Source organism: Acidobacteriota bacterium (genome assembly GCA_022340665.1).
GTDB lineage: Bacteria > Acidobacteriota > Thermoanaerobaculia > Thermoanaerobaculales > Sulfomarinibacteraceae > Sulfomarinibacter.
Genome location: JAJDNM010000148.1, coordinates 1 through 57671, shown reverse-complemented (window position 1 = coordinate 57671; position 57671 = coordinate 1). Strand labels below are relative to the sequence as shown.

At 62.3% G+C, this 57671-nt stretch carries 41 protein-coding genes (1 of these 41 running past the window's edge); 21 read left to right on the top strand and 20 right to left on the bottom strand.

What is annotated here, in order from left to right:
• Nucleotides 1-1447: the 3' portion of a sugar ABC transporter ATP-binding protein gene (locus LJE93_16860; GenBank protein MCG6950586.1), read on the top strand. Its footprint begins 14 nt before the window's first position; 1447 of the gene's 1461 nt are visible here — the last part of the coding sequence; its start codon lies beyond the left edge, outside the window; its stop codon occupies nt 1445-1447.
• Here the strand turns inward: LJE93_16860 and LJE93_16855 are convergent.
• The 3 genes from LJE93_16855 to LJE93_16845 form a co-directional block, all read right to left on the bottom strand.
• Nucleotides 1425-2051: an HAD-IA family hydrolase gene (locus tag LJE93_16855; protein MCG6950585.1), complete on the bottom strand. Its 627-nt coding sequence runs from the start codon at nt 2049-2051 to the stop codon at nt 1425-1427. The genes LJE93_16860 and LJE93_16855 overlap by 23 nt on opposite strands.
• Before the next feature lie 70 nt (nt 2052-2121).
• Nucleotides 2122-3252, bottom strand: a complete 1131-nt coding sequence (locus LJE93_16850; protein ID MCG6950584.1) for a phytase — start codon at nt 3250-3252, stop codon at nt 2122-2124.
• A 32-nt stretch (nt 3253-3284) separates the two neighbouring features.
• On the bottom strand, nt 3285-4403 hold the full coding sequence (locus LJE93_16845; protein MCG6950583.1) for a LacI family transcriptional regulator: 1119 nt from the start codon (nt 4401-4403) through the stop codon (nt 3285-3287).
• Between the two features lie 218 nt (nt 4404-4621).
• Here LJE93_16845 and LJE93_16840 point away from each other — a divergent pair, with 218 nt between their 5' ends.
• The 14 genes from LJE93_16840 (at nt 4622) to asnB (ending at nt 25059) form a co-directional block, all read left to right on the top strand.
• Nucleotides 4622-7321, top strand: a complete 2700-nt coding sequence (locus tag LJE93_16840) for a TonB-dependent receptor (GenBank protein MCG6950582.1) — start codon at nt 4622-4624, stop codon at nt 7319-7321.
• Nucleotides 7322-7467: 146 nt separating this feature from the next.
• Entirely contained in the window at nt 7468-8502 is a 1035-nt protein-coding gene (gene iolG, locus LJE93_16835; protein ID MCG6950581.1) for an inositol 2-dehydrogenase, read from the top strand.
• Nucleotides 8499-9497, top strand: a complete 999-nt coding sequence (gene iolG, locus LJE93_16830) for an inositol 2-dehydrogenase (GenBank protein MCG6950580.1) — start codon at nt 8499-8501, stop codon at nt 9495-9497. Before iolG (LJE93_16835) ends, iolG (LJE93_16830) begins: the two co-directional genes overlap by 4 nt.
• Nucleotides 9494-10843, top strand: coding sequence for an MFS transporter (locus LJE93_16825; GenBank protein MCG6950579.1), 1350 nt, complete (start codon nt 9494-9496; stop codon nt 10841-10843). The genes iolG (LJE93_16830) and LJE93_16825 overlap by 4 nt, the downstream gene beginning before the upstream one ends.
• Nucleotides 10844-10851: 8 nt before the next feature.
• Nucleotides 10852-11763, top strand: coding sequence for a PfkB family carbohydrate kinase (locus tag LJE93_16820; protein MCG6950578.1), 912 nt, complete (start codon nt 10852-10854; stop codon nt 11761-11763).
• A gap of 52 nt (nt 11764-11815) precedes the next feature.
• A complete protein-coding gene (locus LJE93_16815) occupies nt 11816-12973 on the top strand; it encodes an alcohol dehydrogenase catalytic domain-containing protein (protein ID MCG6950577.1) in 1158 nt (385 codons plus the stop codon).
• Nucleotides 12974-12999: 26 nt separating this feature from the next.
• Entirely contained in the window at nt 13000-14010 is a 1011-nt protein-coding gene (locus LJE93_16810; GenBank protein ID MCG6950576.1) for a Gfo/Idh/MocA family oxidoreductase, read from the top strand.
• Nucleotides 14011-14079: 69 nt separating this feature from the next.
• Nucleotides 14080-15195, top strand: a complete 1116-nt coding sequence (locus tag LJE93_16805) for a creatininase family protein (GenBank protein ID MCG6950575.1) — start codon at nt 14080-14082, stop codon at nt 15193-15195.
• A 10-nt stretch (nt 15196-15205) separates the two neighbouring features.
• Nucleotides 15206-16018, top strand: coding sequence for a sugar phosphate isomerase/epimerase (locus LJE93_16800; protein MCG6950574.1), 813 nt, complete (start codon nt 15206-15208; stop codon nt 16016-16018).
• Between the two features lie 13 nt (nt 16019-16031).
• Entirely contained in the window at nt 16032-17471 is a 1440-nt protein-coding gene (locus LJE93_16795; protein MCG6950573.1) for an alkaline phosphatase D family protein, read from the top strand.
• Nucleotides 17472-17474: 3 nt separating this feature from the next.
• Nucleotides 17475-18632 (top strand): metallophosphoesterase, encoded by a 1158-nt coding sequence (locus tag LJE93_16790; GenBank protein MCG6950572.1) that lies wholly within the window; start codon nt 17475-17477, stop codon nt 18630-18632.
• A 146-nt stretch (nt 18633-18778) separates the two neighbouring features.
• Entirely contained in the window at nt 18779-20914 is a 2136-nt protein-coding gene (locus LJE93_16785) for a thioredoxin domain-containing protein (GenBank protein MCG6950571.1), read from the top strand.
• A gap of 91 nt (nt 20915-21005) precedes the next feature.
• A complete protein-coding gene (locus tag LJE93_16780) occupies nt 21006-23153 on the top strand; it encodes a hypothetical protein (protein ID MCG6950570.1) in 2148 nt (715 codons plus the stop codon).
• A 157-nt stretch (nt 23154-23310) separates the two neighbouring features.
• The gene (gene asnB / locus LJE93_16775; GenBank protein ID MCG6950569.1) at nt 23311-25059 is read left to right on the top strand and encodes an asparagine synthase (glutamine-hydrolyzing); all 1749 of its coding nucleotides are present in this window, start codon (nt 23311-23313) and stop codon (nt 25057-25059) included.
• A 25-nt stretch (nt 25060-25084) separates the two neighbouring features.
• On the opposite strand, the gene LJE93_16770 is transcribed toward asnB, so the two are convergent.
• The 9 genes from LJE93_16770 to LJE93_16730 form a co-directional block, all read right to left on the bottom strand.
• Nucleotides 25085-26161: a sugar kinase gene (locus LJE93_16770; protein ID MCG6950568.1), complete on the bottom strand. Its 1077-nt coding sequence runs from the start codon at nt 26159-26161 to the stop codon at nt 25085-25087.
• 88 nt (nt 26162-26249) lie between these two features.
• Complete coding sequence (gnd, locus tag LJE93_16765) at nt 26250-27704, bottom strand: decarboxylating NADP(+)-dependent phosphogluconate dehydrogenase (protein MCG6950567.1); 1455 nt, start codon at nt 27702-27704, stop codon at nt 26250-26252.
• On the bottom strand, nt 27704-28990 hold the full coding sequence (locus LJE93_16760) for a lactate racemase domain-containing protein (GenBank protein ID MCG6950566.1): 1287 nt from the start codon (nt 28988-28990) through the stop codon (nt 27704-27706). Before LJE93_16760 ends, gnd begins: the two co-directional genes overlap by 1 nt.
• A 5-nt stretch (nt 28991-28995) precedes the next feature.
• Nucleotides 28996-29778 carry an SDR family oxidoreductase gene (locus LJE93_16755; protein MCG6950565.1) on the bottom strand — a complete coding sequence of 261 codons (783 nt, stop codon included), beginning with the start codon at nt 29776-29778 and terminating at the stop codon, nt 28996-28998.
• Entirely contained in the window at nt 29775-31331 is a 1557-nt protein-coding gene (locus LJE93_16750; GenBank protein MCG6950564.1) for a tagaturonate epimerase family protein, read from the bottom strand. Before LJE93_16750 ends, LJE93_16755 begins: the two co-directional genes overlap by 4 nt.
• Nucleotides 31328-32035 (bottom strand): FadR family transcriptional regulator, encoded by a 708-nt coding sequence (locus tag LJE93_16745; GenBank protein ID MCG6950563.1) that lies wholly within the window; start codon nt 32033-32035, stop codon nt 31328-31330. Before LJE93_16745 ends, LJE93_16750 begins: the two co-directional genes overlap by 4 nt.
• Nucleotides 32036-32297: 262 nt before the next feature.
• Nucleotides 32298-33248: an NDP-sugar synthase gene (locus tag LJE93_16740; protein ID MCG6950562.1), complete on the bottom strand. Its 951-nt coding sequence runs from the start codon at nt 33246-33248 to the stop codon at nt 32298-32300.
• The gene (locus LJE93_16735; protein MCG6950561.1) at nt 33248-34468 is read right to left on the bottom strand and encodes a GHMP kinase; all 1221 of its coding nucleotides are present in this window, start codon (nt 34466-34468) and stop codon (nt 33248-33250) included. The genes LJE93_16740 and LJE93_16735 overlap by 1 nt, the downstream gene beginning before the upstream one ends.
• A 119-nt stretch (nt 34469-34587) precedes the next feature.
• Complete coding sequence (locus LJE93_16730) at nt 34588-35772, bottom strand: alanine--glyoxylate aminotransferase family protein (protein MCG6950560.1); 1185 nt, start codon at nt 35770-35772, stop codon at nt 34588-34590.
• Between the two features lie 295 nt (nt 35773-36067).
• Here LJE93_16730 and LJE93_16725 point away from each other — a divergent pair, with 295 nt between their 5' ends.
• Nucleotides 36068-36658, top strand: a complete 591-nt coding sequence (locus LJE93_16725) for a hypothetical protein (protein ID MCG6950559.1) — start codon at nt 36068-36070, stop codon at nt 36656-36658.
• 164 nt (nt 36659-36822) lie between these two features.
• Here the strand turns inward: LJE93_16725 and LJE93_16720 are convergent, their stop codons facing one another.
• The 3 genes from LJE93_16720 to LJE93_16710 all read right to left on the bottom strand — a co-directional run bounded on the left by LJE93_16720 (nt 36823) and on the right by LJE93_16710 (nt 40364).
• Nucleotides 36823-38358 (bottom strand): Asp/Glu/hydantoin racemase, encoded by a 1536-nt coding sequence (locus LJE93_16720; protein ID MCG6950558.1) that lies wholly within the window; start codon nt 38356-38358, stop codon nt 36823-36825.
• 125 nt (nt 38359-38483) lie between these two features.
• Nucleotides 38484-39689 (bottom strand): DUF819 family protein, encoded by a 1206-nt coding sequence (locus LJE93_16715; protein ID MCG6950557.1) that lies wholly within the window; start codon nt 39687-39689, stop codon nt 38484-38486.
• 6 nt (nt 39690-39695) lie between these two features.
• Complete coding sequence (locus tag LJE93_16710) at nt 39696-40364, bottom strand: N-acetylmuramoyl-L-alanine amidase (protein MCG6950556.1); 669 nt, start codon at nt 40362-40364, stop codon at nt 39696-39698.
• Nucleotides 40365-40428: 64 nt separating this feature from the next.
• Here LJE93_16710 and LJE93_16705 point away from each other — a divergent pair, with 64 nt between their 5' ends.
• Nucleotides 40429-41781, top strand: a complete 1353-nt coding sequence (locus tag LJE93_16705) for a beta-lactamase family protein (protein ID MCG6950555.1) — start codon at nt 40429-40431, stop codon at nt 41779-41781.
• A 128-nt stretch (nt 41782-41909) separates the two neighbouring features.
• Here LJE93_16705 and LJE93_16700 read toward each other — a convergent pair whose 3' ends face one another.
• A complete protein-coding gene (locus tag LJE93_16700; GenBank protein ID MCG6950554.1) occupies nt 41910-43346 on the bottom strand; it encodes a hypothetical protein in 1437 nt (478 codons plus the stop codon).
• Nucleotides 43347-43518: 172 nt separating this feature from the next.
• Entirely contained in the window at nt 43519-45564 is a 2046-nt protein-coding gene (locus LJE93_16695; protein ID MCG6950553.1) for a sulfatase-like hydrolase/transferase, read from the bottom strand.
• A 91-nt stretch (nt 45565-45655) separates the two neighbouring features.
• On the opposite strand from LJE93_16695, the gene LJE93_16690 reads away from it, so the two are divergent.
• The 4 genes from LJE93_16690 (at nt 45656) to LJE93_16675 (ending at nt 50774) form a co-directional block, all read left to right on the top strand.
• Nucleotides 45656-46663: a dipeptide epimerase gene (locus LJE93_16690; protein ID MCG6950552.1), complete on the top strand. Its 1008-nt coding sequence runs from the start codon at nt 45656-45658 to the stop codon at nt 46661-46663.
• 18 nt (nt 46664-46681) lie between these two features.
• Complete coding sequence (locus tag LJE93_16685) at nt 46682-47581, top strand: hypothetical protein (protein MCG6950551.1); 900 nt, start codon at nt 46682-46684, stop codon at nt 47579-47581.
• Between the two features lie 247 nt (nt 47582-47828).
• Nucleotides 47829-49292, top strand: a complete 1464-nt coding sequence (locus LJE93_16680; protein MCG6950550.1) for a sodium:solute symporter — start codon at nt 47829-47831, stop codon at nt 49290-49292.
• 102 nt (nt 49293-49394) lie between these two features.
• On the top strand, nt 49395-50774 hold the full coding sequence (locus LJE93_16675) for a phosphodiester glycosidase family protein (protein ID MCG6950549.1): 1380 nt from the start codon (nt 49395-49397) through the stop codon (nt 50772-50774).
• A 155-nt stretch (nt 50775-50929) separates the two neighbouring features.
• Here LJE93_16675 and LJE93_16670 read toward each other — a convergent pair whose 3' ends face one another.
• The 3 genes from LJE93_16670 to LJE93_16660 all read right to left on the bottom strand — a co-directional run.
• Complete coding sequence (locus LJE93_16670) at nt 50930-51973, bottom strand: LD-carboxypeptidase (protein MCG6950548.1); 1044 nt, start codon at nt 51971-51973, stop codon at nt 50930-50932.
• A gap of 32 nt (nt 51974-52005) precedes the next feature.
• Nucleotides 52006-56007, bottom strand: coding sequence for a DUF1343 domain-containing protein (locus LJE93_16665; protein ID MCG6950547.1), 4002 nt, complete (start codon nt 56005-56007; stop codon nt 52006-52008).
• A partial coding sequence (locus LJE93_16660) for a hypothetical protein (GenBank protein ID MCG6950546.1) occupies nt 56004-57671 on the bottom strand: 1668 nt, incomplete at its 5' end. The genes LJE93_16665 and LJE93_16660, both read right to left, overlap by 4 nt.

Genomic DNA, 57671 nt, shown 5'->3' with positions numbered 1-57671 from the left:
GAAGGCGTTCCCTGGCGTGCAGGCCCTCCAGGATGCCCATCTCGAAGTCGCCCCGGGTGAAGTTCACGTTCTTCTCGGTGAAAACGGTGCCGGGAAATCAACCCTGATGAAGATTCTCTGTGGGCAATACTCGAGGGATGCCGGCACCGTTTCCCTCGGTGGGCGACCGATCGCACCCGAGAGCCCGATCGAGGCCGGACGCATCGGCCTGGTCATGATCCACCAGGAGCTCAATCTCATCCCGGGTTTGAGCGTAGCGGAAAACATCTTCCTCGGCCACGAACCGACTCGAGGGGGCTTCATCCGCGGAGACGCGATGCGAACAACCGTGTTCAACCTCTTGCGTCGAGTTCGCTGCAAGGTCGATCCCGACGCGCCGGTCTCGACATTGTCGGTCGCTGAACAGCAGCTGGTCGAGATCGCACGCGCCCTCAACGAAGAGGCGCGCCTCCTTGTGATGGACGAGCCGACGGCGGCGCTGTCCGACCACGAAATCGAATCCCTGTTCGACGTCATACACCAGCTCACGCGGGACGGTGTGCCCGTCATCTACATCTCTCACAGGATGCGCGAGATCTTCGCGATCGGCAATCGGGTTACGGTCATGCGTGACGGCAGAACAGTCGGCACGCGACATGTCGAAGAGACTGATCAGGGCGAACTCATCCGCCTGATGGTCGGACGTACCATCGACGAGCACATCTCCAAGCGCGTGGTAGAAATCGGAGAGACCATTCTTGAAGTGATCGACCTCCGTCGGGACAACGTCCTCGAACCAATCACCTTGGAGGTGGGTGCTGGTGAAATCCTCGGCGTCGCGGGGCTCATGGGTTCGGGAAGAACGGAACTGGCGCGGGCCATTTTCGGAGCCGATCCGATCGACGGCGGAACTGTCACAGTGGGCGACACCGTCCTCCCCGGCAACGATCCCCAGGCCTCCATCGCATCCGGCCTCGGTTTCCTCACCGAGGACCGCAAGCAGCAGGGGTTAGTCCTCCAGCTTTCAGTTTCCGACAACATCACTCTGACCAGCCTCGACGAGTTCTCCCGCTACGGAATGCTCGACCTCGCCGCCGAGCACAGGCGGGCCGCCGAACTGGTGGAGAAGCTGCACATCCGGGCGGCATCTCTGGATCAGGAAATCATCGACCTTTCCGGCGGTAACCAGCAAAAAGTCGTGCTTGCGAGATGGCTGGCTGCCGGCTGCCGGGTCCTGCTCTTCGACGAGCCCACGCGCGGCATCGATGTCGGCGCCAAGTCCGAGATCTACGAACTCATCGGCGAGCTCGTCGAACAGGGCGTGGCAGTGGTGCTCATTTCGAGCGAAATGCCCGAATTGCTCGGACTCGCCGATCGCGTCGCCGTGATGAACGAAGGATCGCTGCAGGGAATCCTCTCTCGAAAAGAGGCGTCTCAGGAGCGGATCATGCAGCTCGCTCTGAGCTGAGCACGCCGATTTCGTTCAGACATCTCTCGAGCGCGGCAACTCCGTCGACCTCGTAGGCGACCATACCGGCTGCCCGGGCAGCGGCCACGTTCACCGCCGTATCATCAAAAAACGCAATCCGGTCCGGTGCCACCGCGAGGTCAGAAATCACGTGTTTGAATATCGCCGCTTCCGGCTTGACCACGTTGACTTCGTCCGAGAAATAGCAGTGCTTCATCAGAGGTTCTACGTGCCGACGGTGCAGTGGCGTGTGCAGCTGGTTCGAGTTGCTCAGGCAGGCCAGCCTATAGGACCGCGGGATCCGCTCGAGGAGAGATCGGGCCCCCGGATAAAATCCCCTCGCCCATTCGACGAACGCGGTGAGAAACTCTTCGGGCGTGATGACCAGCTGCAGCTCCTCGATCACGCCACGCGCGAATTGCTGAGGCGATATCTCTGCACGTTCGAATCGCTGGACGGATTCAGACGCGATCCATCGGTCACGCACCTCCGCCCGATCGGTCACACCCGGCATGAGCGGACCGAGCTCGTCGAATCCTGCGAAATCGATCAGCACCCCGCCGAGATCGAAGAGCAGGACTTCAAACTTCGATTTCGCATCCAATCGTCCGTCCTCCCAATCACGGGCGTCGCGCAAACCGGCGCCTGAATGAGTGCAACACGAGGATCCGAATCTATGGCGTGAGAAGTTCTCCGTTCGGCGCTCTCTTGAGATCATCCCCTGCGATGTCATCCCACGAGTAGTAGTGGAACGTCTGGTTGTCCGACATCGCAACGAAAAGACCGGATGGGAATCTCTCGTCCACGGGAACGTTCGTCACATCGGACCCGTCACTCTCGTTGGTCGACACCTTGACGACCTTGACCACCTGGTGGTCGTGGGGATCACCTGGTTCTCCCTCCCGACGGTACACGCGGAAGGTGTTTGTCTGTTGATCGGAGACCAGGATATAGCCGGTCCCATCGTTGATTTTGTAAATCGAGATGCCTTCCTGGTCCTGCGCGAATTCGTCAATTCCGAAAAACGCGAGCTCGACATCTGCCTCCGGAGCATCCGGGTCGGCGAGATACTTGTGGACTCCGGCGGTCTCATCCGAGTAGTAGACGTAGCCGAGCTCGTTATCGACGGCAATCGCCTCGATCTCCTTGCCGCCGACGAACTCGCCAAACGCCCGAACCTTGGTGGCCTTGATGGAGCCGTCGCCGGCATCTTCGAGAAGGTACTGCCAGAGATAGGATCCCGATTGCCCGAATTTGCGGCTGACAATGGCGAAGAAGGCGCGGTCCGACGGCCGGGTGTAGATTGCGAGGCCCATCGCCCGGCGATCGTCGGTCTCGCCGACGAAGGCTGCGATGCCACCGTTGTCGATCGGCGTCATGTCTGGAAGGCGAAAGATTCGGATCTTTTCCTCGTTACGGTCGGTCGCCACTGCGATGTCGATCGTCTCGCCACCGAGCGGGAATCCGTAGGCGACGTCAATGTTGTTCATCCGGCCCAAGCCGCTGACGGTCTTTTCCGGGATGATCTTCCCGTCGAGGTCGAAGACGAAGACCGAACCGCCCTTGTCGGTGCCGAGAACCAGGCTTTGTGCAGGGTCAGCTGAGTTGATCCAAATGGCCGGATCATCGGAGTCGACGGCCGTTTTCTCGGTGATCACGATCGGTTTTAAGACATCATCCGTGTTCGCCTGCGTGTCGACTGCCGGCTGATCCGGCGCCGCACAGCCCATCACGAGGCCTGCGAGAGATATCGCAAAAAACAGCCGAGATTGATGCTTCGCTTCGCGTTTTCTAATCAATACCATGCCTCAATACTCCTTTGGGTTGATTGTTCGAATCACTCACTACCATTGAGATGGCTCGTGTTCTCGAAAGGTTTGGTCGAGGGTGTGACACCCTTCCGTTGGTCGGGCGGCGGGCCGGTCGTCGAGCGAACCACGATGCTGGGAGCAACCACATCGTGGCGTGGGGTGAGCCTCTCACCGTTGATGCGTTCAGCAATCCGGTCGATCGCGGATCGCCCCATGACGTTTCCCGGCTGATCGACGCTCGTCAGGTCAATGTGGCGCAGCGCGGCCAGGGTCGTGTTGTCGTAGCCGACCACTGAGAGGTCGTCGGGGATCGTCAAGCCGGCCTCCTCGAGGGCGTTCATCGCTCCGATGGCGCATAGGTCGTTGGAAGCGAATACGGCCGTCGGAAGGGACTTCATTTTGAGCAGCTCTCGGGCGCCCCGAAAACCGCCCTCCTCGGTATGCACGCCTTCGACGATCAGGATGTCGTCAGCGAGGTCGAACTCGCGCATCGCCCTCAAATAACCCTCGCGTCGGACCTGCGCCGCAGCGCTGTCACCACCGCTGATAAACGCGATCCTTTCATGTCCGAAGCTCACGCAGTGCTCGACCGCGAGCCGGGCGCCGGCGATGTTGTCGTTTGTCACACTGTCACTCAAGTCATCGATCGTGTTGCGGTTCAAAACCACGATCGGGACCGAGTGCCCGGCGCGGGCAATAAACTCGTCGTCGACTCTCGGTGATGCGAGCACCAGCCCGTCGACGCTCAAATCGAGAAAACTCTCGATCGCCTCTTCTTCGAGTTCTCGTTGTCGATCCCCGGTGTTGAAAAGAACGCGGTATCCGAGCTCCGCCGCACGGCCCTGAATTCCCGACACCACACCCCCGAAGAACGGGTTCCTGAGGTCTGAAATCATCACACCGAGAATGCGAGTGCGGCGTTCGACAAGACTTCGCGCCAGTACGTTCGGCCGGTAATTGAGCTCCTCGATCGCCTTGAGGATCACCTCGCGCTTCTCGGCGCTGACCCCATCCTCGCCGCGCGTCACCATCGACACCAGAGATTTCGAAACTCCCGCACGTCGCGCGACATCGTGAATCGTCGGCCTGCTTTGCGACTGTTGCGGTTTCGGTTTTCCTCGTGGTGACACTTGACTTTGCTCCATTCAGGCCCTATGTTCCTTTTGGAACGTTCCAAAATATAAACCCTGGAACGTTGATTTTCAAGGTGGAACGTTCCAAAGGATGTCAAATACATGGGAAACACACCGTTTTGCCTTTATTTCGCAGGCCTTACATCAGAACAAAAATTTGACGGTGGGGTGGGAGGACCACCGGCCGGTTTTTCGCAATCGATCAACTTTCTGACCGATAGGAGGTAGCGATGATGTCCTTGAAAGAGTTTCGATGGATCGCGTTGATGGCCGTTCTGGTCATCGTGATTGCAGCGCCCGGGACGGTCCGAGCCCAGTCGGGCACTGGTGCCATTCGTGGAACGGTGACCAGTCCCGCGGGCGATGTGGTGTCAGATGTCCGGGTGACCGTGCAGGGCACCAACCTGGAAACCGTGACGAACGCTGACGGATCGTACACGTTGAAGACCGTACCCCCAGGTGCCCAGACCATCGTGTTCGAGTACCTCGGCCTTCAGTCGGCAACATCCGCCGTCATGGTCGTTGCCGGGCAGACCGCCAGTCTCGACATGGCCCTCGCATATGCCGCCGAGATCGAGGTTCGCGGCACACCGCTGCTGGTTGGTCAGGCCAAGGCGCTCAACCGGCAGAAGAACGCGATGAATATCACGAACATCGTTGCCTCCGACCAGATAGGGCGCTTCCCGGACAAAAACGCGTCCGAGGCCACCCAAAGGATCCCCGCTGTCAGCCTGCTGCGTGACCAGGGCGAGGGACGGTACGTCATGATTCGCGGCACGGAAGCGCGGCTCAATTCAACCACCGTCAACGGCGAGCGCATCCCGTCGTCCGAAGCCGGGATCCGGACCATTGCCCTCGACACCATCCCGGCGGATCTCCTGGCGGCGATCGAGGTGTCGAAGGCCCTGACCCCGGATATGGACGGCGACTCGATTGGCGGCACTGTCAATTTGGTCACCTCGCAGGCGCCCGACGAGACCCGGGTTTCGGCTGCCCTCGGCGGGGTCTACAACGAGATCACCGACAGATCCGCGCCAACTGCACAGCTCACATTCGGCACCCGCTTCGGCGCCGACAAGGACTGGGGGCTGCTGATCTCCGGTAGCGGCGCCGACCGCAAGGCCGGCTCGGACAACATTGAGCCCGAGTACGACGACGGAGAGCTCGACGAGCTCCAGATGCGCGACTACACGATTCAGCGGGAGCGCTACGGGGCCACCGGCGACCTGGACTACCGCGCCTCCAATGGCTCCAGCTACTCCCTGCGCGGCCTTTACACCAACTACATCGACACCGAGATCCGGCGCGCGAAGAACAACGCGGTCGGCGACAACGAGCTCGAGCGGGCCACCCGGGACCGGCGGCAGGAATCTTGGATCAACTCCATTACCTTCAGGGGCGAAAACAACGTCGGCGAGTCGACCGTCATCGACTATCACGTGGCCTGGAACAAGTCCTCCGAGGAAACACCGAACCAGGTCACCGCGGCCTTCATCCAGGAGGATGTGGAGTTCAACCCCAACGTCAGCCCCGGCTCGATCAACCCGAATAACATCCAGGCCAACCCGTTGAACGAGGACCCAGCCGAATACTGGTTCGATGAACTTGAAACCGAGTACAAGAAGGCGACCGACAAGGACTACGTCGGTGCCTTCAACCTCACCCGAGGTTTTTACAGGGACGCCGGATTCAGCGGCCTCTGGAAGTTCGGCGCGAAGGCCCGCCTCAAAGAAAAGGTGCAGAACTACGAGGTTTCAAAATACGAGTCGGACGACGATCTCAACTTCGTACCCTTCCTGAACGATTGGCAATCCGAAACCTCGTTCTTTCTCGGCCGCTATGACGACGAAATCACACCCTTCCAAGACCCCGGCATGATGCGCGAACTGCTGGCAAGCGGAGATCTCGAAGGCGAGAAGGACCTCGAAGAGGACCTGGCGGACTTCGGGATCGACGAGGATACGTATGCAGCCTACGCCATGACGGAGCTCCTCTTCGGAGCGAGGACGTCATTCCTCGGCGGCGTCAGGGTCGAAAGCACGAAGGATGATTACACGGCGTATGAACTGGTCCTCGATGAGGAGGGAGACCCTCTCGATCTGATGCCAGTCACCGGCGACAAGAGCTACACGGAGTGGCTGCCCCAGTTCCACCTCGTCTACAAGACCGGCGACAATTCCCAGCTTCGAGCTGCGGTCACCCGCAGCCTCGCGCGACCGAACTTCGAGGACATGGCGCCGTGGCGCCTGCTCAACATCGAGGACATGGAGATCGAGCTCGGCAACCCGGACCTCGATGTCACCACATCGTGGAACCTCGATCTCATGTGGGAGCAGTACCTGCAGCCGCTCGGCATCATCTCTGCCGGCGTCTTCTACAAGGAATTGAAGGATTACATCTTCTTCTACAACGTCGACGAGATCGTCGACGGTGAGGAGTTCGAGATCACTCAGCCGCGCAACGGCGAGCAAGGGGACCTGTGGGGTGTCGAGGTCGCTTTCCAGAACAACTTCACCAGCTGGCCCGGTTTTTGGGGCGGCTTCGGTCTCTACGGCAACTACACCTACGTCGACTCCGAAGGCAAGTACCCCGACCGCGAATCTGGACCACTGCCGGGGCAGGCGGAGAACGTCGCCAACCTCGCAATCTCGTACGAGAAGTACGGCATCTCGACCCGACTCTCCTACAACTTCAACGGCAAGAACATCCTCGAGGTCGGGGGAGATCCCGAGGAGGATCTCTGGGTCGACGACCACGCCCAGCTCGATTTCCTGTTGCGGGTCCAGATCTCTGACGAGTTCAGCGTTGTCTTGGAGGCCATCAATATCACCAACGAACCGTATACGGTCTTCGAGGGAGTCGCCGACCGCATTCGGCAGCAGGAGTACTACGGCTGGTGGGCAACCCTGGGTGTGAGGTTCGACCTGTAGGAACGCTACGAATGAGCGACGTCCCCGGGGCTCCGGCCCCGGGGATCAAAGAAGGTTCGTCGATGGAAATTGTGAACACGTTTCAGCGACAGCTCTATTCACATTCAAATCAGGAATGATTATCAAATAATGGAGACGACAGGCACATGAAACACACGACGGTCGGTGTCATCGGGGCAGGCCGGATCGGCAGGATGCACGCCGAGAACCTCACCCACCTCGTACCGGAGGCCGAGGTGCGGGCGGTTGCGAGCCCACACCTGGATGAAGACTGGGCCAGAGAGCTCGGGATCCCCATCTGCTCGACCGACAACGCAACGGTCTTCGGCGATCCCCAGATTGATGCGGTCGTCATCGCCGCCCCCTCCGGTCTTCACAGTGAGCTGATCCAGGAGGCCGCAGCATCGGGCAAACATATCTTCTGTGAAAAACCGGTCGGGTTCGAAGAAGGACCGATCGAGGCGGCGATCCAGGCCGCGAGTGCCGCCGGTGTTCAGCTCCAGGTCGGCTTCAACCGCCGCTCCGACCCAAGCATCCTCGACCTCGTCGGAGCGGTTCGTGATGGCCAAATTGGAGAGGTCCACACGGTGCGGGTCACCAATCGTGATCCGAAGGCGCCGCCGATCGATTTCGTGAAGCGGTCGGGCGGGATCTTCCTAGACTTTCTCATCCACGATTTCGACGCCGTTCGATTCCTTTCGGGCTCGGAAATAGTCGAGGTCTTCGCCACCGGCGCCGTGCTCATCGATCCCGAGATCGGCGCCGCCGGCGATATCGACACCGCAACCGTGACCGCGCGTCTGGCCAACGGCGCCCTGGCCGTGATCGATGCCAGCCGGCAGGCGGTCTACGGCCTCGATCAACGATTCGAAGTCTTCGGTTCCGCAGGCAGCGTCGCAGTCGACAACACGATTCCCAGTACTCGCGTGGTCAGCACCACCGGTGGCGTGGTCCGCCGAACGCCTCACGACGGCTTTGTTTCCCGCTATCGGGAGGCTTTCGTTGCCGAACTGCGCAGTTTTCTGACCGCGGTGCGAGAGAACAACCCGGTCGTGGCCAGCGCGGAGGATGCCCTCGCCGCCGTCCGCGTAGCGGTCGCCGCCCGAAAATCATTCGACCAGAATCGGCCCGTCCGGCTGACGGAGAACTCCCCGATCGCCGGCGAAGGGACAACTGCATGAAGACGATTACCGTGGGCGTGCTGGGGGCCGGTAGGATCGGCCGCCTCCATTCTGAAAATCTGTTGAGTATGGCCGGCGTGCGGGTGAAAGCGATCGCCGATCCCTACGCGGATTTCAGTGCATGGCCGCCGGAGGGCATCGAGACTGGAATCGACCCGTCGTTGGTGCTCGATGACCCGGACATCGAGGCAGTCCTGATCTGCTCGCCGACTCCGACCCACGCAGATTTCACCGAGGCCGCCGCCACCGCCGGCAAGCACATCTTCTGCGAAAAGCCGATAGACCTCGACCCGCAGCGGATCCGGCGCACAATCGATGTGGTCGACGTCGCGGGCGTCAAGCTGCAAGTGGGTTTCAACCGGCGATTCGATCCGACCTTTTCACGGGTCCGGCAGGCGGTGACCGACGGTGACGTGGGCGACATCCACATCGTCAAGATCACCTCGCGCGACCCGGAGGCCCCTCCCGTCGAGTACGTTCAGAGCTCGGGCGGCATCTTCCTCGATATGACGATTCACGACTTCGACATGGTCCGGTATTTGACCGGCAGCGAGGTCGAGGAAGTGCACGCTATGGGAGCTGTCCTGATCGACCCGGCCATTGGTAAGGCCGGGGACGTGGACACGGCCGTGACGACCCTCAAGATGGCCAACGGCGCGCTGGCGGTAATCGAAAACAGCCGCCAGGCAGTCTACGGTTATGACCAGCGGGTCGAGGTTTTCGGCTCGAGGGGCAGCGCGGAGGCGGGCAACGAAACCGCCAACCGGGTCGTAATGAACCGTGCCGACGGCGTCAGCGCTGACACGCCGCTGTACTTCTTTCTCGAGCGCTACCAGGCGTCGTTCGTCGCCGAGCTCGAGTCCTTTTTTACCAGCATTCGTGATGATCACGAGCCAACGGTCGGCGGGCGCGACGGATTGATGTCGGTCCTGGTCGGTCTCGCGGCCGCCCAGTCGATGGCCGAAAACCGGCCGGTGAAGGTCGAGGCGCCATGAGCCTCCTCCGCGGGTTTCTCACCGGCGAGGATCGGCCGCTGATCGAGGATCAGAACCGCGTCGACAGTCTGTACAGGCGGCATCGAGTCCGCATCATGCTCGCCATTACCATCGGCTACGGCCTCGTCTACACCTGCCGCCTGGCCCTGTCGATGGTCAAGAAACCGCTGATCGACGGTGGCATCTTCACCCCGGTCGAGCTCGGGATCATCGGCTCGGCACTGTTCTACACCTACGCATTCGGCAAGCTGACCAACGGATTCCTCGCCGACCACATGAACCTCAAGCTTTTCTTCGCTTTCGGAGTTCTGGTCTCAGCCCTGATCAACATCGGCATGGGCTTCTCGACCATCCTTTGGCTTTCCGTCCTTCTCTGGGGTCTCAACGGGTGGTTCCAGGGATTCGGCGCTCCGACCGGAGCGGTGGCTCTGGCGACGTGGTTTTCGAACAAAGAGCGCGGTCGGATGTACGGCATCTGGAGCACCGCCCACGCCATCGGCGAGGGTCTGACCTTTGTCGGCGTGGCCGGCTTCGTGACCCTGTGGGGATGGCGGGCCGGGTTTTGGGGCCCGGGATTAATCTGCATTGTGGTGGCCTTCGGGCTCTACCTCCTGATGCAGGACCGGCCACAAACTCTCGGCCTACCAAGGATCGCCGAATGGAAGGACGACTTCGTCAGTTCGGATGAAGGGAGTCAGCACAGGAAAGAAAGTACGTGGGCCGTTCAGCGGACGATCCTCAAGATCCCCGCGATATGGGTCTTGGCGCTCGCGAGCGCCTCGATCTACGTCACCCGCTACGCGATCAACAGCTGGGGCGTGCTCTACCTTCAGGAGGCCAAGGGCTACACGCTGATGCAGGCGGGCGCCATTATCTCGGTAAACACCATCGCCGGAATCCTCGGCGCGGTGGCCTTCGGTTTCACTTCCGACAAGGTTTTCAACGCGCGTCGTCCGCCGACGAATGTCATCTTCGCGGCGATGGAGATCGCCGGTCTGCTGATGGTCTTCTTCGGCCCGCCCGGGAAGCCGCTCTTCATGACCGTGGCGTTCTTCATCTACGGTTTCGGTCTGACCGGGCTCGTGACCTCGCTCGGTGGCCTCTTCGCCCTCGACATCGCCCCCAAGCGGGCGGCCGGGGCGGCGATGGGATTCATCGGCGTGTTCTCGTATATCGGGGCCGCCCTCCAGGACCAGATCAGCGGCCATCTGATCGAGCGCGGTATCACCATGATCGACGGAATCCGGCATTACGACTTCACGACCGTGATCTGGTTCTGGGTCGGATCATCGGTGCTTTCGTTCATCCTCGCCACCTCGCTCTGGCGGGTGCGCATGAGGGATTGAGGAGCAACATGTCTGACGACACACACGTTTTCGACGTCGCGACGGTCGGCAACTACACCAAGGACACGATCATCACCAAAGGCGGCACGCTCCAAGCCGATGGCGGCGGCGTCACCTACTCGGCCCACGCGGCTCACACCCTCGGTCAAGATGTTGCAGCCGTCACGAGGCTGGCCAAGGAGGACTTCCACGTCGTTCGGAGCCTCGAAGAATTCGGGGTCACAGTCTTCGCCACTGCAACCCCGAGCTCGACCCTGATGCGCCTGGAGTATCCGACCGACAATCCCGACCAACGGATTCTGACGGTGGCGGACACCGCCGGGTCGTTTACCCCGGAGCAGGTGCGCACGATCAACGCCAGGGCATTCATCATCAGCCCATCCATCCGCGGGGAGATGCCGATCGAAACGATCCGGGAACTGCGCAGCAAGAAATCGATGATCAGCGCCGACGCGCAAGGCTTCATCCGCGTTCGCAGGCCCGACGGCCGGCTCGAACACGTCGCATGGCCCGAACAGGGAGATGTGCTGGAACTGGTGGACATACTCAAGGCAGACGTCGTCGAGGCCGAGGCCCTGACCGGTGAGACGGACATGGAGAGGGCGGCGAGATCGCTCGCGGCGCAGGGCCCCCGGGAGGTCATCATCACTCATGGCGATGGGATCTTCCTGCTCGCCCAAGACCGGGTCTTCGAAGCCGAGTTCCACGCGAAATCAATGCTCGGCCGCAGCGGTCGCGGCGATACCTGTGTCGGTTCCTACGTCGCGGCCCGGCTCGACCGACCGCCCGAGGAGGCACTCTACTGGTCGGCCGCGACCACCAGTCTGAAGATGGAGGCCCCCGGGCCGATTCGAAGACCGTACGAAGCGATCGTCGAGCTTCTCGAAAACACCTACAAAGGAGTTCAACCGACTACCTAGAAATCCTACCGATGTCGGACAGACGTCGTGAAAATGCAAAAGGAGGCACGTCATGAAAGGTATGGTTTTGGATGCGAAGTGGGAGCCGAAACCGGACTACACGGTTTCCGATTGGGAAAAGAAGACCGGGAAAGCCATCACCGGCAACGCCATCTGGCACAACCCGACGCTCGAGGTCAAGGACTGGCCGGATCCGACACCGGGTCCCAACGAAGTCCTTCTCGAGATCCAGGCGTGCGGCGTCTGCGGTTCCGACATGCACTTCTACGAGACGGACGATGACAACTATATCCTCTACCCGGGTTTGACCAAGTTCCCGACCATTCTCGGCCACGAGTTCTCGGGCAAGGTCGCGGAGGTCGGCAAGGACGTCACACTCCTCCAACCAGGCGACATGGTGACCGTCGAGGAGATGATCTGGTGCGGCCGCTGTATCCCCTGCCGTAACGGTTACCCCAACCACTGCACCAACCTCGAGGAGATCGGCTTCACCATTCCCGGTGCCTTTGCCAACTACATCGCGGTCGACGAGAAGTTCTGCTGGAAGATCGACGCCATCGCCGAGAGGGTCGGCAGCGAGGAAAAAGCCTACGAGCTGGCCGCACTGACCGAGCCGACCTGCGTCGCCTACAACGCCATGTTCGAGCGGGCCGGTGGGTTCAGACCCGGGCACTTCGTCAACGTGGTCGGCGCCGGACCGATCGGGTTGGCTGCGATAGCGCTTGCAAAGGCGGGCGGTGCGAGCACCATTGCCGCCTTCGAGGTGTCGCCTCAACGGCGTGAGTTGGCCAAGGCAGTCGGAGCGGACTTCGTCTACGATCCGCGCGAAGTGTCTGCGGGTGACGTCCTGATGGAGCTCAGCAAGGGCGAGGGATTCAACTTTCACGTCGAAGCGGCCGGCGTTCCCCACCTGATGATTCCGGAGATGGAAAGGGGACTCGCGATCAACAGCAAGATTGTCCAGATCGGTCGTGCGGCGCAACGTGTGCCGATGTATCTCGAGGCGTTTCAGGTCCGCCGCGCCCAGGCCTACGGCGCCCAGGGGCACTCTGGTCACGAGACCTTCCCGAACGTGATCCGCATGGTGGCGTCGGGCCGCATCGATCTGAGCCCGATCATCACCGCGAAGTACGGCCTCGACGACACCGTGGCCGCGATCGCCAAGTCGATCGATCGAACCGACGGTAAGATCCTGGTCAAGCCGAACTGAAGCGGATCAGGGGTAGGAGAGAAGCGGTGGATCGCGAACTGCGAATGGCCGTCGTCGGCGTGGGCCGAATGGGATTGACCCACGCCGAAAACCTCGCCCATCTCACTCGCGGTGCACGGCTTGTCGCCGCGACGACGTCCAGTGCCGAGCGGGCGGAATCCGTCCGCCGGCGCTGCGGCGCCGTGCCGGTCTATGACACCCTCGATCGCTTGATCGAGGCTGAGTCGCTGGATGCGGTGATCATTTCCAGCAGCACTTCGGCACACATCGGAAATGTCGAGCGATGCGCCGCCGCCGGACTCCATATTCTGTGTGAAAAACCTCTCGGCCTGTCGTTGGACGAGTGCAGCCGTGCCGTGAACGCCGTGGAGAAGGCGGGTATCAAGCTGATGATGGGGCATACGCGTCGTTTTGATGCCGGTTATCAGGAGGCGATGAGGCTCATCGCGTCCGGTGCCATCGGACGACCCGTCCTCTATCGGTCGATCAGCGGAGACGTCGACCCTCCCCCACCCGAGTTTGCCGATCTCGCGGTCAGCGGTGGTCTCATCCTCGACTCCATGTATCACGACATCTACCTCGGTCGCTGGTTAATGGCCGACGAGATCATCCGGGTATATGGCGAGGGCGACGCTCTGATCGACGCCGACGTGGGATTGGTTGGCGATGTTGACAACGCAGTCGTCAGCGCGCGGTTCGCGAGCGGCGCGATGGCCACTCTCACCGCCAGCCGAACCACCCGCTACGGACATGATCTGCGCGGCGAGGTGATCGGTGAGGAGGGCGCCGTCCAGGTCGGACGGCTTCAGAAGACGCCGGTCCGGCTATTGGACAAGGCGGGTGCGCACCACGACGCCGTCTTCACTACCCCGGAACGCATGGGAGACGCCTTCGTGACAATGCTGCAGTCCTTTGTGGACTGTGTCGTCGACGACACCGAATCGCCGGTGACGGGTCAGGACGGTTTGACGACGCTAGCAGTCGCCATTGCAGCCCGTCAATCGATCCAGACCGGCGCACCGGTGGAGATTGGCTGAGGAGAACAACCAACCCGCCCGCGAACCGCGGGCATGAGAGTGCGATCGAAACGAACCAGGGAGCAACACATGACAGACTTTCCAGAAGATCCAAAATTGTTGGCGACCAGCGAACCGGATTTGTTCTTCGAGGACAACACGGTTGGCAGGTGCAAAAAAGAAGTGTGGGACGCGAGCGACGAGGACATCGATGCCATCCTCGCCGACTATGGCATCCCATCACCCTGCGAGTGGGGCAAGGCGGGCTCCTACATCCAAACCACCGTGCGCCACCAGGTCGAGGCGGAACGCCGCAAGAACGACATCGTCTTCATTCCGGTCGGCTGTACCGAGCTGCACGGCCGCCACCTTCCCAGCGCATCGGATACGCTTTACGTGAGCCAGATCCTCGAGGGGCTGCGCCGATTCACCGCCAAACGCGGCGATCCTGTCAGCCTCGCTCTACCCCCCCTCAACTACGGTTCTCACCCCTACCACCACCTCGGAATGCCGGGCACCGTGATCGTGCGCGAGAACGTCGCCCGCGAGTTCCTGATCGACGTGATGCTGGGCTTATGGAACGACGGCTTTCGTAAACAGGTGCTGATCAACAACCACGGCCACCTGTGGATGCTCGAATCGGCGATCCAGCAGTTCCAGAAGCGCTATCAGCTTCCAGGCATCTTCCGAGTCATCGACTGGCACCGCGCGGTGCGCGAATTCTTCCGCACCGGCCCCAAGGGCGGCAAGATGGACACCAACTTCGTCCACGCCGACGAGTCGGAGACCTCACTCGGGCTGCTTCTCCACCCCGACATGGTGGATATGGACTACGCGGTCGACACGCAAGGCAAGGGCTATCTTCCGGATGGCCACTTCGACAAGTCGGTTGACCCGTTCAGCCGGCCGAGCCGTTGGTCCGAAGGCGAGGGCCACTTCGCAATCGAGATTGCAGCCACACCTGAAGGCGTGGTCGGCAAGTCGACCCACGGCGCAGCGGAAAAGGCCAAGCGCCCGGTGGCGGCCATCTTGAAGTACCTGACCCTGCTCAACGATCAGATCCTCGAGGTATTCCCGCCAGGGACGGTTCCTCCGGTCGAAGAGGTCACCCTGCGGACCGAGGCCGAGATGGAGCCCTATCTCCGCGAGCCGTTGAGCGATGGATGGAAGCCGGTCTACCAGCTACCGCAGATCGGTCAGAGCTAGGCAACGACCGATGAAACTCAGCGTCGTGCTGTCAACCCACGCCGCCGCGTTCCAGGCGGTGGCCTTCAAGGGTGACTTCGAGGCGAACGTCGCCAAGATCGCATCCTGGGGATACGACGGCGTCGAACTGGCCGTGCGGGATCCAGATTTGGTGAACATCGGCCAGCTCGAACGAGTCGTTTCTGAATGTGGCCTGGTCGTGCCGGCTATCGGCACCGGCCAGGCCTGGGGCGAGGAGGGACTGTCTTTCACCAGCGACGACCCGGAAATCAGGGCCGCGGCCATTGAACGAGTCGTCAGTCACATCCCTCTCGCTGAGCGTCTCGGCGCGATCGTCATCCTCGGGTTGATTCGAGGCATTACTCCGGAGGACCAGACTCACGAACAGTCAATGGCTTACCTTGTCCATGCCATTCGGAGATGCGCAGCGGCCGCAAAGGGATCTTCCGTCCGCTTCGCACTCGAACCTCTGAACCGGTACGAGACCGACCTCGTCCATACCGCTGACGAGGGACTCGAGCTGGTGGAAAAGGTCGGCGCCAGCAACTTCGGGCTCCTTCTCGACACATTCCACATGAATATCGAGGAGCCCGATATCTGCGACAGTATCCGCGCCTGCGGAGACCGCATCTTTCATTTTCACGTCGCCGATTCGAATAGATGGCACCCGGGCGCTGGCCACCTCGACTTCGGCACGATCCTCGACGAGCTCACAAACACCGGATACAAGGGTTTCGTATCGGGTGAGTTCATGCCGTTGCCCGACGCCGATACCGCGGCAGAACGCGGAATCAGCCACCTCAAAACGGTCATCCCCCATTGAACAAGGAGCGGTGATGAATTCACGATCAGACATTCTCGCATCGATCATTCTTCTTCTGCTGTGGGTGGCGTTCGCTTCTCCGACAGTCGCGGCCGGGCGAAACGATGAAGGCTATCCGAGATTGATGCAGGGGCCGATGGTGGGTGCCGTCTCGCCCTCCGAGGCCAGGATCTGGGCGCGGACCACGGGTGAGTACTCGGTCGCCATCCAATTCGCGACTGATTGGGAAATGAAGTCGGCGAAGACAACCGCTGCAGTCGTGGCGAGCAAAGCCAGCGACTACGTTGTAGTCGTCACGCTGACGGACCTTGCGCCAGCCACAGAGTATTTCTACCGGGTCCTGGTCAACGGCGAAGGCGACAAATACCTGAGCGAGTACCCGGCCTTCCGCTTCACGACCGCACCCCCGAAAGGCACTCCCGCATCGTTCCGCATTGCATTCGGATCGTGTCCGAAGTTCCAGGACGACCGGGTACAGCCGATTTGGCCGGTGATTTCAAGCTTCGAACCGGACCTCTTTTTCTGGATCGGCGACAACATCTACGGCGACACCCTCGACCCGGACATCCTCCGCGAGGAATACCGGCGGCAGCGCGACGTACCCGGACTGCAGCCTCTTCTGCACAACACCCCCCATCTCGCGGTATGGGACGATCACGACTTCGCTCTCAACAACCACGACCGCACCAATCCAATCAAGTTCGAAGCGCTCGAAGTCTTCAAGGACTACTGGGCGAATCCGTCGTACGGCCTGCCGGATGTCCCCGGCGTCTTTTTCACCTACAGCTACGGTGAGGTCGATTTCTTCTTTGTCGACGACCGTTTCTACCGCGATCCCAACTCGGACCCGGACACACCCGAGAAGACCATGCTCGGCCCCGCTCAGTTCACATGGCTGGAGAACGAGCTCGCCGCCAGCACAGCGATCTTCAAGGTCATCGTGTCCGGCAGCGGATTCAGCAAGGCGAAGGGCGAGGGCGGAGATTCCTGGGCGGCCTTCCTCCATGAGCGTGACCGCCTCTTCAATTTCATTCGCGATCAGGAGATTTCCGGTGTCGTTCTCGCTTCGGGCGACTCGCACATCGGTGAGCTCAACGTCATCCCGTGGTCCGAAAAGGGCGGCTACGACTACTACGACCTCGTCAGCTCACCGCTCGCGCAGCGCAACCCCGACAGCTGGCTCCACAGACGGCCGGAACGGCGCATCCGTCCCGTCTACTTCAAGGGCAGCAGCGTCGGTGTTATTGACTTCATATTCGATGAATCGCCGCGCCTCATGTACCGCATCATCGACATCCACGGGCGCAACGTTTGGGAGCCCTTCGTCGTCCGTGCCGACGAGCTCGTCAACGGAGTCGTCTCGTGGCCCGAAAAGGTTGATGAAAGTTCGAGGCAACGCCAGGAGTTTTTCGACGCCGGCAAGGGCTACTACGAGATCGAACCGGAGGATTAGGAGATGTCGAAAAGATCATCGGCTGTTGTCGTAGGATTGATGCTGGCCGGAGTCGTGTCGGCGGCAGGTGCGGCGGCTGCCGCCGAAAGCGACCTCGTCTTCATCGTCGCAGCGGACATGCGGAACTTCGCCCACGGCGACAAGGGCGTCGCCCATTTCTCCGGCGCTTGCAAGGCGATCAAGGCAGTCGGGCAGGGGTCCTTTATGATCAGCCCCGGCGATCTCGACGTCCACCCTCCGGGGGCGGTCCGAGAGCTGATCGATGCAACGCTCGGAGAGGAGTACCCCTGGTACGTGGTTATCGGCAACCACGAACCCGAGTCGCCATCGACCATGGAGTACATGCGCAAGTACGGCCAGACGGTGCCACACGTGGTCAACCGCGGCCCGGAAGGATGCGAGGAGACCACCTACTCCTTCGATTGGGAAGACGCGCATTTCGTCGTACTCAATCAGTACTTCGACGGGACCAGGGACTGGAGTCTCGAGGGCGAGCTCGTACCCGAGCTGCTGGAATGGCTGGAACGGGACCTGGCTTCGACGGAAAAAGAGAGGATCTTCGTCTTCGGACACGAACCGATCCTGCCGATGCCCGATATGGACAACGGACGGATTCGCCACCAGGGGGACTCACTCGATGAAGATCCCGAGAACGCCTTCGCCTTCCATCAGCTGCTTCTGAGGTACGACGTCGATGCCTATATCTGCGGCCACACCCATAACACCTCGTACGCCAAGATCAACGGGCTTTGGCAGCTCGACCCTGGCCATGCTCGAGGCATCGAGGACGCATCCTATGCCGACCAGATGTACGCGGCGATCGATAACGCCCTCAACGAGGGTCAAGCTCATGGCATTGGCGAGGCAGACTCCCTGCGTCAACTCTACCGCGATGACGCCTACCACATCGACCGATGGATGAAGTACCTCGGGATGGAGGAACAGCCCGTCACCCAGACGCTGGCGCAGTTCTACACCGAGTACACGAAAGACCCCGAGGCGCGCGGGCGCTACTTCGAGGAGCAGATCCATTACCGCGGCCATACGCGATCCTCATTCTTCCGGGTGACCGTCGGCACGGAAGAGGTCACAGTGGAAATCTACCGAGACGACGCCCGCGGCGGACCGTACGAACTCCGCAAGAAGTTCGTCCTGAACTGATCGCTCCTTCGGCGAACCGGCATACACCGTTGTGACGTTTTGACGTTGAACGTTCGAACGTTCGGAATCCGCAGGCCCTCAGTAGCGTTGAGCGGTGTGTGACGTCAGTCAGAGTATCGCTCATCATCTGTCTGCTCGGAGCCTTCATGAGTCACGGATCATCGACCGAACCACCGACAAAAAATAATCGGCTCGCTGCCTCCAAGAGCCCCTACCTGCTCCAGCACGCCGAGAATCCGGTCGACTGGTACCCGTGGGGCCCCGAGGCGTTCGCTCGGGCCAAGCAGGAGGACAAACCGATCTTCCTCTCCATCGGCTATGCCACCTGCCACTGGTGCCACGTGATGGAGCACGAGAGCTTCGAGCATCCTCTGGTCGCGGCGTTGATGAACGAGACTTTCATCAACATCAAGGTCGACCGCGAGGAAAGGCCCGACATCGATCAGGTCTACATGACCGTCTGCCAGATGCTGACCGGCGGCGGGGGCTGGCCCCTGACCATCATCATGACTCCAGACAAGGAACCCTTCTACGCCGCCACCTACATCCCGTGTGAGAGCGTCCACGGTCGCATCGGCATGCTCGATCTCGTACCGCGCGTCGCCGAGCTCTGGCGGACCGATCGCGACAGCATCCACGGCACCTCCGAGCGAATCGCCTCTGCGCTCGAGAGGACGGAGGGACGGGCCACGAACGGCACCCTGGACCGTTCGACCGTTGACACGGCGTTCTCCCAGTTCGCCGATCGTTTCGATGCCACAAACGGGGGCTTCGGTTCGGCGCCCAAATTTCCCTCGCCGCACAATCTCGTGTTCCTGACCCGTTACTGGCGTCGGACCGGCAACCAGCACGCCCTGGCGATGGTGGCGAAGACCCTCGAGCGGATGCGCCTGGGCGGCGTCTACGACCAGATCGGCTTCGGCTTCCACCGCTACTCGACCGACCCGGAATGGCGGGTGCCGCACTTCGAGAAAATGCTCTATGACCAGGCGATGCTGATCTTCGCATTCACCGAGGCATGGCTTGCAACCTCGAACCCGGTTTTCGAACGCAGCGTGCGTGAAATCGCGACCTATGTGCTTCGCGATATGACCTCGCCCGAAGGCGGTTTCTACTCGGCCGAGGACGCCGACAGCGAGGGCGAAGAAGGACTTTTCTACCTCTGGACGAGAGGCGAAGTCGAGAAAATCCTCGGCACGGAGGACGCGGCGTTTGCCGCCTCGATCTGGAACCTCGAGGCCGCGGGCAACTTCAGGGACGAGGCAACCGGACGCCGGACCGGCCGCAACATCCCGCACCTCTCGCACAGCCACGCAGAGACTGCCGACGACATGAAGTTGCCCGGGTCCGACTTCGAAGCGCGTCTCGAGACCGTACGGGCCCGTCTATTCGAATCACGTGAGGGTCGTGTCCATCCGCTCAAGGACGACAAGGTGCTGACCGACTGGAACGGCCTAACGGCGGGCGCGTTGGCCTTTGCCGGAAGGGTACTCAAGGAGCCGGAATGGGTGGCCGCGGCGGAAAGGTCAGTCGGCTTCGTATTCGAGACGATGCGCACTGAAGACGGGCGCCTCCTCCACCGGTACCGCGACGGCGACGCCTCGATCCCGGCCTTTCTCGACGATCACGTCTTCATGACGACGGCGATGCTGGAGCTCTACGACGCGACTCTGGATCCGAAATACCTCGAACGGGCGCTCGATCTCCAGCTGCAGACCGACAAGCGCTTCTGGGACAGGGAGAACGGCGGCTTCTTCTTCATCGCAGACGACAACGAGGAGCTGCTGGTACGCCAGAAGGAGATCTACGACGGCGCGATTCCGTCCGGCAACTCGATGGCCGCCGACAACCTGGTGCGCCTCGCGGGGCTCACCGGCAGAGTTGAACATCTGCAGGCCGCCAACCGCATTTTCAGCACCTTTGCCGCAGAGGCGAAACTGATGCCCTCTGCCCACGCCCAGCTCATGTCCGCCCTGCAACGCAGCATCGGTCCGTCCCTCGAGGTAGTTGTCGCCGGCGAGCCTGAAGCCGAGGACACGGCGGAGCTGATCGCCACCGTACGCGCAATGTACCTGCCTCAGGCGGCGGTGCTCCTGGTCCCGTCCGGGAAAGCCGGCAACGCGATTCGCAAACTGGCACCGTTCGCCGAGAGCTACCAGCCGGTGGAGGGTGCGGCCGCGGCCTACGTCTGCCGGGACTTCAGTTGCCAGCTGCCGACCACCGACCCCGACAAACTCCGAGCGTTGCTTGAAGACGCTGCCAATCAGACGTTAGAACGTTGAACGTTCAACGTTAAACGTTTAGCGTTAGAACGTTTCAACCTTCAAACGTTCAACGTTCCAACTGTGGGCCAGAGCGGTACCATGATGGAATATGATTGAGACGCCTCTCAGAATGCGCCACGACATCAGCGAAGGTTGGGATTTCGTGCGCGGCCGCGTGAGCCGTCGCTGGCTGCAGGGTCGTGGCGGTGACGGCGAGGCAATCGACCTCCCCCACTGCTGGAACCTAAGCGACACGTTTCAACCCGGCAGCTCGAGCTATTCGGGCAAAGGGGCGTACCGCCGGGCTGTCAACCTGCCCGCGTCACCACCAACCCCCGGGGAGTGGAGGATTCGCAGCGAGGGTTTCTACGGATTCGGTGATGTGTGGCTCGACGGCCGTGCCATCGCGGTCATCGACGGACAGTACCTGGGAATCGAGGTCGGTCTGCCGACGTCCTTGCGGGCGGGCCGCCACACCGTTGCGATTCGGCTCGAAAACCTGTTCCAACGGAGGGTTCTCCCGGGGCGCCGCGATCCCGACTTCCTCCTCTACGGCGGGCTCGCCGGCCACGTGTGGCTGGAATGGGTACCGGCCTTTCGTATAGACGAGAGCACCATCGATATCGTGTGCAGACCTGGTCCCGACGGGGCAGAGATCATCGAGATTCGTTGCCGTGTCGAAGGCACGGAAGCATCTCCTGAGAAACCCCTCGTGAGCTGGGTCATCACCACCGAGAGTGGCGAACAGGTCGCAGCCGTCAAACCCGGCCCGGTGGGTAACGGAATGACCACCGTGTCGACCGAGATTCTGAATCCTCGCTGCTGGTCACCCGGCGATCCCCATCTCTACCGCGCCGAGGGCACATTGGCCGCCGGCGACAGAATTGTGGACACCGATCGCGTCCGATTCGGCATCACCCGCGCCGAGTTCCGACCCGATCAGGGATTCTTTCTCGACGGAGAGCGCATCGATCTGCACGGCTGTAACCGGCACGAATCCATTCCGGGGCTCGGCAACGCACTTCCGGAGGAACTCCATCGGGCAGACGCCGGGCTCCTCAAGGACTACGGATGCAACTTCGTTCGGCTGTCGCACTATCCGCAGCATCCCGCATTCCTCGACGCCTGCGACGAACTCGGAATTCTGGTCTACGCCGAGATCGCATCGTGGAAAAGCGTAGGTGGCGATCGGGCATGGCGTCGCGCCGCGCGGCGGCAGATGCACGACCTGATCCTCCGCGATCGACACCATCCGTCGGTCATTCTCTGGGGCATGGGCAACGAATCACGCTCTCGCAGGGCCTATCTCGAACTCCGTGAGATCGCCCACGGCCTCGACCCCTCCCGCCCCGTAACCTACGCCGAGAACAACTTCCACCGTGCACGCCGCGAGAAGACAGTCGGCATCTCCGATGTGTGGGGAGTCAACTATGAGCTCGATGTTCTGGAAGCGGCACGCGATGCCAGCCGTCTCCGCAACGTGGTGATGTCGGAATGCTGCAACCATCCAACCAGCATCAAGGGCGATGACCGGGAGGAGCTCACCCAGGTGGCGACAATGGAACGAGAATGGTCGCAGATGGCCGGCCGTCCCTACCTGGCCGGTCACGCGGTCTGGAGTCTGACCGATTACGCGACCGAGCACCGCAAACGTTATCGCCGGTTCACCGGCCTCTTCGATGCCTGGCGCCGACCCAAAATGGCAGCCGAACTCTTTCGCGCACGGTACGCCGCCGAGCCCTTCATTTCGCTCTTCCGGGTCGAAGGTGTGGACGGCGCGGAGGTCCACGCCTTCAGCAACTGCGATCGGCTCGACCTCATCATCGGCAAGCAGACCCCTGTCGAGGTCGAAGGCGAGATCCACACCGTCGTACCCATCGATGGGCCGTTCACCGCCGTCGAGGCCATCGGTCGATGCGGCGGCATGACGGTGTGTGAAGAGCTGCGCCCCTGGGGCGACGCGACGACCGTGGCGATCACGATCGATGGTGATGTCCCGCCGGGTAGAGTCCTGCCGCTCGACCTCACGGTCCTCGACCGTTCCGGAACACCCGTACGGGACTGGAACGGGCATGTCACGGTTTCAGTTGGTGGCGATGCCCGGCTCTTCGCATACACCGAGGCTGGCGAAGTCCTGATGTCGCGCGGTGAGGGTCGCACCTATCTCGGCTCAGGGAGGGACACCGGCGAGTTCACCATCATCGCCTCGGCGCCGGGTCTCGACGACGGGGTCGCGACCGTCCGAAGGCGTTCGTAGGCCTCTCCGGAATCCCTTGGGGCAGGCGGCCTGTGGCTTCTTCTTCACAGCTGACGACAACCGGCAGCGCCATATTCATCAGAAGGGTTTCTGCGATGTGATTCCGTCGTACACCTCGATGGCCACCGACAATGCTAAACCGGTATGATGAAGCCCGATGTGTGGAATCGTCGGAATCGTAGGCTGCCCCCCTCAGGACACGCGAGTCATCGACGCGATGACCGCGACACTGAGCCATCGAGGGCCAGACGATCGCGGCATCTGGACCAGCCCTGAGGCCCATCTCGGTCACACGCGGTTGTCGATTCTCGACCTTTCCGCGGCCGGCCATCAGCCCATGGAATACGGCGATCTGGCGCTGACCTACAACGGTGAGATATACAACTATCGAGAGCTTCGCAAGAGCCTGGACGGTCCGTTTCACTCCGATTCAGACACCGAGGTTCTCCTGCGATTACTCGCTCGCGATGGCCTCGACTGCGTCCATCGCCTCCGCGGCATGTACTCCTTCGCGGCCTGGGACCGGAAACGCAGACGGCTCCTCGTCGCCCGCGACCGTCTCGGGATCAAGCCTTTTTATTACCGCGAACTCGACGGCGGCCTCGCGTTCGCCTCGGAGGCAAAGGCTCTGTTTCCCCTCGGTCGCCCACAGGCCGACCTCTCCGCGCTGCGGGACGTGCTGACCTACGGCTACGTTCCCACGCCGAAGTCCGCCTGGAAGAGCATCCGAAAGCTACCCGCCGGCCATACGCTCGTGTGGGAGGATAACCGGCTGCAAATCGATCGCTACTGGTGCCCCGATCCCACGAATCGGATCACCGATTTGAGTGAGGCGTGCGAACGTTTGCATGAGCTGTTGGCCGAGATCGTACCGATGCACACTTTGTCGGACGTGCCTGTGGGAGTATTTCTCTCGGGTGGAATCGATTCGACGGTAATAACCTCTTTTCTCCACAGACCTCGCACCTTCACCATCGGACAGGACGTATCACGCCGTAGTGAGGCACCGGCAGCACGGCGGGTCGCCTCGCACTTCGAGACCATTCACCGCGAAGAGAACGCCACTCGGATCGACCTCGAACGTGCTCTGGATGCGATGCCGATCATTTTCGACGAGCCATATGGAGACTCGGCGGCCTGGGCGGTGTGGCTCGTCTCTCGACTCGCACGCAGCGAAGTGACCGTTGCTCTTTCCGGAGAAGGCGGCGACGAACTGTTCTGCGGCTACCAATGGTACAGCCGCTTCTTCGAACGCGGCGGTGCGATGGCGCGGAGCTTGGCGGCAGTTGCCCCGCCGTTCACCGACCTCGGACGCTCCGCCCATCGAAAGAGCGCCTCCGGGATCTCCAAATACGCGAGCTTCCTCACGGTGTTCACCGAACAGCAGCGTCGGTCTCTGATCGGACCACGTCTCGAAAACGTCCATGAAGACGATCTCTGGCATATCCGATCGCACTGGCGGGAAGATCTCGATCCCATTCGCCGGATGCAGTGGGTGGATCTCCACACCTACCTGCCCGACGCCATGCTGACCAAGGTCGATCGCGCCTCGATGGCCCATTCGCTTGAGGTGAGGCCACCGTTGCTCGATCACCGGCTGGTGGAGTTCGCCGTCGCGCTCCATTCCGATCTGCAGCGAAACATAGAAGGCGACAAAGGAAAGTTGGTGATTCGGGAGCTGATGAAAGACAGGGTTCCGCCCGGGCATTTCGATCTGCCGAAACGCGGATTCAATCTGCCCATTCGTCAGTGGCTTCGCCGCCATCCCGGCCTGCTCGATTCGGCCCTCGATCGACTCGCGGATTTCGGCCTCATACGTCGACCACGAATGGCCAACTTCAAGGGCGAGCAGGCGTGGGCATTACTTGTGTTGGACCGATGGGCGACGACCTCCGGCACTCTATGAGCCAGGTACTGCGGACCACGATCAATCAGCGTCGAACCCGGGCGTTGCCCTCCCAGATGCTCCAGATCTGCTCTTCGTCCGCCGGTTGGGCGTAGTCGGTCAGCAAGGTGGTGACCAGGGCGCCGGTCGCCCAGCCGAACTGGATCCATTTCTCGGGCTCCCAACCCCTGAGCATGGCGTAGAGCATGCCGCCGACGAACCCGTCGCCACCGCCGATGCGGTCGAGGACGACGATCTCCCGCGGCTCGACCACGTGCCACTCGTCGCCCACCGCTGCGATGGCGCCCCACATGTGGGCATTGGTGCTGATCACCTCGCGCAGGGTGGTGGCGAAGACCTTCGTCTCGGGGTAGGCCAGCTTGGCCCGATCGATCATGCCCTTGAAGCTCTCGATCTTCGCGGCGAGGTCCTGGCCACCGGCATCCGGGCCCTCGATGCCGAGACAGAGCTGGAAGTCCTCCTCGTTGCCGACCAGCACGTCGGACAGGCCAGCAATCTCGTGGAAGGCGTGGTGCAGCTCGTCTTCACGATTGGCCCAGAACGAGGCGCGGTGATTGAGATCGAACGAGATGAGGCTGCCGTTTTCTTTGGCAGCCCGTGCGACATTCAGGCAGAAGGTCGTGGTCTCCGGAGAAAGGGCCGCGACAAGCCCAGACAGGTGCACGAAACGAGCTCCCTCGCGCCCGAAGATCCGGTCGAAATCGAAGTCCTTGGCGTTCAGGGTGAGCCCGACCTCGCCCGCGCGGTCATTGTGGACTCGAGGCCCACGTGAGCCGTAGCCGGTGTCCGCCATGTTGATCTGGTGGCGGTATCCCCAGGGTCCTCCCGGGTCGACCTCTCGTCCCTCGTAATCGATGTGGCGACCCGCCAGGTCGTCCTTGATCATGCGCGAGATAGGGCTGCCCTTGACGAAGGCTGTCAGGACCTTCACCGGCAGGCCGAGATATGACGAGACACTCGCGACGTTCGATTCGGCGCTCGTGACCTCCATGACAAATGTCTTGCCGCAATGGACTCCCTGTGCGCTCATCGGTGTCAGACGAACACCCATGCTGGTGGGCACGAGAAGCGCGTATTTTGAGTCTTTGCGAAACGTGATCATTCGAGTATTCCTTTCCAGCTCATTCTCGGGGTGGGCGGTCGGGAATTCCTCATTCCTCATTCCTCATTCCTCATTCCTGATTCATCCCTTACGCTTGATAGGTCCGGGCGGTCACGTCACCGCCATGACCGGTCCAATCGGTGTGGAAGAACTCGCCGCGCGGTCTGTCCACGCGCTCATAGGTGTGGGCGCCGAAGTAGTCACGCTGCGCCTGCAGGAGGTTGGCCGGCAGCCGACCGTGGCGATAGCCGTCGTAGAAGGCGAGTGCGCTCGACATCGCAGGCACCGGCACGCCGAGCGCCACCGCCCGCGCGACCACCCGCCGCCACGCAGCCTGGGCGTTCTCGACCTGCTCCGAGAAATAGGGGTCGAGGAGCAGGTTCGTGAGAGCTGGATCGCGATCGTACGCCTGCTTGATCTCGCCGAGGAAGACCGAGCGGATGATACATCCTCCACGCCACATGAGGGCGATGCCGCCGTTGTTGAGGTTCCAACCGTACTCCTCGGCGGCCGCCCGCATCAGCATGTAGCCCTGGGCGTAGGATACGATCTTCGAGGCGTAGAGGGCCTGACGGAGATCCTCGATGAACGCGTCAACATCCCCCTCGAAGGAAGCGTCCGGTCCGCTCAGCACCCCTTCCGCCACGATTCGTTCGTCCTTGAGGGCCGAAAGAAAGCGCGCCAGCACAGCTTCGGAGATCAAGGTGAGCGGGATACCCATTTCAAGGGCCGCCATCGCCGTCCACTTGCCGGTGCCCTTCTGCCCGGCGGTATCGAGGATCTTCTCGAGGATCGGCTCGCCCTGCTCGTCTCGGAACCCGAGAATGTCGCGGGTGATCTCGATCAGGTAGGAATCGAGCTCGCCTTCGTTCCACTCGGCGAAGATCTCGTGCATGCGCCGGGGGTCGAGGCCGAGCCCCTCCTTCATCAGGTGGTAGGCCTCACAGATGAGCTGCATGTCGCCGTACTCGATGCCGTTGTGGACCATCTTGACGAAGTGGCCGGCGCCGTTCTCGCCCACCCACTCGCAGCATGGACTGCCGTCCTCCACCTTTGCCGATATCGCCTGAAATATCGGCTGGACCGACGGCCATGCCTCGGGCGAGCCTCCCGGCATGATCGAAGGTCCGTGCCGCGCGCCCTCCTCACCGCCCGAAACACCTGTGCCGATATAGTTGAGCCCTTCCGACTCGACCCACTTCGCGCGGCGCATGGTGTCGTTGTAGTTGGAGTTGCCTCCGTCGATTATGATGTCCCCCTTGTCGAGGAGCGGGATCAGCCGCTCGATGAAGTCGTCCACGGGCTGTCCCGCCTTGACCAGCAGCATCACGCGCCGCGGCTTCTCGAGCAGTGAAACCAACTCTTCGAGCGACCGCGCGCCGACAATGTCTCGGCCGGCGGCGTTGCCCGCGAGGAACTCGTCGACAACATCGAGTGTGCGGTTGAAGACCGCCACCTTGAAGCCGTGATCGTTCATGTTGAGGACCAGGTTCTGGCCCATGACCGCTAGACCTATGAGACCGATTTCAGCTTTGTCTCCCATCACTTCTCCTCCGAAAACTGCTCGTCACCCTTCACGCGGTACAGCTGCTCGCCCGCGCGCCGTACCAGCAAAATGCCCTCGTCCTCGCGATCGGCCCAGTCCTCCGGGTCGACTTCCGCCGGGTCCAGGTAACCCAGTCCGGCCGCCTCGCACCGTTCGCGCGGGATACCGGTGGCCAGAGTCACCTGAATCCGCGGTTCTTCGACTCCTTTCGCGTAAGTGCCCGCACCGCGAAGATGCGTCGAGTGGGCCAGAACCCCCCACGGGATATTTTTGAATTTCTCCCACTGAGCTGTGAAGTAATCGCGCACGTGGTAGCCGATCTGGTCGAGGTAACGACCGTGTACGTACGACACCTCGGTGATGTGGGGCGCGTAGATCACCACCTCGCCACCGTCGGCGATGGCGGGCTCGAGCTTGTACATGCCCTTGGCGCCGGTCCACAGGTCGTCATACATCTCCGGCATCACCGACAGCACCCGTTTGAAGGGCCGGTCGACCCACACGATGTCGAGCTCGGCCGAGAGTTCGGTCGCCACCTGCCAGGCCTCCTCCATGTCACCCATGAACACGCCGTGCAGATCGTGTCCGTGCATCACCAGTGCGATGAGGCTTCTCGGCGTCGGAATAAAGGAGGCCGCCCGATCGATCAGCCGCCGCACGGGCGTTTCGCGGACGCCGATGATCTCGTGACTCGTCACCAGGGCTCCCACCCAGTGAGTGGCGTCGATCACCTCCTGGCCGGCGATCCCCGGAACGAAGTATTTGTTGCCGCCGGAGAATCCTGCCACCTCGTGCGGAAAGACCGGCCCGCACACCAGAATATGGTCGTACGACATATTTCCGTCAGCGTCGCCCACCAGCTGATTGAGCCGCACTTCGATGTCCATCTCGAGCTTACCGTCGGTCACAGCCGCAACCTCAGAGGCGGGAATCGTCCCGAGGTTCTCGAATGTTTCCGGCACCTCCCAGCGGTGGTTGAAAACCCTCGAGGAGCTTGTCATGCCTTCCACCACCTTGGTCTCCAAGAGGCGGCCCTTAGCAGCGTCGTCCATCGGCGGGTGTGTGCCGAGGGCAATCAAGTAGTCGAGGGCCTCCACTTTCGAACCCAGCAAATCGCCGAGAAGCCCGAAGAACAGGCCAATCGGCGCGGTACGGGTGCCGTCAGGGATCACCACCAGTACCCGCCGGCCCGTGAGATCGAGCTCTTCGAGGCCCGTCGCCAGCAGCGCACGGATCTCCGTGTCGCTGAGCGCGCGTTCGCGATTGCTGATCTGGACGACCATGGCTCTCAGATAGTCATGGCGGTAAAACCGCCATCGACCCGAATGATGGCCCCGGTGACGAAACCCGAGGCTTTTTCGGAGGCCAACCACACCACTGCCCCGGCGAGCTCTTCCGCTTCACCGAACCGGTTCATCGGCGTGTGCCCCATGATGGCTGCCGTCCGTTCCTCGGTCAGCAGCTTGCGGTTCTGCTCGGCCGGAAAAAAGCCCGGCGCGACGGCGTTGACTCTGACCGCAGACGGCGCCCACTCCCGGGCGAGGAACTGGGTCAAATTGTTGACTCCCGCCTTGGTGATCGAGTAGGTGAAGACCTTCGACAACGGGGGCCCCGATGAGGCCGACGAGATGTTGATGATCGAGCCGCCTTCGCCGCGATTCACCATCTCCTGGCCGAAGATCTGACACGCCAGGAAAATGCTGGTGAGATTCACGGAGATGATCCGGTTCCACTCCTTCTCGGTGATCTCGAAGAACGGTGTGCCCGAATTGATGCCGGGCGCATTGAGCATCACATCAACCCGGCCCCACAGGCTCAGGACCTGACCGAGGGCCTTGCGCAGGTCGTCTTCACTGGTGGCGTCGATCGCCACGCCGAGCGCCTCGACGCCAGCCGCCTTTCGGATCGCCTCGGCGCGTGCCTCCGCGGCCTCGCCGTTAAGATCGAGGACTGCAACCCGCGCTCCAGCAGCCCCGAGGGCATCCGCCATCGCTCCGGCCAGCACGCCGCCGGCGCCGATTGCGACCGCGACCTTGCCATCGAGCGAAAACAGATCGTCGAGATAACTCATGTGCCGTCTCCAACCGCGCCAAAGGGCGCCGTGTGGCGCCGGAAGTGCGCCTCCAGGTTTGCGAAATGCTCTTTCTCGTGATCACCGAGAGCGGCCAGCAGGCGGTTCTTGAACCGGTACTCGCCGCCGACCTTCTCGGTCAGGACCCGGCCAAAGGTCACGTGCAGGACCTGACGCGCGTCATCATCCTCGAACAGCCCGGGGAGCTCACCGTCCGAGAGACTCGCCGATTCCGGCACCCGTTCGAGCTCGGCCGACACGTGATAGGTGCGCCGCTCGTGCTCGTAGAGTGAGCGCGAGAAATCGAGGATCTCTCGAAAGAGCTCCGGCTCGCATGAGGCGAGGGTCCGCAGCGCCTCGAGGTAACTCGTCCCTGCTGTCTTGACGTGGACCCCGCCCCTGCCGATCTCGCCGATTACGCGGTAGACCCCGAATTTGTCGCTGCCCGAGTGGATGCTGATCTTGTAGGGCCCGAGAGCTTTCGCCACCGCCAGGTGTTTGAGGTACTCGGTGCGAAAGACCTCGAGGTCGCCGCGATAGTCGATGCCCTTCTCGAAATCGCCGACGAATCGCGGCGCGAGCCCTACCCACTCGACTTCGAGGCGGCGCAATTCCGTAGCCACCAGCCAGTGTTCGAACGGCGTAGTCACCGAGGCAGTCTCGTCGACCGACACCTCGACTTCGAATAGGCGATCTCCCATTGTGGATGCGATGTGACGATACATCTTCGAAGTGTGAGCGAGCGAGGTCCCGTACTTGACCCACGCCCGCAGGATATCTGCGTTCGATGGATGGAGCTCGAGACCATCCCAAGAAATGATCTTGCCCCCGGCATAGCGGCTCCGGGCTTCCTCCGGCGTCGTTTCCAGCTCCCTCCACGGCAGTTCCAAGAACGCGTTCTCGAGTTCCTCGACCGACATCGTGTCCGCGGCGTCGACCACGTGATCTCCAGGATCGATGGTGAACATCGTGAACCCGGCCGCCGCCATCAGCTCGACGTCGGCCGGCGTCTTGAGGTGGTCGGCATCCGCCCCCCATGGATCCTGCCAGCCCTCCTCGATCACCGCCCACACGGCGGCGTCCATGACCTCGTCGGGAGTGCGCTCGGTGCGCTCCAGCTCGCGAATCGACTGTTGCGCGAGCACAGCCCTGAAGCCGCTGTCCCGCATGGCCCGCAGGTGGGCCGGTCCGGCAACGCCGAGCCGGTCACCGAGGCCGAAGCTGTCGGCGAGACCGAGGGGTTGCGGCCGGGCGATCTCACAGATCTCACGGACCGCGACCGCGTTCGAGTGATCGAGGTTTCCGACGCGGGCAACGACGCCCGGCTCGATCTCGACGCGTTCGCCGGAGAATCTGTCGGTGAGGCTGGAGCCATCACCTTCCATCACCAGCAACCGTCGGCGCCCACCTTCACGGGCGACCATCAATGCTCCTCCATCGAACCACTGCACCGACCGCCGTTCGACGTCGAGCCTGACGCCCGAGGGAAGGCGCAAGGCCGCCGTTGCCTTTTCTCCGCTGCGAAGAGATTCGATGTTGTCACGGATGCTCATTCCACCTCCTGGTCCCGTTGCGCCCAGGTCAGGTGATGGCCCATCTCGGCGCGGGCCTTGTCGACATCTCCCGCCCTGATCGCCTGATAGATCCTGCGGTGCTGCTCCGCCGCCTCGGCAGCTCCCTGCCAGCCTTCCACCGTAGCAGTCCGCTGGTCGTAGAACAGATCGGCCACCATTTCCATGATTGCGGCCAGGAGTGGATTCCTCGCTGCAGCTGCCACGGATCGATGAAATCGGATATCGTGAACCAGAAATCGGTGCACGTCATCGAGCGACGCATACATCTCCGTCACCTGCTCCGAAATGACGGCCAACTCCTCACCGCCCGCCCTCTCTGCGGCGAGACCCGCCAGATCGATCTCGATGACCCGCCGAGTTTCAAAAAGCTCGCATTCCGGGATTTTGTGGAGGGACACAAAAAGAGAAATCGGGTTGACGTCGAAGGTGGGTGGGCCGTCCGCTACGAAGGTGCCGGCACCTTGCCTGGCTTCGACCACGCCAACTGTCGCGAGTGACCGCAGGCCGTCGCGCACACTCGCTCGGCTCACGCCGAGAACCTGCGCCATTTCTCTCTCAGGAGGAAGTTTGTCGCCCGCCTTGAAACGTCCGTCCTCGATCAGCTTTCGGATGTAGCTGACGACGGCCCTCGCGGCTATCGACGACCCATCTTGGGTGGAGCGGCTGCTGGATTCTGCTGTCATTCCGATTTCGCTCCAATTGGTCTGACCATATGACAAAGTCTACCATCCTCGAGACAGGCAGGCAAACATCTGTACCCTGGCATAAAGAAAATATCGTAAATATATTTGAAACAATAACTTCAATTGATAACCATGGTTAAGAAATTCAGGCCTTGTAAGGCGATGCTGTTCTTTCTTCACAAAACAAGCAGATAGATGAAAAGGGAAAATGGTCTGTCCAATATTGGATGCGCAGAAAACGACAGACAACCCTTTTTGGTCGTCAATCTCGGGTCACGACGGCGTTTTCGATCAGCTCACCCTCGGAGACACGTCCGTCTCTGAGAATGATCGATCCCCGAATCACAGCTCCGGCGCCGATGCGGCAGCCCGCTTCGAGGTAGACCTCCGGACCGATCTCGCAGCCCGGGGATACCTCGGCACCGTCGTCGATGTGGACCGGAGGGATCGCGGTGAAACCGCGTCCGAGGCCCGTGCTGTCGCCGGTCAACTGTTCTCTACGATTCCTGAGAAATGACCGGTTCAACGACAGAAGGTCCCTCGGGGAACTCACCTGAACCCGTGCCGAGGCCTTGACCCCGACAACTCGGGAGCCGCGATCGATCATCTTCTGGATGGCGTCGGGAAACTCGAACTCCCCGCGGGAGGACACCTGAACGTCGGGCAAAAGATCCAGCACTGCGCGCCGACATATGTAGTGCGGCAGGCTGACGGTGTGCGACGGCGCTTCCTCCAGCCGCGGCTTTTCGACGATGCTGCGAACGATGTTCCCGTCGAGCTCCACGGCAGCGCTTCGCGGGATGAACTCGGGCACGACATCGAGGAGGCTGAGGACGATGTCCCCCTCCCGCGCCGCGTCGAGAAGATCGGCAACGTGGTCTGTGTCGACCAGGCTGTCGCACGCCCACACGGCGAACCGGCCATCGATGAGCGCCGCCGCAGTGCCAAGGGCATGAGCGGTGCCGAGTCTGCGCTCCTGAACGACGAATCGCGCGTTAACCTTCGACCCGTGATCTCCTTGGAAGTAGGGCGCGATTTCGCGATCATCTGGAGAGATGACGAACACGAAGTCGCGGATCCCGTTCTCCACCAATGGTTCAATCGCCCAGGCGACCAACGGCCGGCCTACAACAGGGCACATCGCCTTGCTCCGCCCCAGCGTTACCGGGTGCAGTCTGGTTCCGTGACCCGCGGCGAGCACAACGGCCTGCATCAGACCCTCAATCGTTCAACCCGCGCCGCACCCGCGGAGTTGCAGACGTCGAACGAAGCTGCCGCCGCGGCCGCCGGATGGGCCAATTCATATCCCTGCCGGACAGTTTCGCTGACGCATTCTCCCTCACCACGCTCGATGAGGGCGATGCAACTACCGCCGAACCCTCCGCCTGAGAACCGCGTGCCGATCACGCAGGGAGTGCCGCGGAGCAGTTCGTACAGCGTGACGAGCTCGGCGGTTCCGCTCTCGTAATTCTGAATCGAACTCGCGCCGGAGGCTGTCATCAACCCCCCAAAGCGCTCGATGTCGCCTTGCCGCCACGCCTCGACGCCGTTGAGGACGCGACGCTGCTCACCAAAGAAATGCGCCGCGCGACGCCGCGGGATCGTCGGAATTTGGCAGGCGAAACGCTCGAAAACGTCGGGCGGAACATCAGACAGGAGCGGAACATCCGTGATCTGTCGTCCACTGAGTTCAAGCAATATCCTCGCCGCATTCCTGCACTCCTCCACTCGCGTATTGAAGCCAGATCCGGCAAGTTCCCTCGACACTCCCGAGAACGCAACCAGTACGTCAAATTCCCTGCCTCCTTCCGGAAACGGCACCTGATCGATGGTCCTTTCGGTGCAGGCGATCCGGGTGAGATTTCCGCGTTGCCCGTGGAGGATGATGGATTGGTCAAGTTGACCGCTTTCGACGCCTACGTACTCGTTCTCCGCACGCTGAACGAGCGCTGCGATGTCTTCCCGGCCGAGATCGATCCCGTTCACCCTGGTCAGGGCGAGCAGATATGCGATGAGCACCGCGGCCGACGAGCTCAGTCCGCTGCCAGGAAGATCGCCGCCAACGACAGCCTTGAGCCCACAATCGAGAGGCCGGTCCTGCCTGAGGGCAGCTACCGCCGCACGTACATAGTCACCCCAATCCCCGACCTTCGGTTTGATTTCGTCGGTGAGTGCGACCGTCTCCCTGCCTGTGAAGTCGAGACTTTCAACCGTGAACACGGGCTCCGGATCAGGCACGGCGGCCAGCCACACGTAACGGTCGATCGTCATGCCGGTGACGATCCCACCCTGGTGATCGACGTGAGCACCGATCGGACAGATTCGCAGCGGCACCTTTGCGACAAACCCGTTCCCGCTTTCGAGATCTGCAACCTGGCCAAGCAGTTCAACGACTTCCGAGAGTTCACGTCCGGCGGATCGGAGAATCGTCATGTTGCCTTCAATATCTCCGTCGTCATGTACCCCATACGTGGACCGAGAATAGTCCCACCCGAAATCCCGGGCAAGAACTCGTACACGCCTATCGGCTGCAGAGTGCTACCGGTGAGAGTTCATTCCGACGAAGTGTATGTTTTCATTGCCTCTGCGACTGCCATGCCCCGATCCACGCCGACACCGAGGTCCCCCAGAATCGCCTCCAGGGCGGTCAACACAAGTACTACGTTGCGCCGGGTACTCGATGCGCCCATCAGGCCGATGCGCCACGCCTTCCCCTTGAATGGACCGAGCCCGGCACCGATCTCGATCCCGAATTCTTCGAGCAGGCGACGTCTGACGACGGCATCGTCGACACTAGGCAACGCGTGGACCGCGTTGAGAACCGCGAGCGAACGACGTGGCGGAATGTAGGAGAGGCCCATCGCCTCGAGACCGGCCCGAAGCGCCCGGTGGTTTCGAAGGTGGCGTTCGATCCGCGCCTCGAGGCCTTCCTCCTCGACGATGCGCAGGGCCTCGTATAGCGCATAGGACATGTTGATCGGCGCGGTGTGGTGGTAGATCCGCTCCTGCCCCCAGTAGCGCTCGATCATCGAAAGGTCGAGATACCAGCTCGTGACCTTCGTCGAGCGCTTCCTAATTATTTCCACTGCGGCAGGAGAAAACGTGACCGGGGCAAGCCCCGGCGGGCACGACAGGCATTTCTGAGTACCGCTATAACAGGCATCGATCTGCCACCCGTCGACGTCGAGCTCGACACCACCAAGCGAGGTCACGGCATCGACGAGAAAGCACGCGCCGGCGTCGTGGACAAGGCGTGAGATCTCGTCGAGGGGCTGGTGCGCGCCGGTCGAGGTTTCGGCATGCACGATGCCAACCACCTTGGTGCGAGGGAAGCTCTTCAACGCAGCCTCGATCGTGTCGGGCTCGAAAACCTCGCCCCACGGCACCTCGATGCGGTGTACATCCGCCCCGTAACGCTCGGCAACATCGACCATTCGCCCGCCGAAGACGCCGGCGACACACACGATCATTTCGTCGCCGGGCTCGATCAGATTGGCGACGCAGGTTTCCATTCCCGCGCTGCCTGTACCCGGCATCGCTACCGTCATTTCGTTCGCCGTCCGGAACACGCCCTGCAGCATTCGCCTCGTCTCATCCATGATGCGGAGGTACTTCGGATCGAGGTGACCGATGGTTGGCACCGCCATCGCCGCCAGAACGCGGTCGGGAACATCGCTCGGACCGGGTCCCAGAAGCACCCGCCGCGGCAGATCGAAAATCTGGTCGGGTTTCGCCATCGCCTACCTCCTCGAGTGCAAAATCCGTCACCGAAAAACTTCGAGGCCCGACTTCGGGACGAAGCGTTGGGTGCAACTCCCGACGGTCCTTCAGAAAGACATCCGTCGCGGCTTCAGATCATACCTGGCCCTACCATTCTTCCTGTGGGCTGATCTCCTGTTCGAACCGAGATCGGCGAGAATTTTGCACAACTTTTCGAGGATGGGGGTGCAGTGCAAAGAAAAAAACGGCCCGGTCCAGATGACACGAGGCGCCAGTCGTGGGATGCTTTCGATCTGAAAGGTGTCGGCAACAATGCAACTGCGATACATCCTTTCGATCCTGTTGCTCGTCTCCGGATGCGCGACCGCACCAGGACCCGGCGCCGGAGAGTTCGGTACCGAGGCGTTCGGCAGATACTCGGTCGTTCACCGCGGACCCGAGCTGGAGGCTGCGGTCGGCTTCAGTCAGGCGGGTCGGAGCCTGGGCGAAGAGTGGTTGGTGATCGCCGTCGAGTTCGCGACCGCGCCTCGCGGTGAGAGTTTTCTGGTCAACCGTTCCGACATCTCCATGATCACGCCTGATGGGCGTCGCCTCGCTCTCGTCAGCCAGAAAGAGTTTCGGGAGAACTACGGACAGCTTCGTGTCCGGCTCGAGCGCGGCATGGCCATCCTCCCCATCCTGGGGCGCTACGAGACCAGCCAGATGCCGTGCGACAGGTGGTTCCTCGTCGATCCTTTCGGGAGCTTTGCGGTCGACGAAATCAGGGTCAATACATTCCAGGTGTGCTCGGGGCCACTGGTCTTCAAGGTCCCTGGAGGCGTGCAGCCCGGACGATGGAGGCTCATTGTCGAGCTCGAAGAGAGCAGGGCGGACATCCCGTTCGAGATCGAAGTGCCTGAATAGCATCCGGACCAGTTTTGAGTTTTGAGTTTTGAGTTTTGAGTTTTGAGTTGAGAGTTTGGAGTTCCCGCCCGCCCTGTTCCGTATTTCTTTGGCGGCGGAGGAAAACTTTCAATTCTTGCTCCTTCACGTTCAAGGCGTTGCAGACACCGTCGCACAAACTGCCGTCAATCTGTCTCACGAATCCTCGCTTCATCCGGCAGGTCCGTGCACCGCGGGTTGTAAGCGCTAAAAGCGACGAGACGCGTCCACACGCCGGGCATGGTCCTGCGGATGGTCGCGACAGCTGCGTCACCCAGATTCGTGCGGCTCATCGGCACCCTCTTCACGTACTCCAGGTCCAGCTCTCCCGGCGTTCGCCCGTACTTGTAGGCGTAGGTGAATGAGAGCCCGTCGGGCCGCAGCACGACTCCCGGGCAATCGGCATTCGGCACCGAGATGAAGAACTCGTCGGCGGTCGCGCCCCCGGGGTTGTCATCGTCGAAGAGCTCTCTTTCTGTCAAAGCTTCGTAGAGCTGAACGGCTGTCAATCGGGCGGGATCCACGAAGATGATGTCCTCGGCGATGAGATGTTCGTACGGCGCCTCGCCCGACACGGTCCGGAACTCCCGTAGCCTGTGGAACGACCTCTCGATGTCCGCCTGGTGGAACGGGAAGTGGGTACAACCCAGTATCACCGTGCTGATCGGATCGGTCGATCCGGCCTTCCGATGGTTCTCGACCAGGGTCGCGGTATCGTAGCGTATGTAGTTTTCGATCGAGTTCAGCCGCCAGGTTTCGGGTTGCTCGAGATCCCCTAAAATGCCCTCAGGCTCGAAGCCATATGCCCCGATCAACTCCGGCTCGATCGGTGCCGTGGAGTTGCCGACTGCCGGCCCTCGATAAGTTGCGGTTGCCGCGGCGTCTTCCGCCGCGACGAACTCCGGACTTCCCTCGATCGCGCCCGCGAGCCCGAGGCTCCCCTGTTGAATGACCTCCGGTGGATCGATCCCTCCCTCGCGCGACGCGCGCGCGATTTCGCGCGGGTAGCCGCCACTGGCGCACGTGCCGACGGTCGCCATCACGGCCACCGCACCATTCGGTCCCGTCTCGAGCAGCGATTCGATGGCGCCGTCCGCACCCGCTGCCACCACTCCGACGGTGAAGACCGGAACACCCCACCTTTCGAGGGCGCGGTGAATGTCGTCGAGGCCGTAGGCAGTCGCCGTGTTGCACGCAACCACGATTGCCTTGACCGGTGGTTTGTCCCGGCGGGGAGCCTCAGCTGTTCTCGACAGCCAATATCGGTTCCCGAGCAGGAACACGGTATCCTTGACGATCAGCTCCTCGAGAAAATCAACCTTGTCCTCCGACGGGTAGTTCCCGTAGGGCATATTCGCCTGGTCACCGAGGTAGACGAAGGACTCGTCCTCGAAGTCAGGTCGCCCATCCGCCCCCGGCTCATGGGTCCGGTTGTCGAACCGGTCAATCGTGACGATCTCGTTGAGGACGGTGAGCCCGCCGATCCCCGAATCGAAGACCCCGATCGGCAGGTCATCGTCGAGCGTCTGATACCTCTCGATGGGAACCGAAAACAGGGCCGAGTCGCCGTCGGCGACCAGATCCACGATCGAGCGCGGCTGCGTCTCCTCAACGACGCTGGTGCAGCCGGGTCCGAGGGCGGCGATGACGCCCAACAACACGAGTGGGATTGCTGTGCGCATGTTTCTCATGTGGTTCAGCTCCTCTTCTGCGCCATTCTCGCCGGATGCATTGTAGGATTTCGAGCCCGCCACCCGTTTCTATTCTTTTTGGAACAGAAACTCAAAATTCATAACTCAAAACTGTCTCACGAAATGAACCCCATCGCGGAGGCGACCACCGACAGGAGCCACGCGCACAACAGGGCGCCGTAGATGCCGATCAGATAGCCCGACACGCCCATCAACACACCAACCGGTGCGAGCGACCGGCGATAGACCGAGGCAACGATCGGAGCCGACACCACCCCACCGACGTTCGCCATGCTGCCGGTAGCGACGAAAAAGAGCGGCGCTCGTACCAGTCGCCCCACGACGAAGAGTACCGCGATGTGGATCCCGAGCCAGATGACGCCGACCACGAGATAGAGGGGCACCTCGATCACCTCCTTGAGGTCGGCCTGGGCGCCGATCGCGGTCAGCATCAGGTAGAGGGCGATATATCCAGCCCGCGAGGCGCCGACTCGCTCCAGCCGACGAACCGGGGTGAACGACAGAGCGAGTCCCAGCGAGGTCACCAGAACTACCGTCCAGGTCGTGTGGCTGACGATGGTCGGATCACCCAGCAAAGGCAACCTGTCTCCCAGCCAGATGCACGCCGCACCACCGGCGAAACCGAGCCCGAGGATCATCGCCAGACCGCGGATTTCCACCGGGTTCCGAACGGCGTCCTCCACCGCCAGGCGGCCGTCGAGTGCATCGAGATCCTCGGTGTCCGCGCGGAGCCACCTGTCGAGCCTGTCCTGAAAGCCGCCGAGGAAAAGGAGAACTCCCATCCAGCCGTAGGCGAAGAAGGTGTCGACCACGATGATCGGACCCATCAGCGAGTCGGGGGTGCCGACGCTCTCCTTGATCGCCACCATATTCGGTGCGCCGCCGATCCAGGAACCCGACAATGCCGCCAGACCCATCCACGTGTCCGGCGGCAGGAAATGTCCCAGTAGGGCCAGTGCGACCGGTCCGCCGATGATGATCCCGAGTGATCCCGCCAGCATCATGATCAGCGCCTTGCCGCCCAGACGAATGATCGCCCGGACGTCCACCGTCACCATCAGAAGGAGAAGGCTCACCGGCAGCAGGTAGCGGAGCATCCAGTCATAGGCCGTCGAACTGTCCGGGGTGATCCCGAGACTGGTGCTCAGCGCCGGCAGGAAGTACGCGTAGATGATCGCCGGTGTCACGTGGAAGAGGCGTTGGAGCTGCGGCAGACCACTCAGCCAGAAGATGGCGCCGAGGAGACCCGCCAGATACATGAACACGGCAGTCGGGTCACTGATCACGCTGTGTCCAATCATTCCGGCTCACGGGGGGCCCTCGAGCCCGAGGTCGGCCACCGCCTCGCGCACGGCGGTCATGAACCGGTCTCCCGGATCGATCTTCTCCGTCCGATATGTCTCGTCCTGTTCCAGCCACAACGGGTGGCCATCGAAATCGAGGTACTCCATATGGCCGATCAGGTATCGGATGGTCGGGTACTTCTTCACCAGGTATCGCACGAGCCGGATGTTGGCCTCGATCTGCGCATCGGTGAGGTTGTCGACACCCCCGGCGCCGCCAACATTCTCGACGCCTATCGCCGAGTAGTTGAGTCCGATGCAGTGACGGGCCATCCAGGTCTCGGGCATCAATCGATGGACCGTCCCGTCGCGATCGACCAGGAACTGGATCGAGACGTTGACGTCTCCGGCGGCAGCCAGCCCGGGCCGGGACCCTCCGAGCTTCTCCCGATCGAAGACCTCGATGCATCTATCGAAATCGTCGATCGCTGTCCAGTGGAGGACGATGATGCGGGGAACGATCGAAATGTCCTCGGGATGCTGACCGTAGTGATCTGCGATGTACTGCAACGTGCCGCTCGTCCGCTCGGCCGAGAACGAGATTGGACGATCATGTATCTCGAGGCCGGTGGCGCAGCCGGTCAACGCCAACAGCATGGCAAGGCTCGGGACAGACAACGCTCGTGACCGCATCGAATCCCCCCAAACGAGCGCCAGTTTAATCGAACAGCGCCAGGGATGTGCGATAGTACGCGCCATGAAGAACGCACTGGTTTGGACGATCGTCGCGACGTTGGTACTTTCGATCTTCGCCTGTGGCGGGGATGAGACTGCTGATCCGGGGCCTGGAATGAACATCGAAGACGAGGTTTACAGCGAGCTGGCGCGACTCGCAAACGGTGATGGAGAACCAGGGCGGGAGCTCTCGGGTCTTGCCGTAGCTGTCCTGCGCGATGGAGAGGTGACCTTCGAGGCCACCTTCGGACGAGCCTACATCGATCCCGAGGAGAAGATCGACCGAAAACTCACACCAGACAGCCTGATGCGAATCGCATCGGTCTCGAAGACCCTCTCGACGATCGTCGTACTTCAGCTCGTCGAGGAAGGAAAGCTGGAGCTGGATCGCGATGTCTCGGAATACCTCGGCTGGAAGCTCCGTAACCCGCACTACCCGGACCGGGCCATAACCCTTCGTGACCTCCTCTCTCACGTCTCCTCGATTCGTGACGCCGGAGAGTCCTACATCATCCGCTACCCCAGCGCCCTCCAGGAGGCCTTCGACCCTCACGATCGTGATTACGGTGAGCGGTTCCAGATCGCCGAGGAGGGCCGGGATCGCGGGCCGGGAGTGTTCTTCGAATACTGCAACCTCAACTACGGAGTCGTCGGTACCATCCTCGAGAAGGTGACCGGCGTTCGGTTCGACCACCTCATGAAGCAACGCTTCTTCGAGCCACTGGGGCTCGCGGGGGGATTCAACGTCGCTGGTCTGTCCGAAGTAGATCAGAAGAACCTGGCGACGCTCTACCGCAAGCGCGATCGGGAGAATACATGGGATCCTGACGGTCCGTGGTTCGCCCAGGTCGACGATCTGAGCGAGGGTATACCGACGGCACTACCCGAAGGTGCCGAATACGTCCCGGGGACGAACGGCGCTCAGTTTAGCCCGCAGGGCGGCGCCCGGATGTCACTCAGAGGACTCGAGACTCTGGCCAAGATCTTCGCGGGTGACGGCAGCGTGGGCGCGGTGCGGATTTTGAGCCCGGCGAGCATGGATGAGATGCGGAGCGAAGTCTGGCGTTACGATCCGGCCAAGGAGAACTTCGAGGATTATGCGGGCAAGCTCAACGCGTGGGCGACCGGCATCCGGATGGTCACCAGCGAAACCGCGGGCGACCGCCTCTTTCCGGGTGACGCCCGAAGGTGGTATGGACACTTCGGAGAGGCGTACGGGCTACTCGCCGGCGTCTGGGCCCATCCCGAGTCGGGCGACGGCCTGATCTTCGCGCTCACCGGAACCGCCTTCGATCCCGAGGCCGAGAGTGATGGCTCGAGCACGCTGACCCCGATCGAGGCGAGGATCTTGGAGCAGCTCGCCAGGCTTCTCTAGAATTTTGAATTCTCAATTTTGAATTTTGAATTCCCTCCACCCTCCCGTTCTCTGCGGTGTGGGTGGGAAATCCGAAATTCGAAATTCGAAATATGTCTCCGAACGGCCTGGCGGCTCTCCGATCCCGATCAGCTCACCACGAGATAGACCAGCAGCGCGATCACGCCACCGATCAGTGCATACGGTATCTGTGTCCTGACGTGGTCCATGTGATCCGACGCGGAAGCCATCGAAGAGATGATGGTGGTGTCGGAGATGGGCGAGCAGTGGTCGCCGAAGACGCCGCCGCCCAGGACCGCGGCGAGATACAGGGGCAGCGACCCGCCCTGAGCGGCAGCCAACGGGACGGCGATCGGCACCATCAGTGCGAAGGTTCCCCAGGAGGTGCCGGTGGCGAATGCCATGAACGAGGCAAGAACGAAGGAACCGGCGACCGCCACCTTGGCGCTGCCGGCACCGCTGATGATGCTCGCCACATACGCCCCGGTGCCGAGCTCCCGCACGACGCCGCCGAGCGCGAAGGCAAGCACCAGCAGGGTGACCACCGGGATCATCCCTCCCATGCCCGTGAAGATGTGGTCGATGAACACCCTGCCCGACATGTGGCAGGGACCGAGAGCGATGACAGCGAGTACCGCCAGGCTGGCCAGCACCGCCCAGAGGACTGCGGTCGATCCGGAGCTGGCCCGGATGATGTCCCACAGGCCCGCGCCGGGACCACTCCCCTTGCTGCCGGTGATCAGAATCCCGGCCACGATCGCACCGACCATCGTCACCACCGGAAGTATCAGATAGATAGCCTTCGGCTGCACGCTTTCATCGGGAGTTGCGGAGAGCACTTCCTCGGCCACCATCGGATGGGCTCCATCCGCCAAAAGCTTTCCCTCGTCTCTGGCACGCAGCTCGGCCGTACGCATCGGCCCGATCTCCCGGTCGAGCAGAATCGTGAGCAGGACCAGCACGATTGCGAGCATCGGGTAGAAGTTCCAGCCGATGCTCGACAGCAGAACGGCCACTGGGTCGGCAACCCCCTGCACAGCGAGAAGGCCGATCACCAGCGCTCCCCAGCCGTTGAACGGAACCAGGATGCAGACCGGAGCGGAGGTCGAATCGCAGATGTAGGCCAGCTTTTCCCTGCTGACCCCGTGCTTGTCGGTGAGTGGCCGTCCGACCGTCCCTGCGACCAGTGCCGTGATCGAGGACTCCACGGTGATCAGGATGCCGAGAAGGAAGGGCACCATTTGCGCCTGGCGGCGATTGGTGACCCAGCGGCGATCCGACACCCAGGCGATGAAGCCCTCGACACCACCTGTGGCACAGATCAAGGTCAGGACGGAACCGACAAGCAGGCTGTAGATCAGGATCCGCGTATTCCCCGCGTCGAGGAACACGGTCACGATCGACGAGACGGTCGAGGCTGTCGCAACGACCGGGTTCCAGCCATCCACCACCAGCCAGCCGATCCACAGTCCCAGCAGCAGGGCCGGATAAATCTGCTTCTTCCACAGCGCGAGCCCGAGGGCTGCCACCGGCGGCAAAACGGACCATACGCCGAATGACGTCATCGTCGCGACTATATAGCAGCCGTCGGTCGGGTTTGAGTTGAGAGTTGAGAGTCATGAATTTTGAGTTCTGAGTTTTGAGTTTTGAGTTTTCGCCGTCAGCCCGGGATCGGGGGGAGGTTGTGTGGAAACCTAAAACTCATGACTCAAAACTCTCTTGCCCTCCCTGACAAGCTCAGCGACCGCGCGGACCTTGGAAGAGGGGCTCGCGTTCGATCATGCGCCGCAGGTCGGGATCGGCGTACTCGTAGGCCAGTCGGACCCGCTCGCGCCAGCCCGGTTCGCCGAGGAGAACGCTCGCCTGCGCACGCTTGAAAAGGGCCATCGGGTAGCCGGGATGATTCTGGGGCACCAGATCGAGCATCTGCGCGGCAGCGGCGTAATCGTGGATCGCCAGGTAGCAGACTCCGAGCTCGAGATGATGGTGGAAGTCGGATCCGCCCAACCTCCGCGCCTCCTCGAAGGCCCGGATGGCCGGCGGAGTTTCCGTCATCGCCATTCTCAGCTCGCCGAGCCGGATCCAGTCCGCCGCTGGAGCGGCCTTCAAGGGAATGATCCGCTCGATGAGGTGAGCCGCTTCCTCGTACCTGCCCTCGCCTTCACGAATTCGCGCCAGCGCCTCCAGAGCCGGTAGCTTTTTCGGCGTCACGGTCAGTACCTTCTCGAAGAGAGGCGCCGCGAGGTCCCAGCGCTGATTTCGGAAATGGTGCATCGCCAGGTAGTGCTGGACATCGACCGAACCCGGGTGGATCTCCTCGGCTCTTGCAAAGAGCTCCCGTGCCCGTCGATCGTGCCCGAGGATCGAATGAGCGACCGCCAGCCTCACTGTGACCATCAGGTTCTCAGGGTCCTCCGAAAGCACGCGTTCGAAGACGTCGATGGATTTTTCGTACTCGTCCCGCGCGAAGAGCTGAGCCCCCTCGTTCAGATCATCGAAGAGGTGGGTCATGTCACGGGGATCCGGCGCGTCCTTCCGGACGGGGGCCGGGCTCTCCCAGCCAACGTAGCCGAGGACCGCGAGCTGACGCCTGGACTCATCGTCGAGGGTGTCGGAGGTGGATGCTTCCCCGATGGCCGGCACCAGCGCGTAAGCGTCAATCGCCGCCAGAATTTCGGAGTCGATCTCCACCTCGCCGCTGACATCCGCTGATTCAGATGGATCCGACTCGAGGTCGTAGACCTCGGTGCCACCCGATCGAATGACCTTCTGTGCACCCTGGATAGCCATCACCTGCGGTTGCCATCCGTACTGGAGGAAGGGCTTCAAGGCCTCCCCCATCACAACCTCTTGCGCGGGCGCCAGCAAATCGAAATCGGAATGGAGGCCGGCCCAGCCGAGGATCGTATCGAAGACCCGCCTCGTGCTGACGGGCGTTGTCACCTCGCCGACCGGAATGCCGACACCGGCGGCGACCATCGGCACCCGCATCACACTTCCGTAGAGAAGGTTGCCGTGCAGCATTTCGCCGTGGTCTCCGAGCCCCTCGCCGTGGTCGCCGACCACCATGATCCTTGCATTCCGACCTCCGTCTCGCCCTTCGAACGCGTCGATCAGTCTTCCCAGCTCCTGATCCATGTACGCGATCTCCCCGAGATACGGAGAGGACGGGTATGCGGACCGAAACGGTTCCGGCGGAGCATACGGATCGTGGGGGTCGAAATAATGAACCCAGACGAACAGGTGTCCAGCGGGGTTCGACGCGAGGTAGGAGAGCGCTCGATCGGTGGTCGGCCCAGCGGCGCGCTCCGCGTTGCCGGCGCCCATGTCATCATCATAGTGATCGAACCCGCGCGCGAGGCCGAATCGGCGTTTCAGCGGATATCCGGATACAAAGGCGGCGGTCGAGTAGCCCGCATCGCGGAGTCGTTCCGCGAGCACGACCCGGTCATCGGCAAGAAATCGGGAATTTTCTCGGATTCCGTGCTGCGAAGCGTACAGTCCGGTCATCATCGAGGTGTGAGACGGAAGGGTCATCGGCACGGTCGCCCAGGCCTGGGCGAACCGTGTACCGCGGTCGGCCAACGCATCCAGCGCCGGGGTCTCGACGGCATCGGACTCGAATCCGACGCTGTCGGCCCTGGTCGTGTCAAGGGTGATCAACAGTATCGAGGGCCGCGGTGTCTCGGCTTTCACCGCCGACTGAGACGGTTCGCGCGAACTCCCACCACACGCCACGGTGAGTGACACGAAAACCGGCAGGTAAATGATTTGTTTCCACATGCTGGGATCTTACACGGCCTCTCCTCTGTACGGCGACGCCTGTATGATGCACGTCAGATCCTCACTGGCACGAGGACCGAACGGGGAGAAGATGATCAAGCTCCGCCACCACGACTTCGTTCTCGAGCTCCGACACACCTTTCGTCTCGCACGGGGTGACAGTGATTCCCGTCGGGTCCTGATGGTCGAAATCGAGCACGAGGGTCTCGTCGGCCGTGGCGAAGCGGCGCCGATCGCCCGCTACGGACAGGACGCCGCCTCGGCCGCACGGGCGGCCGAAACGATGGCGGCACGGCTGGAGGAACCGCAATATTTCGATTCCGTAGCCGCCAGGGTTGCCGTTCGCGGCCAACCTGCGGCCGAAGCCGCCATCGACATGGCCGTGCGTGACCTCGCCGGGAAGAGACTCGGGGTCCCGCTCTACGAGCTCATGGGAATCGACCCAGGGACAATGCCCGTGACCTCATTCACGATCGGCATGGACACGCCCGAGATCGTCGAGCAGAAGGTCCACGAGGCGGATGCATTCAGGGTCCTCAAGGTCAAGCTCGGATCGGACGACGACCGTCACGTCCTCGAAACGGTGCGACGGCTGACCGATCGGCCGGTCAGAGTCGATGCCAACGAGGGATGGACGCTCGAGGACGCGCTGGAACGGCTCGAATGGCTGCAGGAGATGGGCGTCGAGTTCGTCGAGCAGCCGCTACCTGCAGATCGGCTCGACGAAATGCGCGAGCTGAAGAGGCAAAGCCCCCTCCCCCTGATAGCTGACGAGAGCGTCGGACGCGCCGAGGACATTCCTCGCTTGGCCGACGCCTTCGACGGCATCAACATCAAGCTGATGAAATGCGGGGGGCTCGGTGAGGCACTGCGAATGATCCACGTGGCTCGCGCCCACGGTATGCAGGTCATGCTCGGCTGCATGGTGGAGTCGTCGATGGCGGTCACCGCTGCGGCCCACATCGCGCCGCTCGTCGATTACGCCGACCTCGACGGGAACCTGCTCATCACCAACGACCCGTACACCGGCGTAAGAATCGAGGAAGGCAGGCTCGTCCTGCCGTCCGAACCCGGCCTCGGCGTGCGGGATCGCGAGTGAATTCGAAGGGAGCCAATGATGCCCTACGTGATCGGGATCGACGCAGGCGGAACCAAGACCGTGGGCCTTTTGGCCGATGACGCGGGCGAGGTTCAATCCAAAGCGATCGCGGGCGGCGCGAATCTCCTCGTCAAGGGTGAGCTGGCAGTCGAGAAGGTCCTCTTCGACGTCATCGAAAACCTCGAGGCGCCCGAGCCGCTGGGTGCCCTCTGCATCGGTATCGCCGGCGTCAGCCAGCCCGGCGCAGACCAAGTGATCCGCGACGTCCTCCGCCGCCTCGGACAGCGTCAGCCGATTCGGGTGGTGCACGACGCACTCGTCGCACTGGTCGCCGGCGCCCCTGATGGCATCGGCATCGTCATCGCAGCCGGCACCGGGTCCATCGCCTACGGCGTCGATCCCGGAGGCAACGAGGCGCGGGCCGGGGGCTGGGGCTACCTCCTCGGTGATGAGGGGTCTGCCTTCTGGCTCGGCCACTACGCCTTGCGGCACGCTATCCGTGCCGCCGATGGCCGCGGCATCGCCACCACCCTCTACCCGTTGATCTGCGAAAAGCTCGACGTTGCCGAACCCAGGCAGTTGGTCCAATGGTTCTACGACCAGGAGCTTTCGCGCAACCGGGTCGCGGACCTCGCCTCGCTGGTCGAGATCGCCAGCGCAGATGGTGACGAGGCTGCCGAGACCCTGATGGACCAGGCCGCCAAACACCTCGCCAGCGCTGCACGGGCGGTCTCGAACCACCTTGATTTCCCCGGTCGGCACCCAGTTGTCCTGTCCGGCGGCGCCTTCAAGGCCTGCCCAAGCCTTGCAGACCGCATCGACGCCCTGCTCGCAGACCTGCCCGACGTCGAGGTCAGGCTCCTCGAGGTCGAGCCTGCGATGGGCGCGGTCACGCTGGCGTTGGAATTGTTGCAGTGAGCCGGTTCGGCCGGACGGCCCTACGGCTCGACGGCAAGACCGATATTCGGCAAGACGGCAAGACGGCCGTACGGCGTCACGATTCCACAACGTCACCGCGGCTCGGTCGAGGCAATTCTCTTTGGCACGTGAGCCGTGCGCCGTATTGCCGTATCGCCGTCGGGCCGTGGGTGTCCGCCCGGGTGGGCGGCCCGAAAATCCAAAATCCGAAATTCGAAATTCGAAATCGAACTGCGGCGAGGTACCGGTGAGCGTCGGCCCCATCGATCTCGCCATTCTCGTGCTCTACCTCGGGGGGGTCGTCGCCCTCGGGCTTTGGATCGGGCGCAACGCGGACACCGTGTCCGACTTCGTGGTCGGCGGCAGAAACCGCCCATGGTGGCTGATCCTCTTCTCGATCGTCGCCACCGAGACCAGCACCGTCACTTTCCTGAGCATCCCCGGGTTCGCCTACTCGAGAGACATGACCTGGCTCCAGATACCGCTCGGATTCCTGCTCGGCCGGTTCGTGGTCGTCTTCCTGCTTCTGCCGCAGTACTTCAAGGGGTCGTTCTACACGGCGTACGACGTACTCCATCAGCGATTCGGGGGCGCCGCCCAGCGGGCGGCATCGGCGATGTTCATCGTCACCCGCAGCCTGGCCGACGGACTGCGCCTCTTCCTGTCCTCCATCGTGCTCCAGGAGATGACCGGAATCCCGATTCACTGGGCGGTGATCGCGATGGGCGTGGCGACCATCGTCTATACGTTCTTCGGTGGCATACGCGCCGTCCTGGTCACCGATCTCGTGCAGTTCGTGATCTACATCGGCGGGGCCGTCATCGCCCTGGTACTGATTCTGAATCGGTTGCCCGGTGGCTGGGAGCAGCTGATGGCGATCGGCGGCGAAGCCGGCAAGCTGCATGTTTTCGATCTGACCTTCGACTGGAGTCAGCCCTACTGCCTGTGGGCCGGTCTGATCGGCGGGCTCTTCATCACCCTCGGCTCACACGGCGTCGACCAGATGATGGTGCAGCGCTATCTCTGTGCGCGAAATCTCAGGGACGCTCAGCGTGCGCTCTGGGTTGGTGGTTTCGTCGTCGTCGCCCAGTTCGCGCTTTTCCTTCTCATCGGCGTCGGACTCTTCGCGTTTTACCAGGTCTTCTCGCCGGAAATGGCCTTCGAGCGCCCGGACCGCGTTTTCGCGCGCTTCATCCTCGACGAAATCCCGGTTGGCCTCCTGGGCATCCTGCTCGGCGCCATCTTTGCAGCCGCCATGTCGACCCTGTCGAGCTCTCTCAACTCGTGTGCCACCGCGGCCGCCAACGATTTCTTCTTTTCCGGGAAGGGTTCCGGGGCCTCGGCCGACAAGCAGCTCCGCGCCGTCCGCGTCCTGACCGTCATTTTCGGCGTCATCCAGATCGCGGTCGGAATCGGCGGCCAATGGGTCAAGGCATCCGTCGTCAGCAGCGTGCTCGGCATCGCGGCCTTCACCACCGGGATCGTACTCGGGGTTTTCTTCCTCGGCCTTTTTGCGGACCGGGTCGGTGAGCGTGCGGCGCTGGCGGGCCTCGTGATCGGCCTCGCCGCCATGAGCACGATATTCTTCACCACCACGCTGGCCTGGCCCTGGTTCGCGCTGGTCGGCTCGGCAATCACGTTCGCCGCCGGGCTTGGCGCAAGCCTCATCTGGCCTCGCCTCGAGTCGGATCTGGAGAAGAAATCGTCATGAGGTTATGTAGGCGCGTCCTTCAGGGCGCGCGAAGAGCGCAAACAACAATCGTTGGCGGGCCCTAAAGGACCCGCCTACAAAGGAAGAACGCAGGAGATCCAATTGAAAAGAACCCATGCGCCAATCCTTGTGCTCGTCGCACTCCTCAGTACGACGGCCGTCGGAGGCGCCGCGCAGTCGATCGAAGCTGTGGCTCCGGGCCTGCGCCACCTCGTCATCTCCAAGGGCGATGTTGCGACTGCGGCAACCTACCGGATCGTCATAGGCGAGTTCGAGCGCCAGGCCGATGCCGATCTTGCCCTCGAACGCCTTCAGGAGAACGGCTTCACCGCCTTCCCGATCAGCTTCGGCGATGAGTACTACATCGTCACTCCTGGCCTCCCCCACCGAACCGAGGCCGAGGACCTGCGACAACGACTGCTCGAGCGGGGATTCTCACCGCCGCTCGAGATCCGGGAGGTTTCGCACGACCAGACCCACGCCAACGGACCCTGGTCAATCCACGTTCTCGAGGCAGACCCGACACTGGTCGAGGTTCGGGTGGCGCACGCCTACGACACGGCCATCGGACTCGAGACAACCGCGGACCTCGCCCGACGGCTCGGCGCCTTGGCGGCTATCAACGGCGGTTACTTCTCCATGAAAGGTCTTTTCGCCGGAGACTCTCGCGGCACCCTGCAGATCAACGGCCGGTTGATCTCCGAGCCCGACCGGGGACGTGCCGCCGTCGGTTTCTTCGAACGCGAGGGAAAGGTCAATTCAGTCTTTGGAAGACTGTCTTTCCATGGCGAGGTTCACCTCGACGGAGGCGAGCGCATTCCGCTCGACGGGCTCAACCGGAATCGCGGCTCGGACGAGGTCATTCTCTTCACACCTGATTTCCACCGCACGACGCTCACGTCCGCCGAGGGAGCCGAGATCACGATCCTGGACGGGCGCGTTGCCGAGATTCTGAACGGCTCCGGCAGCACGACGATCCCGCCCGGAGGGATGGTGCTGTCGATCGGTGCCGATCGTACCCAGGCACTGCTGCCCAAATTCCGACCCCGATCACGGGTGTCCGTTGAAACGGCCATCGAGCCGCTCCTGCCCGACCCCGAACGCGAATGGGATCAGGTAGAGGACATCGTCAGCGGCGGTCCGCTCCTGCTGTGGAAGGGCACCCGTCTCGAAGAGCCAGAAGTAGAGTCCATTTCCAACTCCTTCTACCTCGCCCGCCATCCGCGGACGGCAGCCGGTGTCCGGGCCGATGGCACCCTGCTGTTCGTCACCGTGGACGGCCGCCAGCCCCGGGAGAGCGTCGGCATGTCCCTGCCGGAGCTGACCGATCTCATGGTCGAGCTCGGGTGCGTCTCGGCGATCAACCTGGACGGCGGCGGATCGACCACAATGGTCATTGACGGCAAGATCGCGAATCGTCCGTCGGGCGGCAGCGCCCGCCGCAATGCGGATGCAATTCTGTTGTTCCCTAGAAAGCCCTGACGAACCCAGTAACCGGCAAACGGCTTTACGGGTTCCACCACCCATCCAACCACGGCTCTACGGCGCTTCGCGAAAAAGCGCTGGACAACCGCGCATGTCGTGCAGCCGTTTAGCCGCATGGCCGTGAGCCCACGCCCGAGATGGAATTGCGGGACCTAAACGACCGCAGATTCCAACAGCTTTATGGTGCCCTCATCCGCATCTATCTCGGCTTCTATCCCCAGCGGCACGGTGAACTGATGTTTGATGTGGCCAATCATCGAGCCATACCAGGCGGGAATGCCGAGAGGTGCGACATGGTCGTCGAAGACCTGCTCGAGGGTCAACGACCCGTAGCCGTCTCCCGGATCGCATCTGGTGCATCGGCCGAACACGAAACCGGCGATCCGATCCAGCACCCCCGCCAATTTGAGCTGGGTCAGCATGCGGTCGATCCGATAGACCTGTTCGTTCAGGTCCTCGACAAACAGAATGCAACCGTTGAAATCCGGAAGGTAGTCCGATCCCATCAAAGTCGTGAGAATCGTCAGGTTGCCGCCGATCAGCCGGCCTCGTGCCTTGCCGGACGTGATGGTGAGAACCCGGTTCTCGACCTGTACCAGCCGATCTTCTTCGCTGATCCGGTTTCGCATGGTCACCGCTTCGCCATCGAAGATCAGGCGCTTGGCATAGTCGGTGCTGAACTCGCTCCAACTGGAGCCGCCCGTCTGTCCGTGAAACGTGACCAGACCCGTCTTGGCGTGAATGCCTAGGAGCAGGCCGGTGATGTCACTGAAACCCATGACTATCTTGGGGTTCTTGCGAATCAGATCGTAATCGAGCAAAGGCAGGAGCCGGTTGCAGCCCCAGCCGCCGCCCTGCGCCAACACGGCTCGCACCTCCGAATCCCCGAAGAAGTGATTGATGTCGGCGGCCCGGTCCTCGTCCCGTCCGCCGAGAGAGCCGTAGCGGTCGAACAGGTGATCGCCGAATTGGACCCGAAGCCCGAGAGCCGCCATGTTTTCTCGGGCGATTTCGGCGCGTTGCTTTCGAAAAGTCGCGCTTGCCGGACTGATCAAACCCACGACATCGCCCTCTTTCAGGCGCTTCGGTTTGATGATGGCGCTCCCAGTGTCCGCCGGCTCGGCCAGCGCCGGCAGCGTTCCGGCGGCGAGAGCCGCCCCTCCGAGCTGCAGCAGTTGACGTCGATTCCAGTCCATGTGACGTGCCTCCTCGTAGGTTGATCCGTCAATCAGTACAGAAGAGACGACTCGCGCGTGCGGCGCCAGATGTCGTGAGCCTCACGGTCGATGTCGATGATCTCTTGAGCAGTCTTGCCGCGTCTCAGATCGTCAAGCAGGCGGCGGGTGCCGACCAGCCATGTCAGGGCCTCGCCGTCCCGCCTCCATCCGAACTCCTCGTGACCCTGAAGAGCGACCAGCAGCTCGACCCCGAGCCTGTAGGGTTCGGCCTTCACTGGATCGGTGACATGGACCCGCATCCCTCGACACTCCCGGTCGAGAAACTTGGGATTCGGCGCGGCCGGCGACGCGGTAGGGGTGAAGGTCACTGGCTCGAGCTCGAATCCGGGCACCGACACCCGAAGCTCCTCCGGATCGATCCACGGGGCGCCAAAGTACAGGAACGGGCTCTCCGTCCCCCGACCGGCGGAAACGGTCGAAGCCTCCAGCAGGCAAACCCCCGGATAGGCGATGGCTGCCTCTGCACTGCGCAGATTGGGAGACGGCGGCACCCAGGTACGACCGGTGTCCACCCAGGTCATGTCTCGATCCCAACCCTTCATCGGCACGACTGTCAGACGGGCCGGCTTCTCCAGTCCCTGATTGACGTAGCGAGCCATCTCCCCCAGGGTCAGTCCGTGCACCATCGGCCCCGGAGCCAAGTTGACGAAGCTCTCCGGAACCTCGTCGCGCGGCGCGCTCATGGGCCCCTCGATCCGTTCGCCACCCAATGGGTTCGGACGGTCGAGCACGATGAAATCGATCCCGGCCTCGGCCGCTGATTCGAGGGTCAGGATCAGCGTGCTGACGTAGGTGTAGAAGCGCACGCCCGCGCCCTGAAGATCGAAGACCAGAGCGTCGAGTCCCTCCAGGTCCTTGGACGTCGGTTTGCGCCGGTCGCCGTAGAGGCTGACCACCGGCAGTCCACTCTCGGGATCCCTGCCGTTCTCGACGTGCTCACCGGCCGCCGCCCGGCTGCGCAAGCCGTGCTCCGGGGTGAAGAGCCGAGCCACGTCGAGCTTTGCGTCGTGCATCACGTCGATCGCGTGCCGGCCGTCCGCCGTTACCGACGCGGCGTGGACGATCAGTCCGAGCTTCTTCCCGCGAAGACCGTGATCCTCACCCTTCGCCACCCGATCCAGCCCGACCTCGACCACCTGCGAGGGGACGTCGGGCAGCTCGCGATACTCGTCGGTCAGGGCGTTGACGACCGCATCGGCCACTGCCGGCCGAGCCTCGCGAATAAGCTGATTCTCCCGTGTCGGGTGGACCCGGTTGGTGAGCAGGATCAGGAACAGCTCACGATCCGGATCGATCCAGATCGAGGTTCCGGTGAACCCCGTGTGGCCGAAGGAGCGGGGAGAAAAGTAGGATCCGGCGGTGGAGTTTTCGGGCGATTTGGTGTCCCAGCCGAGGGCCCGTGTCGAGCCCTCATCACCGGCCTTGCGGGTGAACAACCCGACCGTCTCCCGGGATATGATGCGATGGTGCTCGAGCACCCCGCCGTTGACGAGCATCTGCGCGAATCGAGCGAGATCGCCCGCGGTCGAAAAGAGACCGGCATGCGGAGCGACTCCGCCCAGGGCGAACGCATTCTCGTCGTGGACGTCGCCACGGATCATGCGGCCCCGCCAGGCGTCAAACTCGGTCGGGGCGATTCGCGGCAACAGATCCGCGCCCGGCCGGTAGAGGGTGTCGGCCATCTTCAACGGCTCGAAAACCCTTTCCCGCACGAACTCTTCGAGCGGTTGTCCGGACACCCTCTGCAGTATCTCGCCGAGGAGAATCATCCCGAGGTCGCTGTACTTGAAGTCCGTTCCCGGCTCGTACACCAGATCCATTTCCTGGATGCGCTGCAGATAGGCCTCCGGACCCTGTAGCTCCTCGTACAGCGGAGCCCACCAGTCGATTCCCGAGCGGTGGGTCAGCAGGTGGCGAACCGTCACCTTGTCCTTGCCCGGACCCTGGAAGAGCGGCAGGTAGTCCTGAACCTTCTCGTCGAGATCGAGGCGCCCTTCGTCGACCATGATCATCGCCATGGTCGTGGTCGCCACCACCTTCGTCAGGCTGGCAAGATCGTAGATCGTGTCGGCCGCAACCGCCGGCGCATCGTCGTCGTAGGACAGCTTCCCGAAAGGATGGAGGTGGACGAGGGCACCGTGATGGCCGACCGCCACCACCCCCCCGGGGAAGGCTCCCCTAGCCACGAACTCGTCGAGCACACGATCAACTTCGTCCATCCCCCCCTGACGGAAGCCGGCATCCTCCGGGCGGGCGGTTCGAAGCGTCATGGCTCGCCTCGGGATCTCGAGGCCGTAACCGAAAGCGTACTCGTCGGAGAGCGTCACCGGCAGCTTTCCACCAACATCGACCTCACCGAAGAGCACCGGCGCTGCCGCGCGCCGGCTCACCTCCGAGGTGCCGAACGCGCAAAGGTAGACCGGCACCTCGGGAAGGTCCCGCAGGAGATAGGGATCGCCGAACGACGCGACGATGACCGGTACGCGGGTGTCTACGACTCGCTCCAGCATTCGCACCAGGCTGTCGGCGATCGACTCGCGGTAGTACCTCGCCGACACCACCACATGGGTAAAACGCCTCACCTTTCTCACGATCTCGTCGGCCTTCGCGTCCAGGATTTCGTCACCCAGATTCACGGTACTGACGGAGACTCGCCGCTCCTTGAACTCGGACGCCGGGACTCCCGACTCGTCCGGCAAGACGAGGTGCAGGATCTTGAGCTTCTCCTCCGCTGCGAGCGGCAGCACACCACCTTCGTTTCGCACCACGGTGATGGAGGCTTCCGCGATCTCCTTTGCGCGACGATTGTCCTCCGGCCGACCGACCTGGAGAGCCCCGGCGTCCGGATCCACCAGGCGCGATTCGTGAAGCCCGAGCTTCGCCTTCACCTCGAGGATGCGTCGCACCGACCGGTCGATCCGCACCTCGTCGATCAAGCCCTCCCGGACGCCGCGTACGATCGACTGATGGGCCACCCTCAGATCGGGCGGCATGAGGATCACATCGGAGCCCGATCGCACTGCCTCGATCGTGGCCTCGCCCATCCAGGCCGAGCCGACCCCCTCCATCCGCATCGCGTCGGTCACGATCAGGCCGTCGAAGCCCATCTCGCCGCGCAATATGTTCTCGTTGAGGACCGGTGAAAGTGTGGCGGGCAGACCGGTTGGCTCGAGTGACGGCACCGCCAGGTGACCAACCATCACCGAGTCCACCCCGGCTGCAATCGCCGCTTTGAAGGGTGGCCACTCTATCGTTTTCAGACGGTTCCTGTCTCCGGCGATCGCCGGCATATCGACGTGGCTGTCGACGGAGGTGTCGCCGTGGCCCGGGAAGTGCTTGGCGGTGGTCAGGATACCGCCGCTTCGCGCGCCCCCGATGAACGCCGCACCGAGCCTGCCGACCAGTGTCGGGTCCTCTCCGAACGAGCGGATGTTGATCACCGGGTTGTCCGGATTGTTGTTGACATCGAGCACCGGTGCGAAGGCCCAGTGGATCCCCAGAGCCCGCCCTTCGCGGGCCGTCACCTCGCCGAAGAACCGCGCCGCCTCCTCGGAGCGGGTCGCACCCACCGCCATTGCGTATGGAAGATCGACAGTACCGCGCTCGACACGGAATGACAGGCTGCGCTCGACGTCCATCGCCACCAACAGTGGAATCTCAGCCTCGCTCTGGAGCCGGTTGAGCAGGCGCGGAATCGTGTCGGTCTCCGACCGCATCAGCACAACGCCGCCCACGCCCCTGTCCCGGACCGCCTCGACAAGCTCGAGAGCAACCTTCGAACGCGGGTTTCGGGGCCAGCCGGTTTCGGCGACCATGATCATCTGGGCCGCCTTCTCCTCCAGGCTCATCGAGGCCAGTGTTGTGGCTACCCAGTCCTTCTGCGATCTCGACAGCTCCATTCCATCTGTCTCTTCGGAGTACCCTCCGATGGTTGCCGCCAGAGCCACAAAACCGACCGCCACGAGCCATCGGTCCAGGCCTCGAATGTTCATCGCGCTCCTCCCAGAACTCCGACTCCATCTATGTACACCGAGACGAGACGTGCGGCGGCCGGGTCTATCTTGCCGTCGAACGTTGGGGAGAGCAGGACGAAGGACGCCGGTCTGCCGCGCCGCAGAACCGGCTGGCGAGGAGGCCGTTCGCCATTCCAGGAAAGTCGACCGAGGTTCTCCGCGCTCGGCGACTCCTCTGCCTCGGATCCACCGGTCAGCGCCCGTACGATTTCGGACAGGAGGTCGGATTCGGGGACCGCCGGGGGTCCCGCCAATTCGAGCCACGGCATCTCGTCGCCTGTCGACACGATCTCGAGACGCGCCCTGCCCACCCCGTCGAGCCCGCGCGCGAGGGATTCTGCAGCCTCTGCCTTTCGCACGGACACCCGCCAGATCACGGTGCCAACGCCGAGACGGGCCAGGTCTGCCAGCACCCCTTGGTCCATCCACTTTCGCGCCGACCATCCGTCGACCCCTGCGACGAACGGTGCGAGCAGCAGGCTGCCGACCGCGTCGATCTCGTGACTCGCTCCCACGAATCCGGCGTCCCCGATATCGACGATGTAGGTATGCGTGGGATTGCCGGTGGCGCAGCCGGCGGCATCACGATCGTCCACCGTACGGTTGAACGCCAGGTCGGCTCGGTAGGGCCGATCGAATCCGGGCTGGCGGATGAATCCCCCACGCACAACGTAATCGGCCCACGCATTCCTCCTGTTGCGGGGGAGGTCTCTGTAGATCTGAGGGTCGTAGTCCTGAAGGTCGTTGCGGACCAACTCTCGCAGCACCGTCAGAAGGGCCACGAAATTGAGGCGTGTCAGGTCCTCGGAATCGTGCCCCGGCAGAAGGCCGCCACTCTCGATGAGTACTACCGGGGTTCCCCAGGCCGTCATGTTGTCGCCGAAGGCGCGCGGGTTCCAGTCCTCGTCGAAACGGGCCGTTCCACCCGGCGTGAACGGCGCCAGGGTTTCGACAATTGCCGAGCACGCCCGCATGGCGAGCAAACGTCCGGGCGTGACCGTCCCGTCGGCATCCCCCGCCACTGCCAGCACGGCGTTCGACGCCAGGACACCGGTATCCCCCACCGCCGTTCGCCGGTTCTGATCGTGCAGGTTGAACCCGAGAATCGGCTCGTACCGGTCTCGAATCGCCTTCAGCACCCTTCCCTCCGGAGTCGCGAGATGGAGAGCGTCCCGGTTGATGTCGATGGCCTGGAGATTGTGCCGGACGTAGATCTCTGAACCGTCCGGGTTGAGCATCGGGATCATCAGCAGGGTGAGGTCTCCGAGGATCGCCGCAACTTCAGGCTGGTTCTCCCGCGAGAGCAGAAAATCAGCCATGTCGAGCAGGGCGGGCGTCGCGGACGGCTCGTCGCCGTGCATCTGGGACCAGAGCAGAACGGTGCGGCGTCCGTTGCCGACGCTCAGCATATGAATTGGCCGACCAGCGAACGAGCGGCCAATCTCCTCGAGCCGGATTTTCCCGGGGTAACGACGCGCGAGACGCTCCAGCTCCGCCGTCAGTTCCGCTGGGCGGAGACAGGGCGCAGGGGTCTGAACGAAGCGCTCGCCCGGCCACGAGTCCCAGAGCTCGGCAGGTGAGATCACCGTGGTTGTCGTTTGAAGACCAGCCGCGAGAACGAATGCGAGCGTCAACATGCGGGG

Coding starts and splice junctions, on each gene's coding strand:
- gnd (MCG6950567.1), bottom strand. CDS start 27,704: ATGGGAGACAAAGCTGAAATCGGTCTCATAGGTCTAGCGGTCATGGGC.
- LJE93_16740 (MCG6950562.1), bottom strand. CDS start 33,248: ATGCAGGCCGTTGTGCTCGCCGCGGGTCACGGAACCAGACTGCACCCG.
- LJE93_16785 (MCG6950571.1), top strand. CDS start 18,779: ATGAGTCACGGATCATCGACCGAACCACCGACAAAAAATAATCGGCTC.
- asnB (MCG6950569.1), top strand. CDS start 23,311: ATGTGTGGAATCGTCGGAATCGTAGGCTGCCCCCCTCAGGACACGCGA.
- LJE93_16750 (MCG6950564.1), bottom strand. CDS start 31,331: ATGAGCATCCGTGACAACATCGAATCTCTTCGCAGCGGAGAAAAGGCA.
- LJE93_16710 (MCG6950556.1), bottom strand. CDS start 40,364: ATGCGGTCACGAGCGTTGTCTGTCCCGAGCCTTGCCATGCTGTTGGCG.
- LJE93_16695 (MCG6950553.1), bottom strand. CDS start 45,564: ATGTGGAAACAAATCATTTACCTGCCGGTTTTCGTGTCACTCACCGTG.
- LJE93_16685 (MCG6950551.1), top strand. CDS start 46,682: ATGCCCTACGTGATCGGGATCGACGCAGGCGGAACCAAGACCGTGGGC.
- LJE93_16715 (MCG6950557.1), bottom strand. CDS start 39,689: ATGATTGGACACAGCGTGATCAGTGACCCGACTGCCGTGTTCATGTAT.
- LJE93_16690 (MCG6950552.1), top strand. CDS start 45,656: ATGATCAAGCTCCGCCACCACGACTTCGTTCTCGAGCTCCGACACACC.
- LJE93_16790 (MCG6950572.1), top strand. CDS start 17,475: ATGTCGAAAAGATCATCGGCTGTTGTCGTAGGATTGATGCTGGCCGGA.
- LJE93_16780 (MCG6950570.1), top strand. CDS start 21,006: ATGATTGAGACGCCTCTCAGAATGCGCCACGACATCAGCGAAGGTTGG.
- LJE93_16800 (MCG6950574.1), top strand. CDS start 15,206: ATGAAACTCAGCGTCGTGCTGTCAACCCACGCCGCCGCGTTCCAGGCG.
- LJE93_16770 (MCG6950568.1), bottom strand. CDS start 26,161: ATGATCACGTTTCGCAAAGACTCAAAATACGCGCTTCTCGTGCCCACC.
- LJE93_16720 (MCG6950558.1), bottom strand. CDS start 38,358: ATGCGCACAGCAATCCCACTCGTGTTGTTGGGCGTCATCGCCGCCCTC.
- LJE93_16795 (MCG6950573.1), top strand. CDS start 16,032: ATGAATTCACGATCAGACATTCTCGCATCGATCATTCTTCTTCTGCTG.
- LJE93_16730 (MCG6950560.1), bottom strand. CDS start 35,772: ATGGCGAAACCCGACCAGATTTTCGATCTGCCGCGGCGGGTGCTTCTG.
- LJE93_16735 (MCG6950561.1), bottom strand. CDS start 34,468: ATGACGATTCTCCGATCCGCCGGACGTGAACTCTCGGAAGTCGTTGAA.
- LJE93_16850 (MCG6950584.1), bottom strand. CDS start 3,252: ATGGTATTGATTAGAAAACGCGAAGCGAAGCATCAATCTCGGCTGTTT.
- LJE93_16825 (MCG6950579.1), top strand. CDS start 9,494: ATGAGCCTCCTCCGCGGGTTTCTCACCGGCGAGGATCGGCCGCTGATC.
- iolG (MCG6950580.1), top strand. CDS start 8,499: ATGAAGACGATTACCGTGGGCGTGCTGGGGGCCGGTAGGATCGGCCGC.
- LJE93_16755 (MCG6950565.1), bottom strand. CDS start 29,778: ATGAGTTATCTCGACGATCTGTTTTCGCTCGATGGCAAGGTCGCGGTC.
- iolG (MCG6950581.1), top strand. CDS start 7,468: ATGAAACACACGACGGTCGGTGTCATCGGGGCAGGCCGGATCGGCAGG.
- LJE93_16805 (MCG6950575.1), top strand. CDS start 14,080: ATGACAGACTTTCCAGAAGATCCAAAATTGTTGGCGACCAGCGAACCG.
- LJE93_16845 (MCG6950583.1), bottom strand. CDS start 4,403: ATGGAGCAAAGTCAAGTGTCACCACGAGGAAAACCGAAACCGCAACAG.
- LJE93_16705 (MCG6950555.1), top strand. CDS start 40,429: ATGAAGAACGCACTGGTTTGGACGATCGTCGCGACGTTGGTACTTTCG.
- LJE93_16700 (MCG6950554.1), bottom strand. CDS start 43,346: ATGACGTCATTCGGCGTATGGTCCGTTTTGCCGCCGGTGGCAGCCCTC.
- LJE93_16760 (MCG6950566.1), bottom strand. CDS start 28,990: ATGGTCGTCCAGATCAGCAATCGCGAACGCGCGCTCAGCGACACGGAG.
- LJE93_16745 (MCG6950563.1), bottom strand. CDS start 32,035: ATGACAGCAGAATCCAGCAGCCGCTCCACCCAAGATGGGTCGTCGATA.
- LJE93_16725 (MCG6950559.1), top strand. CDS start 36,068: ATGCAACTGCGATACATCCTTTCGATCCTGTTGCTCGTCTCCGGATGC.
- LJE93_16665 (MCG6950547.1), bottom strand. CDS start 56,007: ATGAACATTCGAGGCCTGGACCGATGGCTCGTGGCGGTCGGTTTTGTG.
- LJE93_16815 (MCG6950577.1), top strand. CDS start 11,816: ATGAAAGGTATGGTTTTGGATGCGAAGTGGGAGCCGAAACCGGACTAC.
- LJE93_16670 (MCG6950548.1), bottom strand. CDS start 51,973: ATGGACTGGAATCGACGTCAACTGCTGCAGCTCGGAGGGGCGGCTCTC.
- LJE93_16820 (MCG6950578.1), top strand. CDS start 10,852: ATGTCTGACGACACACACGTTTTCGACGTCGCGACGGTCGGCAACTAC.
- LJE93_16840 (MCG6950582.1), top strand. CDS start 4,622: ATGATGTCCTTGAAAGAGTTTCGATGGATCGCGTTGATGGCCGTTCTG.